Origin of the sequence: Caballeronia zhejiangensis (assembly GCF_000698575.1) — a bacterium.
Lineage (GTDB): Bacteria > Pseudomonadota > Gammaproteobacteria > Burkholderiales > Burkholderiaceae > Caballeronia > Caballeronia zhejiangensis.
Map to the genome: position 1 here is coordinate 113,281 of NZ_JFHD01000012.1, position 54,986 is coordinate 168,266.

Sequence of the window (54,986 nt, forward strand, 5' to 3'; positions counted from 1 at the left end):
ACGATGGCATCCGCGAGGCGCTGCATATGCGCGCCGCGCTCCGCGGCAGGCATCGCGCGCCACAGACGTTGCGCGTCGGCGGCCTGATCGACGGCGAGCAGCGCCTGCTCGCGCGACGCATTGTGAACGTGGCCCAGCACCTCTTCGGTCGCGGGATTCAGGACGGCGGTGACGTCATCGCTCACGGGCTCGATGAAACGTCCGTTCACAAAATTGCGTTCTGGCTTCATGTGGCGGTTTCCTTGATCGCTGCGCGCCACGACGCCCGGCCGCCGGGAAATCGGACGACCGCTGCGACAAGGCAACGCATTTGCGGGCCATTCTTTCGTGCCTCGCGCTGCAACGACAAGCGAAGAATTCGCTGGAAAAACATTCAAAAAACTCGCGCTCGCTGTTCGACTAAATCCTTTTGCGGCGTCCCTTTAATCGCGCACAATCCGTCGCTCGCCGTCCTCGCCGAGCCTCATGGCTAGGACTTCTTGACGAATAAGTAAAAGACTTGAGACTTTCATGAGAATCAAAGTAATCGCCCTCGCCTCGCTCGCCTGTATCGTGACTTCAGCTCATGCTCAAAGCAGTGTCACCCTGTTTGGCGTCCTCGATGAAGGCTTCGACTACACGAGCAATGTCGGCGGGAATCGTGTCTATGAGCTGACGAGCGGCTATGCGTCGGGAAGCCGCTGGGGCCTGCGCGGCGTCGAAGATCTGGGCGGCGGCACGAAGGCCGTGTTCCAGCTCGAAAGCGGCATCAATTTGAGCAACGGCGCGGCGGGCCAGGGCGGACGCATGTTCGGGCGGCAGGCCTACGTCGGCGTCACCGATAACCGTCTCGGCTCGGTCACGCTCGGCCGTCAGTACGATTCGGTGGTCGACTATCTCGCGCCGACGACGGCCAACGGCAACTTCGCCGGCTATCTCTTCGCGCATCCGTTCGACAACGACAACACCGACAACTCGTTCCGCGTGAACAACACGGTCAAGTACGCGAGCCCGTCGTTCGGCGGCTTCAGGTTCGGCGGCACGTACAGCTTCAGCAACGACACGAACTTCGCGAACAACCGGCAGTACAGCATCGGCGCGTCGTATGCGAACAGCGGCCTTCTGATCGGCGCGGCTTACTTGCGCGCGGATGGCGTCGGCATGAACCCGAACGGCGCAATCGCCACGAACGACGCGAGCTTCATCGCGCAGCGCATGCAGATTTTCGGCGCGGGCGTGAACTACACGTTCGGCAAGGCGACGGCGGGCTTCGCGTACACGAACTCGAGTTATCGCGATCCGGTGACGAACGGCTATATCGGCGGGTCGCTGGCATCGGCGGGCAACACGCTCAACAACCTGCGCTATCAGAACTTCGAAGTGAACGGGAAGTATCAGTTCACGCCGGCGTTCTTCGTCGGCGGTCAGTACGTCTATTCGATGGAAACGTACGACTCGACCGCCGGCACCGTGAAGCCGCACATCCATTCGGCCGGTCTGATGGCGGATTACTTCCTCTCCAAGCGCACCGATGTGTACGTGCAGGGCGTCTATCAGAAGATCGCGGGCAGTTCGACCGGTTCGGTGATGGATCAGGCGTTCATTCCCGGCACGCAGGGTGTGTCGTCGAATTCGGAGCAGTTCGTCGCGCGCGTCGCGTTGCGGCACGCGTTCTGACGGTCGAATCGATGAAATCGCTGTCCGCGTATTAAACGCGGACAGAAAATTCCTAAGCATTTCCTAAGCTTTCGTCTTCTAATCTTGCGGCTTTCCCGAACGCCAAGACGCCGCAAGATGAATCACACGCTCGCCCCAGCCCCCGCGCGCCGCCGTCGGACGCCATGACTGCCCGGAGACACGCCATGAGGGTATTGCTCGTCGAAGACGATCGCATGATCGGCGAATCGGTTCAGAACGAACTGCGCGACGGCGGCTACGCGGTCGACTGGGTGCGCGACGGCAAGCTCGCGCTCACGACGCTCAACACGCACGTCTACGACGCGATCCTGCTCGATCTCGGCTTGCCCGGCGCCGATGGCTTCGCGGTGCTGCGCGCCGTGCGCAGCGGGGCGAATCACGTGCCGCTCATCATCGTCACCGCGCGCGATTCCGTCGATGAACGCATTCGCGGACTCGACGAAGGCGCCGACGATTACCTCATCAAGCCCTTCGACATCTCCGAGCTCAAAGCGCGCATGCGCGCGGTGATCCGCCGCCGCGGCGGGCAGGCCGCGCCGATCATGTCGAACGGCGTGCTCACGCTCGATCCGGCCACGCGCGAAGCCACCTCCGGCGACATCGCGATCCGACTTTCCAGCCGCGAATTCGCGCTGCTGCAAGCGCTGATGATCCGCCCCGGCGCGATTCTCTCGCGCGCGGAAATCGAAGACCGCATCTACGGCTGGAACGAGGAAGTGGAAAGCAACGCCGTCGAATTCCTGATCCATTCGCTGCGCAAGAAGCTCGGCGCGACGGCCATCAAGAACGTGCGCGGCGTCGGCTGGATGGTCTCGAAGCAGCCATGACGCGTTCGCTTCAGTTCAGGCTGTCGGCCTGGCTGTCGGCGCTGATCGTCGCGATCGCGGCGGCGGGCGGCGTCATCGCGTTCCAGACGGCTTTCCACGAGGCCAACGAATTGCAGGACGGCCAGTTGAAGCAGGTCGCCGCGCTCGTCACGCCGCGCACGCTCGCGACGATGCAGCGTGAAGCGCTCGGCCGCGTCGACGGCGCGGATCCTGAGTCGAAGCTCGTCATCCAGACGATCGGCGAGCGAGCGCCGCTGCCGGTCGCGTCCGATCTGCGCGACGGCCTGCAGAACGCCATCGTCCAAGGCACGCGCTGGCGACTCGTCGTGAAGACGCTCGATGACGGCACGCGCGTCGTGATCGGCCAGCAGACGGCGGGCCGCGACGAGATCGCCCGCAACGGCGCGCTCGCCACCGTGATGCCCTTCGCCGCGCTCGCGCTCGTGCTGCTCGCGGCGCTGCATCTGATCGTGCGCCGCCAGTTCCGGCCGTTGAGCGCGCTGTCGGCGAGTCTCGACACACGGCCCGAACACGATCTCTCCGCGCTTTCCCGCGACGCGCTGCCGAGCGAGATCGCGCCCTTCGTCGTCGCGATCAACCGGCTGCTCGCGCGCGTGGAGGCGTCGGTGGCGCTGCAGCGCCGCTTCGTCGCCGATGCCGCGCATGAACTGCGCTCGCCGCTGACCGCGCTGTCGCTGCAGGCCGAGCGCCTCGACGCCGCCGAGTTGCCCGACAGCGCGCGCGAACGGCTCGACGCGCTGCGGCGCGGCCTTGCGCGCACGCGCTCGCTGCTGCATCAACTGTTGACGCTCGCGCGCCTGCAGCAACGCACCGACGCCGATACCGCGCGTTTGCGCGTGCAGGACGTCTTCCGCAATGTTCTCGAAGATCTGATGCCGCTCGCGGAGACGAAGGACATCGACATCGGCGTATCGACGAGCGACGACGTGTTCATCCACGCGCCGCAAGCCGATCTCACCATCATGGTGAAAAATCTCGTCGACAACGCGATTCGCTATACGCCGGCGGCCGGCCGCGTCGATCTCGCGGCGGGCGTTTCGAATGCGCGGCCGTGGATTCGCGTGGCGGACAGCGGGCCGGGCATCGCGCCCGAGGAACGCGCGCGCGTCTTCGATCCGTTCTATCGCGTGCTCGGCGGCGACGCGAACGGCTCGGGCCTCGGGCTCTCGATCGTCGGCACGATCGCGGCGCGCATCGGCGCGACGATCGAACTCGCGGATGCCGCGCCGCGCGGGCTCGTCGTGACCGTCACGATCTGAAGGCGTCGGCTGCCTGAAGCGACATGCACGACGCGCCGGACCATACGCGCCCGCGCGTGTCCGGCGCACGCGCGGCGTGCTATCGTCGATGCGTCATTCCGACGTGGCATTCCGATGCCGCCATCATGAGTCAAGTGCGCTATCCCCTCGGCCCCGATGACCGCGTGCATCTGCTCTGCTGGCTCACGTGCGGATTGCTCGGCGCGTACTACATCGAAGGCGAATGGCCCGATACGTCGTTTCAGGTGCGCGCCGCGCATCGCTGGCTCGACCGGCATCATCGCGCGGCCGACTGGATCGAGACCGCGCGGCTTTCGGTGGCGGCGCACGCGCTCGCCGCGCGCTTCTCGACGATGCTTGACGCCGACGCCTCGCGCAGCGACATCGAACGCATTCTCGAAGGCGAGGATCTCGACTACGAAAGCGTGCTCGTGCAGCGCATCTATCACGAGTGCTGGATCGAGTTGTCGAGCGGACGAAAGCCGTCGCACTAACGCGTTCCTCCGATCAATTTCCGTGCCGCGCCGCGCGCGTGCCTTGGCGCGTCTCGCGCGCGGGCACGGACATTTTTTTGCGCTGGCGGAATGTGCGGAACCCCACATTGGCGCTCAGGGCGCGGCGATACCATCGGCGCGCCTGCTCGCACGTCGATGTTCGCGCCTCCCGCCGATGTCCCCAATCGCCGGGCTGAAAAGCGGCTACACCGTCAGCGGCCAAAAACGATGACAACAATCGACACCGACTGGAGGTCGCCATGCAGCGCAGCATTCGTCCGCTTGTTTCTCAAACCGCGATTCGTCGTGCGCGCCTGCGCCCGCTCGCGATCCTCGTGCCGATCGTCGCGGGCCTGACTTGCGCGAGCATCGCCGATGCCGCGCCGCCGCTGCCCGCCGGCGGCCAGTTCGTCGCGGGCAGCGGCGCGATCAGCGGCGGCGGCACCGGTTCGACGCTCACCATCAATCAGACGACGACGCGCGGTGTCATCGACTGGAACAGCTTTTCCATCGGCAGCGGAAGGCAGGTCACGTTCAACAACGGCAGCGGCGCGACGCTCAATCGCGTGACCGGCGGCAATGCTTCGGTCATTCTCGGCCAGCTCAACGCGACGGGCAGCGTGTATCTCGTCAATCCGCAGGGCGTGCTGGTCGGGCCGGGCGGCGTCGTCGCGACGGGCGGGCGCTTCGTTGCGTCGGCGCTCGACATCGGCAACGATGCGTTCATGCAGGGCGGCCCGCTCACGCTTTCGGGCGGCGGCAACGGCATGGTCATCAATCTGGGCACGATCGGATCGAGCGGCGGCGACGTGTTCCTCGTGTCGCGCACGGCGGCGGTGAATGGCGGCAGCATCAACGCGCCGCAGGGCACGGTCGAAATCGCGAGCGGCAATCAGGTGCTTCTGCAGGATTCATCCGGTGGACAGCAGGTTTTCGTGCAGACGGGCAGCGGCGGCACGGCGATGAACGGCGGCGTGATTCGGGCGGCGCAGGCGAGCCTCCAAGCCGCCGATGGCAACGTGTACGCGCTCGCCGGCAACAGCAGCGCGATCCGCGCGACCGGCACCGCGACGCGCGATGGCCACGTCTGGCTCGTCGCCGATCAGGGCGCGGTCCACGCGAACGGCACGCTCGCCGCGACGAACGCAGACGGCAGCGGCGGCACGGTCGAAACGCGCGCGAATACGCTCGATGTCGCGGGCGCGAACGTGACGGCGCGTACATGGAAACTCGGCGCGCCGTCGTTCACCGTCGATCAGGCGAACGCGGATTCCCTCGCGCGCGGCCTTGCCAACGGCACATCGGTGGATGTCGAAGCGAGCAGCGGCGATCTGAACGTCGGCGGCAACGTCCAGTGGAACGGCAACGCGTCGCTGACGCTCGGCGCGGCGCACAGCGTGGCCATCGGCGCGGGCGCGACCATCGGCAACACGGGCAACGGCAATCTCACGCTGCGCGCGGATTCGGGCGGCATCGACAACGGCGGCGGCGTGGCGAACAGCGGCACGATCGACTGGTCGAAGAGCGGCGGCATCGTCAGCGCGCTTTACGACATGAACGGCAGCTATGCGCCGGGCACGCTGCTCACGAACAGCGGATGGACCGCCGCGCCGTACAGCGGCGTGCGCACGCAGGCGACCGCGTACCGGCTCGTGAACAATCTCGCGGATCTCTCGAACGTGACGCAGGATCTCGCGGGCAACTACGCGCTCGGCAAGGATATCGACGCGAGCGCGACGTCGTATCCGAACTATTTCACGGCGATCGGCTCGAAGACGACGCCGTTCACCGGACAGTTCGACGGCTTCGGCCACACGATCGACAGGCTCGCGTCGACGCCCAATCTCAACGACGACCGTCAGGGCCTGTTCGGCGTGATCGGCGCGAACGGCGTCGTGCGCGATCTGAATCTCACGAACTCGAGCACGGGCGGCTACGCGTCGGGCGCGTACGGTTTGCTCGCGGGCCAGAACGACGGCCTCGTCACGTACGTCAACACGACGGGCGGCGTCGGACAGAACGGCTTCGGCGGCGCGGGCGCGGGCGGGCTCGTCGGCGTGAACAACGGGATCATCGAGCGCTCGTCGAGCACGGCGGATGTCGGCTATCAGATTCCTGCGGGCGGGCTCGTCGGCGTGAATAACGGCACCATCGTGCAGTCGTATGCGACCGGCACGACGTACGCCGGAAATCACGGCCAGACCGCCGGGCTCGTCGCGTACAACAACGGACTGATCACGCAGTCGTATGCGACGGGCGGCGTGGGCGGCTTCGGCGGCGGCGGGCTCGTGTTCGACAACGGCGCGACGGGTGTCATCAACGAGTCCTTCGCCGTGGGGCAAGTCGGCGGCGGCGGGCCTCCGGGCGACGCATACGGCGGTATCGCGGCGTACAACGAGGGCGCGATTCACAACAACGTCTACTGGAACAAGGAGACGACGATCCGCACGAGCGCGGCCGGTTCGAACTCGGGCACGACGCCGCCGGACTCGAACGGGCTCACGACCGCGCAGATGAGCAATGCGTCGAATTTCCTCGATTGGGGCATTCCGTCGGGCGGCGTCTGGGCGATGCCTACCGGCGCGACGCATCCCGTTTTGCAGTGGCAGCAGGCGCAGCCTTGAGGGGCGTGCCGAGCGGATCGTCAGCTTCCGATCACGAGGAATATCTCCCCCACCGGCGCCTTCGATCCGTTCGGCACGACCGCCTTCAACGGAAACCCATACGTTCCGCGAAAGCTGACGAACCTTCCGACCTGCACACGCACGCCCACACCGACGCTCGCCAGCGAAGCATTGTTCACTTCGCCGAATTCCGCGATGCGATTCCACACGTGACCCGCATCGAAGAACACGAACGGCTGCATCGCCGCCAATCCCGCGAGTCCCGCGAGTCCCGCGCTTCCCGCCGATATCGCCGGCGCACGCAATTCGGTTTGCAGGTTCCATCCCCGATCGCCCTGCGCGGAATACGGCTCGTAGCCGCGCACGGTGGCATCGCCGCCGAGTCCGAGTTCCTCGCTCGGCAATAGCGTGCTGCCCGTCCACTGCAACAATCCGCGCGCCGATATCGAGAATCCCGACTTGCCGAGCGGCATGTCACGCTGCGCCGACAACTGCATGTACTGATAGCGCGGCTTCGCGCCGAGACGAGCGGCATCGTAGGCTTCGTCGTTGCTGTTGCTGTCGAAGTAACCGGGACTCGCGAAGAGCGCTGCGTTCAGATGCGTATCGCCCGATGCATCGCTATTCGAAAGATCGTAGGCGATCACTAACTGATGGATATGCGTGTTCGCATTGAACACCTGAAAGCCGCCGAACTCGAGATCGTTGTTCGAGCGCTTGAAGTCGTAGCCGAGTTGCACTTGCTGTTGCCACGCGCCCGCGTTGTCGAGCGGCGGCAGACGCCAGTCATAACGAAAACTGAGCTGCGCGCTGAGACCCGTTTGTCCGTAACTGTCGGGTAAACGCGGCGTGCTCTGCGCGAACACGCCGAACAACTCGATGCGATCGAGCCACGGCAACGGCGCAACGGCATTGAACGCGTGCGCGATGTAGCGCGGACGATCGGGCCGCCCTTCGATATCCGGATTGCCGCTCAACAGATCGTTACTCGCGGTCATCTGATAGCCGATGCGCGCATCGATGCCGAACAGATTGCCGTAATCGAATCCCGCGAGAATGCGATCGCGGCCGAGGTCGCGCACGCCGTCGTTGTTATAGCCGCCGTAAATGCGGAACGGAAAGCGGTCTTCGGTTTGCAGCACGACGTCGGTCGTATCGGGCGCGGTGCCGGGCGCATAAATCACGTCCACGCGCCGATACGGATTCGCGTTGAGCAACGCGAGTCCCGCGGCGACATCGGCTTCGCGGATCGGCTCGCCGCGCGCGAGCGGCATCTCGCGGGCGAGCAGCGCATCGGAGAAATGGCGGTTGCCCTTCGGCATCACGCGCCCCGCGCGAAACTCCGCGATGGCGATCTTCACGACGCCATTGCTCACGTCCTGCTCGGGCACGTACACATCGACGAGCGGCTGGCCCGCCGCGCGATAACGTTGCACGACGGCGCGCCGGATTTCCGCGAGACGCGCGAAGGTCAGCGGCTTGTGGAGATCGGCGGAGAAGCTGTCGAGAAAATCGGGCGTGAGAAAAGGCGCGCCCGTCGACGTGATCGCGCCGTTCGCGCCCGATTGCGTCGCATCTGATGTAGCATCCGCACGCACGAACGCGATGCCGCGCAGATCCTGAAGCGCGATTCTGTGCGAGTCGTCGCTCGGCTCGGGCGGCGACGGCGACGCGCGCGGACGCTGCTCGGCGGGCGGCGCAATCGGCGCGACATCGCGATACGACTGCGCGGCGGCGTCGCGTTCGGCAACGATGCAGGCGATCGCGGTCGATAGCACCGTCGCGGCGACGCGTGTGCGGTTCAAATCATGTCTCCTCGGCGCCGGCCGCGTAGGTTGGCCCCGCATGTTATCAGCGCACGGAGCGGAACGTTTCATGCGTCGGGCGCGCATGACCGGTCGCGAGAGAAAGATGCTCGCACCGTACCTGTTAGCGTCGCGAACGCGCGTAGAAATGACTCGACGTGAACGGCCGAGCCAGTAGAAAACACCGCAGCGACATTGGCCTTTCTTCCGACCGCGCAACGCATCTATGATTCGGAGATGATCGGCGCGATGAGCAGCCGAACCGCATTGTCAGGACGAGGATGGACAAAACCTCCAACGCAGAAATCACCGATTCCGCTTCGCTCGATGCATCGGTCTACGCGCAATGCGCGCGCGAGCCGATCCACATTCCCGGCGGCATTCAGCCTCACGGCGTGCTCTTCAGCGTCGACGCGCATTGCCACATCCTGCAGGCGAGCGCCAACGTCGCGCAGCTCGCGCACATCGCGCCCGAAGCGTGTCTCGGCCGCGCGCTCTCGACGGTGCTCGGCCAGCACGCGGCCGAACGTGCGAGCGCGGGACTGAAGCAACTCACGCGCGACGGCGCGGCGATCCACGTCGGCAACGTCGTGCTCGACGGATGGACGCCGGACGGTCCCGTCGCGATCGTCGTGCATCGGCATGACGGGCTGTTGTTCGTCGAAGTGGAGCCGGCGCGCGACACCGCCGACGTCTTCTCGACGATGTATCCGCTCGTGCGCTCCTTCGTGAGCGATGTCCAATCGATGCACACCGTCGAGCAGATTTGCCAGTTCGCCGCGAACGAGATCGCGCGCATCACGGGTTTCGGCCGCACGCTCGTCTATCAGTTCGACGAGGAAGGCAACGGCAACGTGCTCGCGGAAAGCGTCGAGCCGGGCTATCCGTCGTATCTGAAGCAGCACTTTCCGGCATCGGACATTCCCGCGCAGGCGCGCGAGCTGTATCGCAAGAATCGCATTCGGCTCATATCGAACGCGAACTACGAAGCCGCGCCGCTCGTGCCCGCGCTGCATCCGGCGACGGGCCGCCCGACCGACCTCACGTACGCGTCCTTGCGCAGCGTGTCGCCCGTGCATCTGCAATACATGCGCAACATGGGCACACTCGCGTCGATGTCCATGTCGATTCTCGTCGACGACAAGCTCTGGGGCCTCATTTCCTGTCATCACGCGACGCCGCGTCTGCCGCCGTTCGAAGTCCGCACTGCGTGCGAGCACGTCGCGCAGATCGTCTCGCTGCAGATCGAAGCGCGCGAGACGCAGGCCGAAGCGCATTACCGGCTCGAATTGCGCCGCATGCTTTCGAAGCTGCTGTCGTCGATGGCGAACACGGACAGCTTCGTCGAAGCGCTCGTCAGCGACGCCTCCGATCTGCTCGGCTTCACGCGCTCGTCGGGCGCGGCGGTGATCTTCGAAGGACGCACGTCGCTCATCGGCGTGACGCCGAGCGCGCACAGCGTCACGGCGCTCGTCGACTGGCTCGACAATCAGAGCGAGGACGTCGTGATGTCCGACCGCGCTTCGCAGGATTGCCCCGCGCTCGCGGATTCGCCCGAAGTCGCGGGCTTTCTCGCGGTGTCGATCTCGAAGATCTACCGCAATTACGTGATCTGGTTTCGCCGCGAAGTCGTGCAGACGATCGAATGGGCGGGCGATCCGCGCGCGAAGCTGACGGGCCTCGCCGCGTCGCTTTCGCCGCGCGTGAGCTTCGATACCTGGACCGATGTCGTGCGCGGCCGCTCGCTGCCGTGGCGACCCGCCGAGCGCGAGATCGCGCTGGAATTTCGCGCCGCCGTGCTCGGCATCGTGTTGCGGCGCGCGGAGGAAATTGCGCAGCTCGCGACGGAACTCGGGCGCGCGAATCACGAACTCGAAGGATTTTCATACACGGTGTCGCACGATCTGCGCGCGCCGCTGCGGCATATCGTGAGTTTCGCGGACCTGCTAAAGCAGATGGACGGCGAAAAGCTGTCGGAGCGCGGGCGCGGCTATCTGGAGCGCATCGTGACGTCGGCGCGTTTCGGCGGGCGTCTCGTCGACGATCTGCTGTCGTTCGCGCAACTCGGCCGCGCGGCGCTGCGTCCGCACACGGTCGACGTCCACGCGCTGGTGCATACGGTGATTCAGAACGATATCGACGAACAATCGTCCGCACGCGTGCATTGGAAGGTGGACGCGTTGCCGCGCGTCGAAGCGGATCACGTGTTTCTGCATGTCGCGTTCGCGAACGTGATGTCGAACGCGGTGAAGTTCAGCGCGCAACGCGAAGAGCCGACGATCGAGGTCGGCGCGCACGATGGCGTCGGCGAGCTGATCGGGCATGTCGTCTATTTCGTGCGCGACAACGGCATCGGTTTCGATATGCGTTATGTCGACAAGCTCTTCGGCGTGTTCCAGCGTCTGCACGTCAACGAGAAGTTCGACGGCACCGGCATCGGGCTCGCGAACGTGCGGCGCATCATCGAGCGGCATGGCGGCAAGGCATGGGCGGAAGGCGCGCCCGATGGCGGGGCGACCTTCTATATGGCGCTGCCGAAGCAGTTCCGCCCCGAAAGCGGCGTGCGGCGCGATACGGCCGCGACCGCGCTGGCGCGGCTCGCCGCGGGCACGGGCGGCGCGGGGCACGACATCGGCCAGCTCATCAAACGTTCGGAGCAGGACAAGAAGTAACGCGCAATGCAAAACGGCCGCGATCTTGTGGATCGCGGCCGTTCTTTTCCCTACGACGCTACGCTTAGAAGCGGTGACGCAGGCCCACGGTCGCCGCGACCTGATTCTGCGTCGACGACGGCGACAGCGTGTTGATCATCGCGACGTTGGCGCCCGCATTGCCCAGCTCGCCCGACGCATGCTGGTACACGCCTTCGACGTACACATCGGTGCGCTTCGAGAGCGAGTAGTCAGCCTGCAGCGAAACGGTGTGCCACTTCGGATCGCCCGAGCCGTTCGCGCCCGTCACCTTGCCGTCCGTGTACGTGTACGCGGCGTCGAGGCTCAATGCCGGCGTCACGAGATAGCGGCCGTTCAGCTCGAAGTTGTTCATGTGCAGGTTCGAGTTGCCCGGCAGCGCGAACGTCGTGCCGCCTTGCGATGCGGCGAGCAGGTTGTCGTAGTGCGTGTTGGTCCACACGAAGCCGACCGTCGCCGGGCCGTACGTGTAGTTCACGCCCGCGCCGAACGTGCGCTGCAGTTCAGCCGTCAGATTCGCGTTGTTGCCCTGACCCGCCGACACCGCGCCGCCCGTGTTCGCGTTGTTGCGCGAGTTGTTCGTCTGCAAGTAGGCCGCGGCGAAGTTCAGCGGGCCGTTGCCGTACGACGCGCCGGCGCTCCATGCGCGGTTGTTCGCGAACTGGCCTGCGTCGTTCGAGAAGCCATACAGGCCGCCGAACTTGAAGCCCGCGTAATTCGCGCTCTGATACTTCACCGAATTGCGGATCGAGAACGAGTGATCGAGATTGTCGTTGTCGAACGGATGCGCCGTCAGGTTATTGCCATAGCCCGCGCCTGCTTCGGCGAGCGGCGACAGATAATCGACCATCGAATCATATTGACGGCCGAGCGTGATCGTACCGAATTGATCGTGCTGAAGGCCGACATATGCCTGACGGTTGAACATCGTGCTGTTTTCGGTATAGCGGCCGTTATTGAGGTTGAAGCCGCTCTCCAGCTTGAAGAGCGCGTGCAACCCGCCGCCGAGATCTTCACTGCCTTTCAGGCCGAAGTAAGTATCCGAAACCGCGCCGCTGCCTTGCTGCCAATTGTTATGGCCACCGGCGTTGTTCGTATAGACGAGACCGGCATCCAGCGTGCCGTACAACGTGACGCTGCTCTGAGCGTGGGCTGCTGCTGCGAAGGTGCCGAGAATGCCCGCGATGAGAAGGGTTTTTTTCATGGTTCTCTGTGTCCTGTTTAATGCGAAAGCTTCCAGGGACTGAAAGAGCCCGGGAAACTGGGACACACTGTATGCGACGGGCGCTTGAATGTGACCGCGTATCCGGCGCAATAATCATTTGCTGATTCTGCGAACCGGCGTGCAGATCCCTTCATAATCTTTTAAGGTCAAGGGCTTAGCGGCGATTCGGAGCTCAGATAATCCAAATGGCTGTTGCACATCGACGACGTTATTACTGCGCATTCTGGAGAAGTCCATTGCGTCGCATGCGGTTTATAGCGGCGGAGGCGTTTTGCTAAGCTTCCCGGGTCTGAAGATCTCCACGCAGATATCTCGAGGACACGGAGCGGTTTCGCGAGAGGGAGCCGCTCCGTTTTTATTCCCGACGCGGCGATTAATCCGAGCGCTTTAGACGGTCTCCGAACAGCGGCCGTCGAAATCACTCAGTTACCCGAAGTACCCGAACGATTTTCCCGATTCTTGATGCCGACCGTAAAGGTTACGCGCCCACCGCGAACGGAACGAATCGCATTTAGATGAATCGAATCAATGAGTAACGCGATATGTTTCGCTAAATATCTCGACGTTTTGAAAATTTTGCGCGAGATAGACGGGCAAATCAGGCGACGAAATTACGTCCTGTGACGGCAAATTTCGGAAATTCGCGAACAAGTTCTTCACTAAATGTAACCGTCGCGCAAACGTTTGCTACCGCACAGAACGGGACCGGGCGTTCTGCTCGTTTCATTTCGAAACAATCTGAAGGAGCTTGAATCGCCTCTGCGGAACGCTGCTTGCTTTAATAGAGGCCTCTGTAAAATTTAGCCGGATATAGCCACATGAAAAGAAGCGCCAATGCCACGACCGTCCCAGCATTTCGACAGCGGCGGCCCGCTCAGCTCGCTGAACGCGAGCTTCTGCATCTGGAAATGATTCTCTCGAGTGTCGTCGAAGGGAACTCGGCTTCCGATCGCCTTCCCGCCAGCTATTGGGATATGCGGATTTCGCAACTGGACGCGGAGTACGACCTCGTCCCGTCGCAAAGTCAGCGTGTAGCATCGCTTCAACGCAAACTCGCGTTACTCGACAACGCGCTCGCCACCGCTGCCGACGCGCAGGAAGGGCAACAGAACCGGCGCGTCGCTGCCTGATCCGGGTTCGTCGCGCGGCGCTGATTTATAGTGCCGCCCGCACCCATTCGTCGACCAGCGTGCGCGCCTGCGTGTGCGCGCTCATCAGCGCGTCCTCGGCGGATGCGAAATTCGAATAGCGTGTGTTCTCGATCAGGAGTGGCGAGAACGCAGTGACCGGCCTTCCGGAACGGCTGATCGTCACGATCGCCAGATAGCGCAATTCGCCCGGCGGCGGCACGAGCCGGCTGCTCGTTTCGATCGCGACTTCGAGCACGAAGCCCTTGTGGTTGTACGACCGTATCATCCGGACACCCCGTACGCGCCGTGGATATGACGTGCTTCCAGCATGAGATATACCCGTTCGAAGCGCTGCTACTTCGCGCGTCGAAGCGCCGTGCGCGCGATGTCGGCGGCGAGATCGGCGCGCAGTTCGGCCCATTTGCCGAGCAGCGTGGCGTCGTCGGTGAAGAAGTAAGGCGCGTGCGTCCAATGGGCGACCTTTCCGCCCGCGACGGCCAACTCGAAGATACGCATGTCCTGGTCATCGCTGACGCCAGCGCTCACGAGTTCGCGAAACGATCGAATATCGTGCAGCGAGACGTTCTGTATGCCGACGCCGTGCACCACCGCCATCACCGTCTTGCCGATGCGCCAAGCGGCCTCGCGGCTATCGGCGAGCACGAAAGCGACGCTTTCCAGAGGCGTCTCGAACTTCAGCCGATACAGCCGCGCCCTGCATTGTTCACTGAGTTGCGTGTTCATTTGACTCAAGCCCGCGTCGCTCGCCTGGAGCGACGCGCAGCAGGAGTTGATCCCGCTTCAGCATAGGATGCCGCGACCCGGAAAGTATGTCCGATTGCACTGCGTTTCGAACGCACGCGCGCGCGTCACCTGATTCACCGGTTCAGCTCCTCGAGCCGCAGCCCGTTGGTCTTCGGACCGAACAAGCCGATTGCCAGCGCCACGAGCAGCATGCAAACCGTAATGCCGATGAACACGCCCGGCACGCCGAAATCCTTCAGCAGCGACGCGATGATGAAGCCCGACATCATCGCGCCCGCGCGGCTCGCCGAGTAGACGATTCCGCTCGCCCGGCAGCGCACGGCCGTGGGAAAAAGCTCGGTCTGATACGCGTGATAGCAGACCGAGATCGTCTGGCCGGCGAGCGAGATCAGCACGCCGAGCGCGATGAGCGCAACGGGCGATTTCATCTGCCCGAACGCGAGACCGCTCGCGATCACGACGAGCGCACCGCCGACGATCAGATACTTCCGCTGCACGCGGTCGGCGTAGAACATCGCGAAGAGCGGTCCGAGCGGCAGCGCGAACGCGATGATGAACGAATACAGCAGGCTCTTCGTCACGGTAATGCCCTGCCCGATCAAGAGCGTCGGCACCCAGTTCGCGAAGCCGTAGTACCCGATCGCCTGACAGAAGTTGAAGACGATGAGCATCACGAGACGCGAGCGATACGGCGCGACGAACAGCTCGCCGAGCGACGCCCGCCGATGCGCCGGCCGCTCGACGACAGGCGCGGGCGGCGGCAATGCGGCGCCCGATTCGCGCTCGACCACGCGCTCGATGTCGCCGACGACGCGTTCGCTCTCCTCGAGCCGGCCATGCATCGCGAGCCAGCGCGGGCTTTCCGGCACCGCGCGCCGGATGAACCACACGATCACCGCGCCGACCGAACCGGCGAGCACGACGACGCGCCATCCATCGAGACCGAACACGGTTTCCGGCACGAGCCAGTATGAAAGCAGCGCGGCGACGGGCGCCGCCGCGAACATCACCATCTGATTGAAGGCCATCGCGCGGCCGCGCATGTGCTGCGGCACGAGTTCCGTCACGTAACTGTCGATCGTAATGATTTCGATGCCCACCCCGATGCCCGTCACGAAGCGCCAGAAGATCACGCCTTCGGGGCTCGTCTGGAACGCCATGATCGCGGAGCCGATCGAGTACCACAGCAGCGAGAACGTGAACACGCTGCGCCGCCCGTAGCGGTCCGGCAGCCAGCCGAAGAAGAACGTGCCGATGAACAAGCCCGCGAACGTCGCCGCGATGAATCCCGCAATGCCGGTGAAGCCGAAGAACGCATGCGTCGTCGTCTGCAAAAGTCCGCTCTTCGCCATGCCCGGCGCGATATAGCCGGTGAAGATCAGATCATAGATTTCGAAAAAGCCGCCGAGCGAGATGAGCAACACGAGCATCCAGAGATGCCGCGTGATCGGCAGTCGATCCATGCGCGCGGAGATTTGCGCGCCGGGCGTCGTGGCGACGCGAACGTCGGGCGTTGCGAGCGGCTCGGCGACCGCGCTGAAAGTGGGCTGCATTGTCCTGTCTCCTGTGTTGGCGACGGCGCGTGTTTTTTATATGCGCCTGTCGCAATGCCTCATGCCGTGACGCGTTTCGTCAGTTGCCCGAGCACTTCGTCCGTGTGCTCGCCGACGCGCGCGAGCGGCTGCCGCACGCCGGGGCGGCGTCCGCCCATCGTGAGCGGGAGCAAAACCACGTCGGTCGTGCCGCCGTCGTCGGTCTGCATCGGCACGAGTCCGCCGCTCGCTTTCAGATGCGGATCGTCGAGCAACTGTTCGGGGCGCATGATCGGCGCGTAGGGAATGCCGGCCGCTTCGAGCTTCGGCGCGAGCTCGTGGGCGCGGTGATCCGCGAGAATCTCGCCGAGCCGCGCGAGCAATTGCGGCCGCACCGCGACGCGCATCGCATTGGTCGCGAACTCGGGCGCTTGCGCGAGATCGGGACGTTCGAGCACATCGCAAAGCGTAACGAATTGCTTGTCGCTCACCGCGCCGATGAACAACTGCTCGCCTTCGGCCAGCGTGAATACGTCGTACACGCTCCATGCCGATACGCGCGACGGCATCGGCGGCGGCGCTTCGCGCGTCATCGCGTATTGCTGCATGTGTTGCGCGGAGAGAAACACGCAGTTCTCGAAGAGCGCGCTCTGCACTTCCTGGCCGCGTCCGGTGAGATCGCGTTCGCGCAGCGCGGCGAGCACGCCGATCGCGCCGAACATGCCGCCCATGATGTCGTTCACCGACGTTCCCGCGCGCAGCGGCCTGCCCGCCGGACCGGTCATGTAGGCGAGGCCGCCCATCATCTGCACGACTTCATCGAGCGCGAGACGCTTTTCGTACGGCCCCGGCAAAAAGCCCTTGTGCGACACGTAGATCAGTTTCGGATGCGCCTTCGACAAGGTTTCGTAGTCGAGACCGAGCTTCGTCATGAGGCCGGGGCGGAAATTTTCGAGCAGCACATCGCATGCGCCGATCAGTTCGAGCGCGCTGTCACGCCCTTCTTCCGTGTTGATGTCGATGACGACGCTCTTCTTGTTCCGATTGAACGAGCGAAAGAAGCCGATGCCGAGACCCGGCAGATTGCGCGTCTTGTCGCCGCCGGGCGGCTCGATCTTGATGACTTCCGCGCCGAGATCCGCGAGGATCATGCCGCAGGTCGGGCCCATCACCATATGCGTGAACTCGATCACGCGCACGCCTTCGAGCGGCAGGGTTGAATGACTCATGACGTCCTCAGGCTTCGATTGCAGTTTTCGATTCGTGATTGACCGGCAAGCCCGCGAGCGCGAGCGCGCCGTGCAGCGTTTCGCCGTCGAGCCAGCGCGCGAGTTTCGCGCGCACGTCCAGCAACGCTGAAATATCGATGCCGGTCTCGATGCCCATATCGGCGAGCATGAACGCTAGGTCTTCGCTCGACGCGTTGCCGCTCGCGCCCGGCGCATGCGGACAGCCGCCGATGCCCGCGAGCGTCGCATCGAAACGCGCGACGCCGGTTTCGAGCGCGGCGTAGACATTGGCGAGCGCGAGGCCGCGCGTGTCGTGAAAGTGGCCGCACCAGAAGCGCTCGCCGGCGATGTCGCGCGCCTTCTCGAAGAGCTCGCGCACCGCACGCGGACCGGCGTATCCAACCGTATCGGCGATGCTCACGCGGTCCGCGCCCGCATCGAGCAGCGCCTGCATGTAGCGCAGCACATCGGCGTGATCGACGCGGCCCTGAATCGTGCAGCCGAACGCCGTGCCGATGCCGCCCTCGATCAGCGTCTTCGCGCCCGACGCATCGCGCGCCGCACGCATGCGCGCGACTTCATCGACGACTTCCTCGGGCGTCTTGCGCAGATTGGCGAGACTGTGCGCGCGGCTCGCGGAAAGCGGCACGAGCATCAGATCGGCGTGCGCTTCGATGGCGCGCTCCGCGCCTTTCAGATTCGGCACGAGCACCGAAACCAGCAGGCCCGGCAGCGTCGTTGCGTAGGCGACGAGTTCGGCGGTATCGGCGAGTTGCGGCAGAAGGCGCGCGGGCACGAACGAACCGACTTCGATTTCGCGCTGACCGGCGGCGTAGGCATCGCCGATCCATTCGATCTTGCGTTCGGTCGGCACGATCGTGCGAATGCTCTGCAGGCCGTCGCGCAGGCCGACTTCGCGGATTACGGCGTTCTGCGGGAACGCGGGCATGGCTTTGTCTCCGGTCTTATGTGTATGGTCTCGACTTTAGAGATTCCGCAAATGGCCTAAAAGCGGTAATTTGGAAAGCTCATGCTTCCCGTTCGGAACGTCAGAGGAATCCAGTCACATGCGCGATATCGATCTGAAAACGCTGCGTCTCTTCGTGACGGTCTGCGAGCACCAGAACATCGCGCGCGCGGCGCACGAGGCGCATATCGAACCATCCGCGATCAGCAAGCGCATCGCGCAACTGGAAACATCGCTCGGCGTGCCGTTGTTGTCGCGCTCGCGGCGCGGCGTCGAACCGACGCCCGCGGGCATCGCGCTGCTCGAACACGCGCGCAGCGTGCTGTTCACGATGGAACGCATCGCCAACGACGTCGCCGCGTTCGGCGGCGGTCTCATGGGGCGCGTGAGCATTTGCGCGTCGGCATCGGCGATTGCGGAAGCGTTGCTCGACGATATCGCGTCGTTCATGCGCGAGCCGTCCAACAAGAACATCAAGGTCGATGTCGAAGAACGGCTATCGAACGATCTCGTGCGGCAGTTGCGCGAAGGCGTGGCGTCGGTGGGCGTGTGCTGGGACAGCGTCGATCTGCACGGGCTGCAACATCGCGCTTATCGGCACGACCGGCTCGCGCTCGCGGTGCCGGCGGATCATCCGTTCGCGAAGCGGCGTTCGGTGAGCTTCGAGGAATCGCTGGAATTCGAGCACGTCGGTCTGCCGCCCGCGACCGCCGTGCATACGATGCTCCAGCGCGCGGCGGCGCAAGCGGGCAAGTCGATGTCGTATCGCGTGATCGTGTCGAGTTTCGATGCGGCGTTTCGCGTCGTCGCGGCGGGGCTCGGCATCAGCGTCGTGCCGATGGAAGTCGCCGGAACGTATCGGCAGGCGCTCGGCATCGAAGCCGTGCCGCTCTCCGATGCGTTCGCGAAGCGCCGCTTCGTCGTATGTTTTCGCGACTTCGACGCCTTGCAGCCGGCCGCGAGGCGGCTCGTCGAGCATCTCGAAACGCGTGCGGCGCGTTAGGCGGGCGCGTCGCAGAACACGGTTTGCGTGTCCTTTTTCTCGATCGTCAGATTCACCGAACGCGCGCCGCCCGGGCGCGTGCAATGCGGCTTGCCCGCGGGCACGGTCAGCAATTGCCCGGCGCGCAATTCGACGGCGCCTTCCTCGAACTCGATGACGAGCGTGCCTTCGACCGCCACGAAAGTCTCGTCGGAGTTCGGATGAAAGTGCCATCGATACGGCGCGTCCATCACGCTGATATGGACGTCGTGATCGTTGACGTTCGCGATGACGCGATTCATGTAGCCATCGCGCGCGGCATCGGCGATGGCTGCGTAGTCGATTGTGCTGTTCATCGTTTCAGGCTAACGCCGCGCGCGAATCGGCACAAACGAATCGTTTTGACTTTCATGTGAGCGCGATTCACACGCCTGCCGCGTTCGCGTGCCCCATGATCGCCGAGATATTGCCGATGGCCGGTTGCGCGTACCGCACCGGCGGCGCATCGGGCGGCAGCGGCGCGGGGCCGGAATCCGTCGCGTGCGCATAGACCGGCAGCGGCGGCGCACTCTGCGCGCTCGATGCGACCGGGAACAGCGGCCCGCCCACAATGCCCACGCCGATGAACGGATGCGCCTGCGCCACCGTCACGAGGCCAAGGAGTTTCACGCCCACCATCACATGTCGGATCGTCTTCATTTCTCGTCTCCCGCGCTGCGTTGTTCGTCGATGGAGGCATTCTGCGCGGCGAAAATGAGCAAAGAATGAGAGCGCGGCGGGCGTCAGACCATGTGAACTACACTTTCGAGACGTCACGATGCGTTCCACGGTCCCTTCATGCAAAGCCGATTCACCGCGATTCTCGTCGCCCTCACCGCGGCCGCGCTCTTCGGCGCGACCACGCCCATCGCGAAAGCGCTGCTCGGCCCGATGCCGCCGTTCATGGTCGCGGGCCTGTTCTATCTCGGCAGCGGCGTCGGCCTCGGCGCGATTCTGCTCGCGCGCGGAATCTGGCGCGAAAAAACCGAAGGCATGCGCGCTCGGGAAATCGCATGGCTGTGCGGCGCGATCGCGTTCGGCGGCGTCGCGGGGCCGGCCTTGCTGATGCTCGGCCTGACCAGCACGCCCGCCGCGACGAGCTCGCTCTTGCTCAATCTCGAAGGCGTGCTGACGGCGGCGATCGCGTGGATCGTCTTTCGGGAAAACGTCGATGTATCCGTGTTTCTCGGCATGGCCGCGATCGTCGCGGGCGGCGTCGTGCTCGCGTGGGAACCGGGCGCCGCCCATGCGACGACCGGCGCGATCCTGATCGCCCTGGCGTGCCTGTGCTGGGCCATCGACAACAATCTGACGCGCAAGATCTCGACCGCCGACGCAATGGTCATCGCCTGCGCGAAAGGGCTCGTCGCGGGCGCGACGAATCTCGGCATCGCATTCGCGATGGGCGCGCACTTGCCCGCGCCGCCTATCGTCATCGCCGCGATGGCGACGGGCTTCGGCGGCTACGGCGTGAGCCTCGTGCTGTTCGTGATCGCGTTACGGCATCTCGGAACGGCGCGCACCGGCGCGTACTTCTCGGTCGCGCCGGTGTTCGGCGTCGCGCTCTCCCTCGCGGTCTGGCCGCAAACGCCGGGCATGCCGTTCTGGATCGCCGCCGCGCTGATGACGCTCGGCGTGTGGCTGCACGTACGCGAACGGCACGAGCACGAGCACACGCACGAGCGCCTGGAACATACGCATCGGCATGTGCATGACGAGCATCATCGGCATACGCACGACTTTCCGTATTCCGGCGACGAACCGCACACGCATCCGCACGCGCATCTGCCGATCACGCACTCGCACGCGCACTTCCCCGACATTCACCACCGGCATTCGCACAAGCGCGGCTAGAACACCTTGCCGGGATTGAGCAGGCCGTGCGGATCGAGCGATGCCTTGATCGCGCGCATCGCCGCGATATCGGCTGCGCGGCGCGCGAGATGAAGGTATTCGCGCTTCTTCACGCCGATGCCGTGCTCCGCCGAAATCGATCCTTCGAACTCGCGCGTGACGTCGTAAATGACGGCATCGACATCGTCGTGATCCTGCTTTCCCCGGCCGGGAATATCCACGACGATGTGAATGTTGCCGTCGCCGAGATGGCCGTAGGTCATCACGATGGCGCCCGGCCAGCGCGCGCGCAGACGCGCTTCGCATTGCGCGGCCGCATCGCCGACTTGCGCGATCGAAAAGCTCACGTCGTACGCCGCGTAGTTCGGGATGAAGCGATCGTATTCGCCGGGCGCATCGCGGATCGCCCAGAAATCGCGCGCGTGCGCTTCGTTCGATGCAATGGCCGCGTCCGTCACGATGCCCGCTTCGAGCATGCCGCCGAGAAATTCCTCGAACGCTTCGCCGTGCCGCGCGGGATCGGTGCCGACGCTTTCCAGCAGCACGTAGAACGGATGCGCATCGGCGAGCGGCGCGCGCAGGTTTTTCAGATTCGCGATGACCGTATCGTGATAGCCGGCCCACATCACTTCGAACGCGGACACGCCCGGCGCGAGGCTCGCCTGCGCGCGCGTGAGCAGCGTCGTCACCGCGGCGAAATCGGGCAGGCCGCACCATGCGGTCGCGGTCGCCGTGGGCTTTGGACGCAAGCGCAGCACGACCCGCGTGATGATGGCGAGCGTGCCTTCGCTGCCGATCAGAAGATGGCGCAAGTCGTAACCGCTGTTGTTCTTGATCATCTTGTTGAGCCCGCCGACGATCTCGCCGCTCGCGAGCACCGCTTCGACGCCGAGCACCTGATCGCGCATCATCCCGTACTTGATGACGCGGTTGCCGCCCGCGTTCGTCGCGAGATTGCCGCCGATGGAACAACTGCCGCGCGCGCCGAGATCGAGCGGAAAGTAGAAGCCCGCCGCGCTCGCCGCTTCCTGCACGACTTGCAGCGGCGTGCCGGCTTCGACGGTCATCGTCCCCGAGATTGCGTCGATCTCGACGATGCGGTTCATGCGGTCGAGACTCAGGCTCACTTCGCCGCCGAGCAGATTCGCGCCGCCGACGAGTCCGGTCAATCCGCCTTGCGTGACGACCGGCTGCTTGTGCGCCGAGCAGATGGCGAGCGCCTGCGCGACTTCATTCGTATCGCGCGGACGGATGATCGCGAGCGGCGTCGCGCCGGGCATGCCGCTCCAGTCGGCGACGCGCCGGTCGCCGAATTCGTCGGGCAGCGCCACGACCTGTGCGCCGAGCGCTTCACGCAATGCCATCACTGCTTCGCTTACTGCCATGCGTCGTCTCCTTCGTTGTTTCGGTTCGGTATCGGATGCGATAGTTTGAACCAAAACGCGCGAGAATTATTGGCAACGATTCGGGAGAAACGCGACGATGGAACGGGCAAACTACGAAAGCGCGCTGGCACAACTGGTCGGCGCGGCGCAACTGGTTGCGTCGGGCGCGGATAAAGATCGGCGCGCGCAGGCGTTCGAGATGCTGGCGTTTTATCGGCTGCGTCAGGGACGAATCGGGGAAGCGGGCGCGCTCGTCACGTCGAACGACGAGCTTTTCAAGGACACGGCGATCGCCGCGCTCACGATGGCGGGCCGCAAGGAATTTCTCGCCGCCGCCGCGTTGCTCGAACAGGCGCGCGGACTATTGACGAACTGAACTACGCAAGCGCGAGGAAATTGCGCACCACCGCCGATGGATCGTCGCGCCGCGACGCCAGCGCGAGCCGCGCGCGCAAGCCTCGCGCGACGATCGGACGGTAGACGACGCCCGCGACGCGCACCTGCGTGATCGCCTTCGGCACGATCGATATGCCGAGCCCCGCCGCCACGAGCGTCACCGCCGACGCCATCTGCGGCGCGGGTTGCGCGAGACGCGGCTCGAAACCCGCCGCGGCGCATGCGGCAACGATGTCGTCGAACAGCGTGCCGCCCGCCGCGCGCGGCACTTGCACGAAGGGTTCGTCGATCAGTTCCGCCAACTCGATGCGCCGGCGCGAAGCCAGCCGATGACCGACAGGCAAGGCGACGAACATCGGCTCGTCGTCCCAGTCATGCTGCTGCACGACGTCCGCGACGCGACGCTCCGGACGAACGATGGCGACATCGAGCTGCCCCGCTTCGATCTCGTCCAGCAGCACGCCGGAAGCGGCTTCGTGCAGCGTCAGTTCCGCATCGGGATACGCTTCGCGAAATTTGCGGATCAGCGCCGACACGCGCTCGTTGAACGCCGCCGTGCCCGTGAACCCGACGCGCAAATGTCCGGTTTCACCCCGCGCCGCGCGTTGGGCCGCTCGCGCTGCGCGTTGCGCGTCGTCGAGCACGCGGCGCGCTTCGTCGGCGAACACGCGTCCGGCCAGCGTCAGTTCCGCGCCGCGCGCGGTGCGCTTGAACAACACGACATCGAGTTCCTGCTCCAGCGCTTTCACTTGCTGGGAAAGAGGCGGCTGGCCGATGCCGAGCATCTCGGCGGCCTTCGTGAAATTCGCGGTTTCGGCCACGGCCAGGAAATAACGCAGATGCCGAAGCTCCATTTTCTTGTTCCTTTTGCATGAACACGATCGAGCCAGTGCTAAAAGATATTGCCGGGCATACTTTCATATATTGGACATATGAGCGCGCATTGGCAAGAATGAATCCGGTTACTTCTCAACCGGCGACGCCCATGTCCTCCCCTTCGATTTCACCGTCGGCGACCCACGAACGCACCGCCGCGACGCGCCCGCTTCCCAGCGGCATTTCTCCTGCTTCGGCCGCGTATCGGCGCATCGCGCTCGCGCTCTTTCTCGCGGGCTTCTCGACGTTTTCGCTGCTCTATTGCGTCCAGCCGCTGCTTCCGGCGTTCGCGCGCGAGTTTCATATCGGCGCGGCGGCGAGTTCGCTGTCGCTGTCGGTTTCGACCGGATTTCTCGCGGTGTCCATTCTGTGCGCGGGCGCGTTGTCCGAGCGCGTCGGGCGGCGCGGGCTGATGTTCACATCGATGACATCGGCGGCCGTGTTCAATCTGCTGGCGGCGAGCGCGTCGAACTGGGACGCGATGCTCGTATGGCGCGCGCTCGAAGGCTTCGCGCTTGGCGGCGTGCCCGCCGTCGCCATGGCGTATCTCGCCGAAGAAATCGCAGCCGAAGGGCTCGGCTTCGCGATGGGCCTTTACGTCGGCGGCACGGCTTTCGGCGGCATGATCGGGCGGATCGGCATGAGCGCGCTCGAGGAATATTTCTCGTGGCGCACGGCGATGTGGACGATCAGCGTCATCGATCTGATCGCGGCCATCGCATTCGTGATGCTGCTGCCGCCGTCACGGCGTTTCGTCAAACGCACCGATCTCACGCTTCGGCATCATTTTCAGCTGTGGAAAGCGCAATTGCTTCACGGACTTCTGCCGCTCGTGTTCGCCATCGGCTTTCTCGCGATGGGTGCGTTCGTGACCGTGTACAACTACGCGGGATTCCGTCTTGTCGCGCCGCCGTTCAACCTGAGCGCGACCGCATGCGGCCTGATCTTCGGCGCGTATCTGTTCGGGATGGTGTCGTCGTCGACGGCGGGCGCGCTTGCCGACAGGTTCGGACGAGCGCCGGTTCTCGTCAGCGGTGTCGTGCTGTTCGCTCTGGGTCTCGCGCTGACGCTTTCGGGCGCGCTCGTGACGATCATCGTCGGCATCGTGCTCGTGACGATCGGCTTCTTCGTCACGCATTCGGTCGCGAGCGGATGGGTCGGGCAACTCGCCGGCAGTGCCAAGGGTCACGCGGCATCGCTCTATCTGCTCGCTTACTACGTCGGGTCGAGCGTGCTCGGATCGATCGGCGGATCTTTCTGGCAGCACGGCGGATGGCTGGCCGTCGTGGGCTATGTCGGCGTGTTGCTCGCGGTTTGTCTCGTGGTGGTGAGCCGCATCGTTCAGAAGCGCGACATCCGGTAGCGCTAGAACAACTCCGTTTCGAGCGGGAGCAGGTTGATCCATTTCACGGCGGTGCGCCGCTCCACGCCGTCGTCATGAATCGACCGTATCATCACGCGCTGGCCGCGCGCCTCCCCGAGAACTTCGACGATCCGGTTGCGATATCGCGCAAGCGAGCCGCGTAATGGCTTGCGCTTCCTGCTCTTGCGGGGAGAAACTGCGGGCATGGACGTGACAACGATTTATGACGGCCACATCATAACGATGCTCACGCCTGCACTCAAATATTCAACCTCCTCACTGCGGCCCGCCACACCATGCGTCGAATCACTGTCCGGACATCGCCCGTTCATGGCCGGGGCGTTTTCGCTCTCGCCGACCTTCCCACGGGCGCGCTGCTGCTCGAATACAAGGGTCTGCGCCTGTCGTGGAAGGAGGCGCAGCGCATGCACGCGAAATCGAACGCGGAAGAGGGTCATACCTTCCTCTTCGGTCTCGATGACGGCACGGTCATCGACGGCGCGCGCGGCGGCAATTCCGCGCGCTGGCTCAATCATAGTTGCGCGCCGAACTGCGAAGCGGAGCAGGACGGCGAGCGCGTGTTCATCCGCGCGATCCGGCCGATCGGCAAAGGCCAGGAGTTGTTCATCGACTATTGCCTGACCGTCGATGGCCGGCGCACCGCGGCGCTCAAGCGGCTCTATGCGTGCCGGTGTCTCGCGTCGGGTTGCCGTGGAACGATGCTTTCGCACAAATAGGGATTGCACCGCGAGACACCTGGCCTGCACATGACGGACACCTACTCCGGCGATATCGAACGCCTGCCCCGCGAGCGCATCGACGAGATGCTCACGAACGTCGCGAAGGGCGACGAACAGGCGTTCGCCGAGTTGTATCGCGCGACATCGGCGCGAGTGTTCGGCGTGATCGTGCGCATGATCCGCGATCGCGGCGAAGCCGAAGACCTGCTGCAGGAAGTGTTCGCCACGGCCTGGCGTCGCGCGGATACCTTCGATCCGGCACGCGGCAGCGCGATGACATGGCTCGTCGCGCTCGGGCGCAATCGCACGATCGACCGCATGCGTCAGCATCGCGAAGAACTGCTTGGCGAAGGCGATGCGCCCGACATCGCCGACGAAGCGCCCACGCCCGCGGCCGCGGCGGAATCGAGCGAGGAACGGCGGCGGCTCGAATCGTGTCTCGACCGGCTGGAGCCGCAGCAGAAGAGCGCGATCCGCGAGGCGTTCTTCACCGGCGCGACGTACAACGAACTGGCGCAAAGGCTCGCCGTGCCGCTCGGCACGATGAAAAGCTGGATTCGCCGCAGCCTGATGCAGCTCAAGACCTGCCTCGAACAATGAACACGCCCGCTCGCGACGACGACGATCTGCGCTGCGCCGAATATGCGCTCGGCGTGCTCGACGCGCACGAACGCGCAGCGCTCGAAGCGGACGTGTCGCGCGATCCCGCGTTGCGGCACACGCTCGATGACTGGCAGCGACGTCTTGCCCCGCTCGCCGACGATGTCCGCGCGATCGCGCCGCCGCCGCGCGTGTGGACGCGCATCCGCCGCGATCTGGGATTCATCGCGCCGCAGCCGAAACGCGAACGCTGGCGCGACAGCCTGAACGTGTGGCGCTGGCTGACGATCGGCGCGAGCGTCGCCGCGCTCGTCCTGCTCGGCGTGACCTTCACCTTGCTGCGGCAAGCCCCGCAAACGCCGACGACGGCAGCCGTCTCCGGCGAGTACATGGTCGCGTCGATCGCGCGCAAGGACGGCGTCGTGCACTGGACCGCGACCGTCGATGTGCGGCGCGCGCGCATGGTCGTCGTGCCCGCGTCGCACGTCACGATCCCCGCGAATCGCGCGACGGAACTGTGGCTGATTCCGCCGAACGCGAAGCCGATTGCCCTCGGCGTCTTCCCGCCCGATCGTCCCGCGACGATGACGCTGCCGCCCGAGATCGTCGCGCAACTCAGCGCGCAGGCCGTGCTCGCCGTATCCGACGAACCCCCCGGCGGCTCGCCGACGGGCGCCCCGACCGGACCCGTGCTCGCAACCGGCCAGATGCGTTCGACCTGACGATCGATCGCATCGCGACTCTCGCATAGCGAACGTCCATCTTTCGTTCGCTGCATCCAATCGCACTCGGCATCCGTATGACTCGGTGAACGCCTGTTCGCGGAGCCGCCATGCCTTTCATCGTCACCGTGCTCGTCGTCGTCAGCGGATTCGTGCTGGTCTTTTTTGCCGCGTGGCTCTGGCAGTTGCGCACGGAAAACGCGGGCATGGTCGATCCGCTCTGGGCCGCTTCGCTCGGCGCGGCCGCGCTCGTCATCGCCGCGTGCGGGACAGGCGCGACGGTCAATCGCGTATGCGTCGCGGCGGGCGGCGGGCTCTGGAGCGCGCGGCTCGCGCGGCATCTGTGGCGGCGCAATCGCGGCAAGCCGGAAGACACGCGCTATCGCGCGTTTCGCGAACGCTGGGGCGAACACGCCGCGCGCAACATGCTCGGCTTCTTCCAGTTGCAGGCGTTCATTTCGATGCTGCTTGCCATCGCGTTCTTCGTGCCCGCCTATGCGCGCGAGGCGGCGAGTCCGCTGTGCATCGCGGGATTCGCCGCCGTGTGGATCGTCGCGGTCGCGGGCGAAGCGGCGGCCGATCGTCAACTCAAGCGCTTCGCCGCCGATCCCGCGCATCGCGGAAAAGTGTGCCGCGATGGCTGGTGGCGCTATTCGCGTCATCCGAATTACTTCTTCGAATGCGTGCATTGGCTCGCGTACGCGGTGCTCTCGATCGGCATGCCGTGGGGCTGGGCGACGCTCGCGCCGCCCGTGCTGATGGCGTGGCTGCTGCTGAAGGTATCGGGCATTCCGATTCTCGAAGCGCATCTCGCCGATACGCGCGACGGCTATCGCGACTACATGCGAACGACGAGCGCGCTGATTCCGTGGCCGCGTAAACGCGCATGAACAAAGCAAGGACACGCCGATGAACATCACCGCCCGCGATACCTCATCCGCGCCCGCCGCACCCGCCGACATGCCCGCGCTCGACGAAAGCCGCATCATTCGCGCGTGCGAGCGCGGCCTCGTGCCTGATGCGCTCGTGCGCGCCGGCATGCGCCTGCTGATCCGTCAGCGTCTCATCGACGAATATGCGAACGACAACGCACAACGCACGCAGGCGTTCGAGCGCTTTCTGAACGAACTGCGCGCGAGCCCGATCGCGATCGATACGCACGCCGCCAACGCGCAGCATTACGAGCTGCCCGATGCGTTCTTCGAAGCGCACCTCGGCCCGCGCCTGAAGTACTCGTGCGGTCTGTACCCGCTCGGCGACGAAACGCTCGCGCAATCCGAACTCGCGATGCTCGAACGCTATGCCGAGCGCGCGCAACTCGCCGATGGTCAACGCATCCTCGATCTCGGCTGCGGCTGGGGCTCGCTCGCGCTGTGGATGGCGGAGCGTTATCCGCGCGCGCAAATCGTCGCGCTGTCTAATTCGGGCGGGCAACGCGCGTTCATCGAAGCGCGGGCGCGGCAGCGCGGCCTTCGCAACTTGCGCGTCGTGACGGGCGATGTCGTCGATTTCGATTTCGCGCACGACGAGACGCCGTTCGATCGCATTCTGTCGATCGAAATGTTCGAGCACATGAAGCATTACGGCCTGTTGCTCGCGAAGATCGCGCGCTGGCTCGCCGATGATGGACGACTTTTTGTCCACCACTTCGCGCACGCGACGCTTGCGTATCACTTCACATCGCGCGACGGCGGCGACTGGATGTCGCGCTATTTCTTCACCGGCGGCACGATGCCATCCGCGTCCTTGCTGCTGCACTTTCAGGACGATTTGCGCGTCACGCGTCATTGGTGGATGAACGGCACGCACTACGCGCGCACGGCGAATCAATGGCTCGCGAATCTCGATGCCGCTCGCGATCGCGTCATGCCGATGCTGCGCGACGTCTATGGCGATGCGGCCGCCATCTGGTTTCAGCGCTGGCGCATGTTCTACATGGCGGTGGCCGAGTTGTTCGGCTACGCGCGCGGCCGCGAATGGGGCGTCGCGCACTATCTGTTCGAGAAGCGTCCGATAAAGGTGATGTCATGACAAACACGAAGCGGGCGCTCATCGTGGCGCTGGTGGCGGCCGGCGTCGTCGTGGCGGTGGCGAGCTGTTCGAGTCCGCCGAATCCGAATCCGCGAGCGAACCGACCGCTCGAAACCGTTGCCGTGGACGTGCCGCGCTACATGGGGCGCTGGTATGTCATCGCGAATATTCCGTACTTCGCGGAACGCGATTTCGTGGGCACGCATGTCGAATGGTCGCTGCGCGCGGACGGAAAAATCGACGACGTCTTTTTCGGCCGCAAGAACGGCTTCGAGCAAGAGGAAACGACGCATCGTTTCTTCGATACCGTGAAGCCCGGCAGCAACGGCGGCGAATGGAGCGTGCAACTCTTCTGGCCGATACGCGTGACGCAACTCACGCTCTACGTCGATCCGGATTATCGCTACACGATCCTCGGCTATCCGAACAGAAAGCTCGGCTGGATCTTCTCGCGCGAGCCGGCGATGAGCGACGACATCTATCGCTCGATGCTCGCGCGCCTCGACGCGATGGGCTACGACACCGCGCGTTTTAGCCGCGTGCCGCAATCGCCGGAGCAGATCGGTCAGCCGGGATTCCAAAGTCCCGGTCAGCGCGACTGAAGCAGCGCGGCGCGCGTGCATCCGCGCGCGCGTCTTTCTCGTATTTGATCTCGCACTCGTCTGGAACAGCCACGTCCACGCGGCGCGAGGAGACCTTTTGGCGCGAGGAGACCGCCCGTCATGGAATCATCGACAAAAGAAAGACAGCAGCGCATCGCGGTGATCGGCGCGGGGATCGCCGGTCTCGCGAGCGCGTATCTGCTCTCGCGCGCGCATCGCGTGACGCTTTTCGAAGCCGCCGATTATCTCGGCGGCCATACGCATACCGTCGATGTCGCGCTCGACGGCGTGCAGCATCCCGTCGATACGGGCTTTCTCGTGTTCAACGACCGAACGTATCCCAATCTCATCGCGCTGTTCGATGAACTCGGCGTCGCGGCGCATCGCAGCGACATGACGTTTTCCGTTTCGCTCGACGGCGGACGCTTCGAATGGGCGGGCACAAACCTCAACACCGTGTTCGCGCAGCGGCGCAATCTCTTCTCGCCGTCGTTCATCGGCATGCTGGGCGACATTCTGCGCTTCAATGCATCGGCTCATAGGCAGCTCGAACGCGTGAGCGCGACGCGCTGCTCGGTCGGCGAACTGCTCGTCGAGGGCGGATACGGCGCGCCGTTTCAGCGCCACTATCTTCTGCCGATGGCCGCGGCGATCTGGTCGAGCGCCGCGCACGACATCCTGCGCTTTCCCGCCGCCACGTTCCTGCGCTTCTGTCTCAATCACGCGCTATTGCAGGTGAACGGCCGGCCGCCGTGGAAGACCGTCGCGGGCGGCGCGCGCGAGTATGTGCGGCGCATCGCGGCCACGCTCGACGACGTACGCACGCGCGCGCCCGTGCGAGGCGTGCGCCGCGACGACAACGGCGTCACCGTGATGACCGACGATGCCGGTCCCGAGCGCTTCGATGCCGTCGTGCTCGCGACGCACGCACCGACGAGCCTGCGCCTCATCGACGACGCATCCGCCGATGAGCGCGCAGTGCTCGGCGCCGTGCGGTATCAGCGCAACATCGCGGTGCTGCATACGGATTGCGCGCTCTTGCCGCGCCGCCGCCGCGTGTGGTCGGCCTGGAACTACATCGGCGCGCGTGCGGCGCTTGCGCGCGACGCGGCCGCGCCCGTCTGCGTGAGCTATCTGCTCAATCAGCTTCAGCCGCTTCCTTTCAGGATGCCGGTCATCGTCACGCTCAATCCCGTCGATGAACCCGCGCCTCGCACGCAACTCGGCCGCTACGAATACGAACATCCGCTCTTCGATCTCGCCGCCATCGATGCTCAGGCGCGTCTGCCGCGCATTCAGGGCGTGCGCCGGACGTGGCACGCGGGCGCGTGGACCGGCTACGGCTTTCACGAAGACGGCCTGAAATCGGCGTTGCGCGTCGCGCGCGATTTCGGCGTCCAGCCGGCATGGGCGCGACCATGAAGACGGCGCAATGGCTGACGGGCCGCGTGATGCACGAGCGGCTGCGTCCGGCGCGGCATCGCTTCGAGTATCCGGTGCGCTACGTGCGTTGCGACGTCGCGCGTCTCGACGCGTTGCGCTGTGCGTGGTTCGGCATCGACCGCATTCGGCCGCTCGCGCTGTTTCGATGCGATTACGGCGCGCGCGAACACTGCGATCTCGATCTATGGATGCGCGCGTGCCTCGCGCAGTCGCGCATTCCCGCCGACGGCGAAATCCATCTTCTGACGATTCCGCGCGTCTTCGGCTACGCGTTCAATCCGGTGAGCTTCTGGTTCTGTCATGACCGCGCAGGCGCGTTGCGCGCGCTTTACGCCGATGTGCGCAACACCTTCGGCGAGCATCGCGGCTATATGCTGAGCGCGCAGGATCATGCGCCGATCGTCGAAGACACCGTGCTCGTCTGCCGCAAGACGCTGCACGTTTCGCCCTTTTGCGATGTCGCCGGCGACTACGCGTTTCGCGTGCGGCAGCGTGGCGACCGCTTGAGCATCTCGATCGATTATCGCGACCGCGACGGGCTGCTGCTGCGCACCGCGATCGGTCTCGTCGCGCGGCCGCTCACCGGCGCGCTCGCGTGTCGCACGCTCTTGTGCGCGCCGCTCTTCGCCGCGGGCGTCATTGCGCGCATTCACTGGCAGGCGCTGCGGCTGTGGATGAAGCGCGTGCCTTTTTACGGCAAGCATCCACCGACGAGGGACGAGACGGGACCATGAACCTGCTGCGATCTTTCTCCGCGACATCGGCGATGCCGATGTCCGCGCGGATCTTTCTCGGCCTTCTGCGTCGCATCAGCGTCGGACATCTCGTGCTCGTCATGCCGGATGGCGGGCGCTCTGTGTTCGGCGATCCGCTGATGCAACCAGCCGCGCTTCTTTTCATCCGCGACTGGCGCGCGTGCCGGGCGATTCTGCGCGCGGGCGACATCGGCTTCGCGCGGGCGTATCGGGCGAAATGGCTCGATACGCCCGATCCGTGCGCCCTGCTGCGGCTCGCGATCCGCAACGAGACGGCGCTCGCGCGCACGGTCGCGGGCGGCTTTGTCGCGCGGTGCTGGCACAACGTGCGGCATCGTCTGCGCCTGAACACGCGCGCGGGGAGCCGCCGCAACATTCACGCGCATTACGACATCGGCAACGCGTTCTACGGGCTCTGGCTCGATCCGACGTGGACGTATTCGAGCGCATGGTTCGATGGCGACGCCGGTCTTCCGCTCGAAGCGGCGCAGGAACGGAAGTATCGGCGCATCGTCGATACGCTCGGACTCACGGCGGGGATGCGCGTGCTGGAGATCGGCTGCGGCTGGGGCGCCTTCGCGCGGCACGCGGCGCGTCTCGGCATACGCGTGCACGGCGTGACCGTTTCGACCGCGCAGCATGCGTTCGCCGTGGAACGCGTAGCGCGCGAAGGTTTGAGCGGGCTTGTCGATATCGAACTGCGCGACTATCGCGATGTGTATGGACAGTACGACGCGGTGGTGTCGATCGAAATGTTCGAAGCCGTGGGCGAACGGTTCTGGCCGGCGTATTTCCGCGTGCTGCGCCGCTGTCTCGCGCCGGGCGCGAAGGCGCTCGTGCAGTCGATCACCGTCGACGATGCGCGCTTTGCCGCGTATCGCGCGTCCAGTGACTTCATCCGCGAGACGATCTTTCCGGGCGGCATGCTGCCGAGCCCGGAGCGCTTCGCACGCGCGGCGCGGCGCGCGGGGCTCGATGCACGCGCGACGCTTTCGTTCGGCGCGGATTACGCAAGGACGCTGAGGTGTTGGCGAGACGCGTTCGAGATGCACGCCGACGCAGTCCGCGCGCAAGGATTCGATGAAGCCTTCGTGCGGACGTGGCGGCTGTATCTGGCTTATTGCGAAGCGGGCTTCGACGAGGCGCGCACCGATGTCATGCACTTTGTGGTGTGGGGGGAGGGGTGAGGACGTCGATCGGGCGAAAAAAAGCCCCGACCCTGTCGGGGCAAAGGTACGAGACCACCTTGTAGCGTTGCAGCTACCCGGCGAGCATAGGCGACTGCGCGCGCACTTCCCACCAGTAAAGTCCGAAACCTCACGCGCGACTTCAGAATCGGCGGACGTTGCCGATAACACACGCACACGTCCACCAGGCATCGCCGCCACCGCACACGATGAATCGCGCCCCATCCGACAGTTCGCTCCAGGCCGCTTTCCTGCGGCACGAAGACACACTCGCGCCGCCCGAGCGCGCGCTCGGCGAGGACGATCACGCCGTCTATCGCACGCTGCTCGAATCGACCAAGGCGATTCCGTGGAAGATCGACTGGGCGACGATGGAATTCGCCTACATCGGCCCGCAGATCGAGGCCTTGCTCGGCTGGGCGCCGTCGTCGTGGAAAACGGTCAACGACTGGGCCGAGCGCATGCATCCCGACGACCGCGAAGCAGTCGTCAACTTCTGCGTCTCTCAATCGAAGGCGGGCACGGATCACGAAGCGGATTACCGCGCGCTCACCCGCGACGGCGGCTACGTGTGGCTGCGCGATGTCGTGCACGTCGAGCGCAACGAGAAAGGCGAGGTCGAGGCGCTGATCGGCTTCATGTTCGATATCAGCGAACGCAAGCGCACCGAAGAAAAGCTCGCGCAAATGCAGCGCGAACTGGAACGCCTGTCGTTCAGCGACAGCCTGACGGGCGTCGGCAACCGCCGCCGCTTCGACGACGTGATGGCGCGCGAATGGCATGCCGCGAAGGATTCGGGCAAGCCGCTGTCGCTCGTGATGATCGATATCGACTTCTTCAAGTCGTACAACGATTACTACGGCCACGTTCAGGGCGACGAGTGTCTGAAGCGCATTGCGCGCGTGCTCGGCGAGGCGGCGGGTCCGCAGCACTTTCTCGGCCGGTTCGGCGGCGAGGAATTCGCGCTGATTCTCGCCGATACCGACGCCGAATCCGCGATACGCGTCGCGGAGCGTTGCCGCGCGCTGATCGCCGAGGAAGCGATTGCGCACGTGCGCTCGCCGCACGATCAGCGAGTGACGGCGAGCTTCGGCGTGGGAACCGTCGTTCCGGGCGAGCGCATGGACGTGACGGCGTTCATCAATCTGACCGACGCGCAGTTGTATCAGGCGAAGGACAACGGCCGCAACCGCATTGCGGCGGTGGATCGCGCGGGCATGCAGGGCGAAGGCTTCAAGGCGCAGTCGCGCTGAAACGTCAGACGCGTCCCGTCACCGGAATCGCCGCGCCCGTGATGCATTGCGCATCCGGCGAAAGCAGGAACGCGATCACCGCGCCGAGCGCTTCGGGCCGCACCCAGCGGGAGAAATCGGCGTCGGGCATGTCGCGGCGATTCGGCGCGGTATCGATGATCGACGGCAACACCGCGTTCACCGTCACGCCCGTGTCCTTCAACTCTTCGGCGAGCGCTTCGGTCAGGCGCAACAGCGCGGCCTTCGATGCCGCGTAAGCGCCCATCCCCATGCCCGCTTTCATCGCCGCGAGCGCGCCGACATTGACGATGCGCCCGCCTTCCTTCGCGCCCAGTTGCGCGAGCGCGGCCTTCGATGCGTTGAGCGCGGTCTTCACGTTGACATCGAACATCGCTTGCCAGGTGTCGGCGCTGCCGTCCGCGACCGTTTCCCAGGCGAATGCGCCGGCGACGTTCACGAGCGCATCGAGGCCGCCCGTCCGCTGAACGACCGTATCGATGGCTTGTTGCGCCGATTTCGCATCCGTCAGATCGATGCCGGTCACGATGCAGGCGTCGCCGAGCGGCGCGGGCAACGCTTCCGACGCCGCGCCGTGGCCGATCAGCGCGACCCGCGCGCCGCGTTGCGCGAGCACGCGCGCCGTCGCGAGTCCGAGACTGCCGAAGCCGCCCGTGATGGCGACGATCTTTCCTTCGAGGCTGTTCATGACGTTGTCGCTCCCTTCGATGGCGCCTGATGAAGCATAGGACGGAACGCGGCGATCTTCAGGGCGCGTGTCGCGGATCGCGTTTCACCGCGCGCTGGACCGCGAACACGGCCACCGCCGTCGTCGTGCCGGTGACGAGCACGCCATACAAGCCCAGCAACATCGACAAGGCTCGCCCGATGCCCGTCGTCGCGACGACATCGCCGTATCCGATGGTCAGCGCCGTCACGCCGCAGTAATAGACGGTTGCGCCGAACGAAACGCGCGCGTGCGTCGCGGTTTCGACGGGCGCGCCGAGCCAGAACATCGCCGCGCAGAGCGCGAAGAACGCCATCAGCAGCGTGCCGAGCAGCGAGCGCAAATGCCACAGCGCGCGGATGAACTCGACCGTCACCTCGCGTGAATTGATCGTTTCGACCTTGAAGAGTTTCGTGATGCTATTCATTCGGAATGGACCTGCGGCGCGTGAACGAAAGCCGTCATCCTACCTTCGCCCGCATCGGCCCGAAGCATCCGGGCGCGTTATTCAGCCAGCGCCGATCCCGTCTTTCCGGAAGCCTTCGCGCCGCTTTCGGCGGCCGTCAGGTCGTATCCGGATTTCGCGTCTTCATGGCCCGAGCGCCGATCGCGCGACACGCTCGAATCCCGCCCGATGCGCCTTCGCGAGCGCCGATGCCGTCTCGCGAAGCGCCGCGCGATCCATCGCCCGCGCTTCGTGCATGGCGGCGTGCAATTCGGCGATGCTCACCACACCCGGCGCGCCCGCGATCTCCCACGTCGAGGCGTACGCGCGCTGCTTGGCCGCGTCCGCGTGCGCGATATTCACGCGCGGCAAGCCGTACGCCATCGCGACGATCCGGCCATGCAGGCTGCTGCCCGCGTAACCGTCGCTTTTCGCGATCAGCGCGCAGATGTCCCAGATGTCGAGCGAATCGAAGATCGTCACCGACGGATGGCGCATACGCGCCGCCATGCGCTCGTAGACCGCGATGTCGTCGTGCCACGGCGCCGCGCCCGCGCGAAACAGCGCGATGCCCAGTCCCGTCGATGCGCCGATCAGATCCAGTTGATGCGCGATTTGCGCGAGCGTCGCGTCGTCGCCGAAATCCGCGCTGAACTGGACGGCCAGATAACCGCGCGGGAACGCGCGGCATGCGCCGGCGCGCGTCCGGATGCGCGCGTCGAAAAGCTCGGCGACCATCGATGCCGGATCGGGGACGAGGCGCGCGTCGATTCCCGCGCGCTTCAGGAAGGCTTGCGTGTGCGTGTCTCGGACGCTGATGTCATCGGCTGAACGGAGCTTGGCCAGCACTTCCGCCTGAAACGCGGCATCGCGGGCGTCGAGCGTCGCGCCGCCGATCGCATCGAAGGAAATCGACGCCGCTCGCGGAAACATCCCGCGGCCGATGACGTACGGCGCGAGCGCGTCCATGCCGAGTTCGGCGCGCGCCCACGCGTTTCGATCCGCCGCGCGCGACTCGTATCGGGCGATGCAGGCTTGCGCTTCGTCGGGATTCTTCAGCATCACGGCGGCTTCCCACGCGTCGCACGTCAGCAACTCGCCGCCCGCGTGGATCAGCACGACGGGCTCGTCGCGCCAGCGCGCGGCCAGTTGCGAAAGCGCGGCGACGCCGTGGCCGCCGTGCGCGCGCAGTTCGCGCCGCGCGCATCCGGCGAATATCGGTTCGACGTTCGGACGGCGTTCAGCGAGCAAGGCCGCGACGACATGCGCGAACAACATGTCGCCGAAGTTATGCCGGTCGAACGCGCCGAACACGATGATCCGCCGATTGCTTCCCATCCGAACGCACCTCACGATCCGCTCATTCTGCACGTTCACACTTCCTTCACACGATCACGCCGTCACGCGCGTGATGCCGCCGCTCGACAGCAAACGCACGCGCTGGCCGGCGTAGAACATCTGGCCATCGGCGGCCTGGGTGATCGCGCGCAAATCGCCGTTGTCGAGACGCACGGTGATTTCGAGTCCCTTCTGCCGTTCGAGATGATCTTGAATTTGATCGCCCGCGACCGCGCCCGCAATGCCGCCGATCACGCCGGCAAGCAGCGAGCCGTGTCCTTCTCCGACCGCGCTGCCCGCCACCGCGCCGAGCAGGCCGCCACCGATCGCGCCGAACGGAGCCGGATGGACGTCGTTGTTCTCGATCGTCACGCCGCGCACGCTTTCGACGGTCGCCATACGCACCGTTTCCTCGTGTTGCGTCTGCATGCTGTCGTAGATGTCGGCGGAACTTCCCATCGATGCGCAACCGCTCATGCCCACCGTGCAGGCGACGGCCAAAGCGCAGACCGCGATAGTCGACTTGTTCATGTTCTTGCTCCTCAGATCGGACGATGTCTTGTTGGTTTCGGCTCGCGTTTCGCGTATCGCGTTGCCATGCAAAGCATCGTAAAGAGGCCGAATGAGCGCTGAATGAGCCGGCGCGACGCGCTTGACCTGCATGATTGAAGCGCTTATACAGGACTCTCATCGCTCGCGACCGGAGTGCAGAATGACAAGAAACGCAATTCCCTTCGTGGTTTGCGCCATCGCTCTCGCTGCATGTTCCACCGGCGGTTCCAACTCCGCGCCGCCGCCCGGCGCCGTTACGACGACGCTACCTTCGGGCGGCGTCTACAAAGGCTCGCTCACGGGCAGCACGGCGCAAGCCACGCTTCTCATGCTTTTCGACGGCACCGCCTATCTCTTCTACGCAAGCGCGGGCGGCGCGGGGCTCGCGGGCGTCGCGGTCGCGAAGAGCGGCAAGCAATCGGGCGATGGCCGCTTCATCAGCGACGCCGCATTCGACTATCGCGTGGGCAAGGCGCCTGCGTCGGCGGCCGTTTTCAGCGTGAACTTCGCGCGCGCGCCCGCCGTCGACGGAACTGTCGCGAACAAGGACGACGGCGCGGGGCTCGCGTTTTCCGCCAACGCCGCGCCGATGCTCGACATCGCGCCGAGCCGCGCCAACGCGGGCGGCCTGTACAGCGGACGCGGCATGTCGCTCGGCGGAACGACGCAGACGCGCATCACGGTCGCGGGCGACGGCTATCTCGCCGGCACGACGACATCCGGCTGCATCTTCAAAGGCACGACGGCGCCGCACCAAGGCGCGAACGCCTACGACGTCTCCGTGACCTTCGGCCCCGCGCCCTGCCCGCTTCCCGAAACGACCGTGACCGGTCACGCGGTGCTCGACGGCGCGCGTCTACTCGTCGCGTTGCCGAGCCCGGACCGCACCGACGTCTTTCTCTTCGACGGCCGGAAATAGATGCCGCATGCAACCGCGCGCCGCAGCGAAACTTAGTCATCCGCTGCTTACTTAAGCGATTTCTATCCTAAGATTGTTTTCATTGCCGAAGCGTCGTGCGATGCGCGCGTCGGCGGAAGTGGCCGTGTTTTGTTCAGTGCAATTCCGAGAGCACCTTTTGCTTTGCATGGAACCGGACGGCGCCACCGAAACGTCCGCTCCGGTTATTAACAACAACAGGAGACAAACCGGATGAACGCAACGTTCAAGCTTTTGCCGTTGGCCGTCGGCGCGATGATCGCCTGCGTGCCGCACGCGAACGCCGCGCAGGACAACATCAACGCGCTTTCGAATTTCCGGCAGACGGGCAATGCCGCACCGCCGGAAACCATTCCGCAAGCTGGCCAGACGGCCGATGCGCTGCGCAAGAATCTCGAGCAGATCAAATTGCCGCCCGGCTTCAAAATCGAGCTATACGCCGTCGTGCCCGAGGCCCGCGCGATGACGATCGAGCCTTCGACGGGCGTCGTGTTCGTCGGCAGCCGCAAAAATCGCGTGTGGCAGGTGACTGACCGGACCAAGCAACGCGTAGCGAGCGATGTCGTGCAGTTTGCGTCGTCGGTGACGTTCAAGGTGCCCAATGGCGTCTGCTTCTCGCCGGACGGCGTGCTCTACGTGGTCGAGCAGAACCGCGTGCTCGGCTTCCCGGCGGCGCAGTTCTTCGGCGAAGGCGGACCGGATGTCGCCGCGGCGGTCGTCGTCCCGCAGGGCAAGCTGATCCCGACGCAGTTCGAAAGCTTCAATCACGGCGCGCGCTACTGCCGCGTCGGGCCGGACAAGAAGCTGTACATCGCGCTCGGCCAGCCGTGGAACGTGCCGCCGAAAGACAAGCTCGCCGAACTCGACAGGAATGGGCTCGCGGGCATCATCCGTCTGGATCAGGACGGCAAGAACCGCGAAGTCTACGCGCACGGCGTGCGCAATTCGGTCGGTCTCGATTTCAATCCGAAGGACAAGACGCTCTGGTTCACCGATAACCAGGTCGACGGCATGGGCGACGACACCCCGCCGGGCGAGCTGAATCGCGCGACCAAGGGCGGCGAGAACTTCGGCTTTCCGTGGTACGGCGGCGGCAAGGTGCGAACGGTGGAATACAAGGACCAGAATCCGCCGGCGGGTCTCGTGTTTCCGCAGGTCGAGTTCGCCGCGCATGCCGCCGATCTCGGCATGTCGTTCTACAACGGGAAGATGTTCCCGCAGAAGTATCAGGGCGGCATCTTCGTTGCGGAGCACGGCTCGTGGAACCGCACGAAGCCGATCGGCGCGCGCATCATGTTCACGCCGATCAAGGACGACGGCACCGCAGGCGAGGCGGAAGTCTTCGCGGAAGGCTGGCTGACGAGCAGCGGTGAGTACATGGGCCGTCCCGCCGACGTGCAGATGCTGCAAGACGGCTCGATGCTCGTCTCCGATGACTACGCGGGCGCGATCTATCGCATTTCGTATTCGGGGGCCAAATGAGGGTCGCGCTGACGGCGGCGGTGCTCGCGGGCGTTCTGGCGGCGGGCGCTTCCGCGTCGTTCGCGGCCGGCGACATCAAAGCCGGGCGCGCGAAGGCGACGGCGTGCGCGGCGTGTCATGGCATCGACGGAATGTCGAAACTGCCGGAAGCGCCCAATCTCGCCGGGCAGACGGAGGAATATCTCGTGAAGGCGCTCAACGATTTCCGCACGGGCGAGCGCAAGAACGAAATGATGTCGATGATGGCGAAAACCTTGTCCGACGCGGACGTCGCCAATCTGGCCGCCTACTATCACAGCCTCGGCAAGCAGTGACCGCCGCCGATGTGTTGCAAATTTGCTGCGGTCGATTACCGATTGCGATTTTTTTTGTTTTAGGTGTTGACGTGGAGGCTTAAGGGTTTATACTAACACCTGTCTCCTCCATGTCTCAACCGATGTGGATTCAAGCCCGCTCAACTGAAGCGGGCTTTTTTTTGGCCTAATTTTCTGGCCGCTTCACCGCTCGTCTGGCATGTCGCCGCGCAATTCGGCCTCGATCTGGTCGATCGAAGGCAGGGTCGTCTCCAGCGATGCCGGAACTTCACGCAGCAGCTGATATTCGGCGACGCCCATCGGCTTCGCGACGCCGCGCAGCGCATATTCGGCGACCAGCCGGTTCTTCTCCTTGCACAGCAAAAGCCCGATCGTCGGCTGATCGTCGGGCGCCTTCAGTTGCGCATCGACAGCGGAGAGGTAGAAATTGAGCTGGCCAGCGTATTCGGGCTTGAACGGCGTCGTCTTCAGTTCGACCACCACGTAGCAGCGCAGCTTCAGGTGATAGAACAGCAGATCGATGAAGAACTCGTCGCCGCCCACATCCAGCCGATACTGCCGTCCGACGAACGCGAAGCCTGCGCCCAGCTCCAGCAGAAAGCGTGTGATGTGCTGGGTGAGCGCCTGTTCGATATCGCGTTCCTGCGCGTTTTCGGCGAGTCCGAGGAAATCGAAGATGTATGGATCCTTGAGCGCGTCGCGCGCCAGATCGGATTGCGGCGGCGGCAGGCGCTCGTCGAAATTGGTGATCGCGCTGCCGCTGCGCGTGTGCGCGGCGGTTTCGATCTGCATCACGAGAATCTGGCGCGACCAGCCGTGCTCCAGCGCCTTCGCCGCGTACCAGCTTCGATCGTCCTGATTCTTGAGCTTGTCGAGCAGCGTGCAGAGATGGAACCACGGCAATTGTGCAGCAGGCTGCTGCACGAATGCCTCGTCCGGCCACGCCTGCGCGAGCGCGCGCATGTATTTCAGATTGCGCGGTGAAAAGCCGCGCATGTCGGGAAACGCCGATTTCAGATCGCGCGCGAGCTGATCGATGACGCCCGCGCCCCAGCCCTGTCGCCGCTGACGATCGAGAATATCGCGGCCGATCTGCCAATACAGCGTGACGAGCTCCCGGTTCGCGCTGGCCGCCGCCCGCTGGCGCGCGCGCTCGACACGCAGTTTCAGTTCGGCGAGCCAGCGCCGGTAATCGTCGTCCCAGACGTTGGGAAGATTGGCGGTCATGCGGTTCCTGGTTCGACGCCGGTTGTCGTGGAACCGTCATTATCGGCGGATTCTGCTGCTGCGTCGGTTGGTCTCCTGACGCGCCCGTGGCGCCTGGCTTGGGGTTATCTTCCCAGGCTCTTCGGCCTCGATGCTTTATGTTGTCCACAGAAACTGGGCACAAGCCTGTGGATATCGTTTCAGATTTTGCTGCAACGCATTGATTCGACAACACTTACTTCCGCCGCCCAACGACGCGCCCCGCGCGCGCCGCCGTCGTCGTCGTCGTCTTCAGTCGACATTCGGCATGCACGACGCGAGCACCGCGTCGAAGCGATTCATCTCGATGCTGAAAATCGATTGCGGCGCGGTGGCGTTCAGTTCGTCCGCGGGGGATGTCGGCAGCGCCATCGCAATGGTGGCCGTCGCGAGCAGCGCAAGGACAACCGACAGGAACCAGGAAAGAACGATCATCGCCAACCTCGTCAAGTAAGACTCTCTGAATCGGCGCGCGTGAACGTCAGCGCGTGATGTGAAGAGTACGGCTGCGCGGCGCTTCGCACAGCCCTACGGACGGGGGGACGTGAAGGAGGGTAACTACGGACGCAGCAGTGGCGACGCCGTCGTCGATACGCCTTGCGCGAGCGCCGCGGCTTCCTGCGCCTCGAGCGCGCGGACGAAGCCTTCGCGTTCGCGCAGACGCCGCCAGTATTCCGCGATCGATGGCGCGAAGTGCGCGCTCTGCCCCAGCAATTCCGCGAGCATCAGCGCGTAGCCGACGGAAATGTCCGCCGCCGTGAAACGCCCCGCGCACAGATACGGCTGCGCGTCGAGCAGCGGCGCGAGCGTGCGCAGACGCGCGTGGAACCAGCGCGCGTAATCCTCGACGATCTGCGGCTGCAGCCGCTCCGGCGGCTCCAGATGCGCGTAGCGAAGCACGAGCGTCTGCGGAAACGTGAGCGTCGCTTCGCCGAAATGCACGAAGTTGAGATAACGGCCGAAATCGGCCTCGTGCGGCGCGACATCGAGCGCGCCCGGCGAATAGCGCGCCGCCAGATACTGGCAGATCGCCGACGATTCGGTCATGAAAAGCGCGTCGTCCGCATCGTCGGTGAGCGCCGGAATCGTGCCGAGTGGATTCACGTCCTTGAAACCGCGCGCGAACACGCGCGGCGGAAACGGCAGCATCTTCAGTTCATACGGCACGCCGATTTCTTCCAGCGCCCACAGCGGCCGGAACGAGCGCGCGCTCACGCAGTGATGCAGCGTAATCACGTCGATTCCTCCGGTGCTTCAAACGAGCCAGGACGGCTTGCGCTTCTCGAGGAAGCTGCGCACGCCTTCGCGCCCTTCGTCCGATGCGCGGATGCGCGCGATGCGCTCCGCCGTCTCGCCGATCGACGATTCGTCGATCTCCTTGCCCGCGAAATCCGCGACGAGCTTCTTGCATTCGCGCACGGCGTTCGGACTGTTCACGGCGATGCTCGCGGCGATCGCTTCGACGCGCGCATCGAGCTGATCGGCGGCGACGGCTTCGTGCACGAAACCGAGACGCAGCGCTTCGGCGGCATCGAAGCGCTCGGCCGTCACGAAATAGCGATGCGCCGCGCGCGCGCCCATCGCGCGGACCACGTACGGCGCGATCGTCGCGGGCATCAGGCCGAGCTTCGCTTCGGAGAGACAGAAGTGCGCCGTGTCCGCCGCGACCGCGATATCGCACACGGCGACGAGTCCCATGCCGCCCGCGTAGGCGTCGCCCTGCACACGCGCGATGACCGGCTTCGAGCAGGCGTAAATCGTGTTGAGCATGGTGGCGAGACCGAGCGCATCGGCGCGATTTTCCGCTTCCGAATAGCCCGCCATGCGCTTCATCCAGTTGAGATCGGCGCCCGCGCAGAATGCCGGACCGTTCGCGGCAAGCACGATAACGCGCACGTTGGCGTCGTCGTCGAGCGCGCGGAAGGCGGCGGTCAGCTCGACGACGGTCGCGTCGTCGAAGGCGTTGCGCACGTCGGGGCGATCGAGCGTCACGCGCGCGACGTGGCCTTCGATGCCGAGCTTCAGGCGTTGCAGATTCGTTGCGTCGGTCATGCTTCGTCTCCTGCGCGCTCGAATTGAGCGCGGCTCAGTTCATCGTGGCTGGCAATTTACCTTTCGGCGATCAGTTTCATCGGAAAACATGAAAACGGTCAACTCATATTTTTGAGTGTCACTCACAATGAGTCCATCAAACAATCATCCGACGAGTCGCGCCGAAACCCATGCACCGACGCAATATACTCGTATATATTACGGTGCTCGCCGGACCCTACGGCCACACGCTCGCGGCCTCCAACGCGCCGCCTGAAGTCGTTCCATAAGCAGAATTTCAACTCGGTTCAAGGAGCTTTACGTGATGACTCGTATTCTGCGCGCTTTGCTTTGCGCGTTCGTTCCGCTCGCTGCGGGCATTGCTTCGGCATCCGCGCTGGCCGGCGAAGTGCAGGTCGCGGTCGCGGCCAACTTCACGGCGCCCGTGCAGGCGATCGCCGCCGACTTCGAGAAAGACACCGGCAACAAGGTCGTCGCATCGTTCGGCGCGACGGGTCAGTTCTACGCGCAGATCAAGAACGGCGCGCCGTTCGAAGTGTTCCTCGCCGCCGACGACGCCACGCCCGCCAAGCTCGACAGCGAAGGCGCGACCGTGCCCGGCAGCCGCTTCACCTACGCGACGGGCGCGCTCGCGCTGTGGTCCGCGAAAGACGGCTACGTCGACGATAAAGGCGACGTGCTGAAGAAGAACGCGTTCAAGCACATCGCGATCGCGAACCCGAAGGCCGCGCCGTACGGTCTCGCCGGCTATCAGACGCTCGACAAGCTCGGCCTCGCAGCAGAAATCAAGCCCAAGGTCGTCGAAGGCCAGAACATTTCACAGACGCAGCAGTTCGTCGCGACCGGCAACGCGGAGCTCGGCTTCGTCGCGCTGTCGCAGATCTACAAGAACGGCAAGGTCACGAGCGGCTCGGCGTGGATCGTGCCGGCGAACCTCCACGAGCCAATCAAACAGGACGCGGTTATCCTGAACAAGGGCAAGGACAATCCGGTCGCGAAGCAGTTCATCGAGTACCTGAAGGGTCCGAAGGCCGCCGAAGTCATCAAGTCCTACGGTTATCAACTCTAATTTCGCCGATGCCGCTCGATAGCGCCGATCTCCAGGCTATTACGCTGACGCTCAAACTCGCGTCGCTGACAACGGTGCTCCTGCTCGTCGTCGGCACGCCGATCGCGTGGTGGCTCACGCATACGCGTTCGAAACTGAAGGGCGTCGTCGGCGCGGTGGTGGCGCTGCCGCTCGTGCTGCCGCCGACGGTCATCGGCTTCTATCTGCTCGTGCTGATGGGGCCGAACGGTTATGTCGGCAAGATCACGCAGGCGCTCGGTATCGGCTTGCTGCCGTTCACGTTCACGGGGCTCGTCGTCGGCTCGGTGATCTATTCGATGCCGTTCGTCGTGCAGCCGCTGCAGAATGCGTTCGAAGCGATCGGGCGCCGTCCGCTCGAAGCCGCCGCGACATTGCGCGCCGGTCCGTGGGACACGTTTCTCACGGTGGCGCTGCCGCTCGCGCGGCCGGGCATCGTCACGGCGACGATTCTCGGCTTCGCACATACCGTCGGCGAATTCGGCGTCGTGCTGATGATCGGCGGCAATATTCCGGGGCGCACGCGCGTCGTGTCCGTGCAGATCTTCGATCACGTCGAGGCGCTCGAATACGCGCAGGCGCACTGGCTCGCGGGCGGCATGGTGATATTCTCGTTCGTCGTTCTTCTGCTGCTCTACTCCGGCCGACGTTCCGTCACGGCTCATGTCTGAACTCACTTATCAACGCGCGATGCTCGACCGCGCGCATACCCGTTCCGACGAAGCCATCGAAGCGCGCTTTCTCGTCGAGCACGAGGGTTTCGCCTTCGATATCGATCTCGCGCTGCCCGGTCGCGGCGTCACCGCGATCTTCGGCCATTCCGGCTCCGGAAAAACCACGCTGCTGCGCTGTCTCGCGGGACTCGCGCGGCCGCGCGCCGGGCGGCTCGTCGTCAACGGCGAAGTCTGGCTCGACACCGAGCGCCGCATTTTTCTGCCGACGCACAAGCGCCCGCTCGGCTACGTCTTTCAGGAAGCGAGCCTCTTTCCGCACTTGAGCGTGAAGAAGAATCTGCGCTTCGGGCTGGAGCGCGTGAAGTCGGCAGAGCGGCGCGTGGATCTGTCGCAGGCGGCGGAATTGCTCGGCATCGCGCATCTGCTGGAGCGCATGCCGGCCGGATTGTCAGGCGGCGAACGGCAACGCGTGGGCATCGCGCGGGCGCTCTTGACGAGTCCGCGTCTGCTTTTGCTCGATGAACCGCTCGCGTCGCTCGATCAAAAACGCAAGCAGGAAATCCTGCCGTATCTCGAACGCCTGCACGATGAACTCGACATTCCCGTGATCTACGTGAGCCACGCGCCCGAAGAAGTCGCGCGCCTCGCGGATCATCTCGTGCTGCTCGAAGGCGGCCGTGCGCTTGCGAGCGGGCCGATCGCCGATACGCTCGCGCGGCTCGATCTGCCGCTCGCAATGGCCGACGACGCATCGGTCGTGTTCGAGGGAATCGTCGACGGATACGACAGCAAGTACGGCCTGCTCACGCTCGCGCTGCCGGGCTCGCGCGCGAAGCTCGCCGTCGTGCATACGCCTTTGTCCTGCGGCAAGACGATGCGCGTCGCCATCAAGGCGCGCGACGTGAGTCTCGTCACCGGCACGCACGAGCACGAGCGCAGCAGCGTGCTGAACGTGCTGCCCGCGACGGTGATCGGCATCGCGAAGGACGCCCATCCGTCGCAAGCCGTGGTGCGGCTCGACGTCGACGGCTCGCCGCTGCTCGCGCGCGTCACGCGTTATTCGCTGGACCGGCTAGGCATCGTCGAAGGCATGCGCCTGTGGGCGCAGGTGAAAACGGTGTCGCTACTCGCGTGAACGCGCCTCGAGCGCGGCGTATTGCAGCAGCATGATCGTCTTGCCGTCCATGATTTCGCCGCGCTCGATCATCTGCATGGCGGTTTGCAGCGGGACTTCGATCGTCTCGATTTCCTCGCCCTCTTCCTCTACGCCGCCGCCGTCCGAAACGCGCATCGAGCTGTCGTAATCGCCGACATAGAAATAGAGCTTCTCCGTCACCGATCCCGGGCTCATGAACGCCTCGAAGATCTTCTCGACGCGATGCACGCGATAGCCCGTTTCCTCCTCGACTTCCGCGCGAATGCGCTCTTCGGGCGTGGCGTCGTCGAGCAGGCCGCCGGGCGACTCGATCAGCATGCCGTCGTGTCCGTTGACGAACGCGGGCATGCGGAACTGGCGCGTCAGCAGCACGTTGCCGGTCTTGCGATCGCGCAGCAGAATCGTCGCGCCGTTGCCGCGATCGTAGGTTTCGCGGCTCTGACGCTGCCAGACGCCATCGCGGCGCTGAAAATCGAAAGTCACTTTTCTGAGGACGTACCAGTCGTCCGACAGCACTTCGGTTTTGAGGATGCGGACGCGCTCGCTCGTTTCCATCGGTTCACCCGTTCGACAAGTTGTTGAACTCATGGTAGCGTGCAGTTTCGTGCAATATCAAGAAATTTCGTGCAAACAATGTTGACCAGTCAGCGCAAGAAAGCGATTCTCGATGCCCTCAAACGCGACGGCCAGGTGCTCGCCGCCGAACTGAGCGCACGCTTCGGCATTTCCGAGGACACGGTGCGGCGCGATCTGCGCGAACTCGCGGCCGAAGGGCTGCTGCAACGCGTGCACGGCGGCGCGCTGCCTGCTTCGCCCGCGATCGCGCCGTTCGCGCGGCGCGAGGACATGGAATCGGAGGCGAAGCGGCGCATCGCGAAGAAAGCGGCGGACATGATCGCGCCGGGGCAGATCGCGATCATCGACGGCGGCACGACGTCCGCGCTGCTCGTGCGTCAGTTGCCGGCGAATCTGTCCGCGACGATCGTCACGCATAGTCCGAGCGTCGCCGTGGCGCTGGCGGAGCACGCTTCGGTCGATGTCGTGCTGATCGGCGGCAAGCTCTACAAGCATTCGATCGTCACGGTCGGGGCCGCTGCCGTCGAAGCCATGTCGCACATTCACGCCGATCTCTATTTCATGGGCGTCACCGGCGTACATCCGACGGCCGGCCTCACCACCGGCGATTTCGAGGAAGCGCACGTCAAGCGCGCGCTCGCGGCGCGCGCGGCGGAAACCGTCGTGCTGGCGTCGGCGGCGAAGCTCAACGCGGCGTCGGCCTACAGGATCGGCGGGATCGATCTGGCTCAGACGGTCATCGTCGAGGAAACCGCCGACGCGAAGCTCGTCGAACCGATCGAACGCGCCGGAATCACCGTGCTGCGCGCATGAATTCACGACACTTTGTTACCGGGTAACGCGCCGAAAAATACGCGCCGTTCCGCGTAATTGAAATTCTCCGGCAAAGGGAATAGCGTTCGAGGATGCGCTATGTCAGGTCAACTGCGGAGGTCGGATTTCCGTTGGTGCCATCGACATCGCAAACATTTTTTCTGGAGAAGGACGTGAATCGCCTGAAGGCTTTTATCGCGCTATCGCTGATCGCGAGCGCGGGCGTGACCGCCAACGCGTACGCCTGGGCGCGCGTCGGCGTGTGGGTCGGCGGACCCGTGTATTACCCGTATCCCGTCGCGCCGGCGCCGTATTACTACTATCCGCCGCCGCCCGTCGTCGTTCAGCCTGCCGCGCCGGTTCAATACGTCGAGCAGGGTCAGCCCGCCGCCGATCCGGGCGCGCCCGCGCAGCAGCCAGGCATGTGGTACTACTGCGACTCCGCGAAGGCCTATTACCCGTACGTGAAGCAATGCGCCAACGCATGGCGTCCGGTTCCGGCGACGCCGCCGCCATCGAACTGATGCTGTTCGGCACTTTGAAAACCGATAACCAAGCGAAATCGCAAGAATCCATGAACTACTCGAGGCTTGGCCTTTTACTGGCGGCAATCGGCGTGACGGGCCTTTCGGCCTGCACCGTGATGCCTACCGGCCCCAGTGTGATGGCGCTACCGGGCAGCACCAAAACGTTCGACCAGTTCCGCGCCGATGACAACTCCTGCCGCCAGTTTGCCCTTCAGCAGGTCGGCGGCGTGGACGCCAATCAGGCGGCGACCAACAGCGCGGTCGGCAGCGCGGTCGTCGGCACCGCGCTCGGCGCGGCGGCGGGCGCGGCCTTCGGCGGCGGATCGGGAGCGGCCATCGGCGCGGGCGCGGGCCTTCTGACCGGCAGCGCGTTCGGCGTCGGGGCATCGCAGGCATCGGGCTACAACGTGCAGCAGCGCTACGACTACGCGTATCTGCAATGCATGTACGCCGCCGGCGACAAAGTGCCGGTACGCGGCTCGACGCGCATGGTTCAGCCGTCCGGCGGCGCGTATTCCACCACGCCTCCGCCGCCTCCGCCGCCGCCGGGCTGGCAGCCGCCGCCCGGAACTTACTGACAGACTGAGTCAATGCCGCACGCGCCGGTCATCGCCGCCGGCGGCGAGCGGCGCATCGGGCACGAACGACGGCGCCACGAGCAAGCCCGTCACCCAGCCGATATAAAACCGCAAGTCGCTCCAGAACTCCGATCGCTCATACACGCGAAACGCCTGTGCGTGCGCGAGCCATAGCGCGAGTTGCAGCGCGCCCGTCAACACGAGCCAGGCGAGCGCGATCACGCCGGTCGCGCGGGCGCAGCGCCTGAACGTGAACGCATCCCACTGTTCCCGCACGATGAGACATCCCGCGATCAGCACGGCTATCGTGGGAATCGCGCTCGTCACGAGCACATGCGCGCTCCAGCCGAATATCACGCCGACCAGCAAACCGACGATGATCGACAGCGCCGCAATCGGCCACGCGATCCACGACGGCGCGCGCGCGGCCATCCACGCAATCGTGATGAAAAACGGCGTGATCGCCCATTGCAGCGCCTGCGCCACGGCTTTCACGAGGTTCTCGCTTGCCTGCTCGTTGGAGTGACTCGCTGCGACATACACGGTGATCGCCTCGTGCACGCAGACGGCGACGATCGCAAAGCTCAACGCCTCGCACGCGGCGAAAGCGGGAGATTTCTCGGCGGGCTCGTGCGCGTCGGACAGACCGCGCAAGCGCTCCAGCACCGGCTCGACGAAGAACGCGAGAATCGCGCCGATCAGGAGCGCGGCGGCGGCATCGGTCAGCGAAAAATGGCCGAAGAGCGAAAACAGCCCTTGCCACAGAAATTCGGGCGCGGCCGCGCACACGGCCACCCAAAGCGCGAAGAAGAACCCGTTCGAAGCACTTCTGAGCGGCATGGCCACCTCGATGCGTTTTTATTGTTCCGGCGGCGACGCATCCTTCACGCGCTCGATCAATGTCGCGCGCACGCGCTCGCGCAGGTCGGCGGGCATCGAAAAGCATTCGTAGGCGAGCGCCTGCGCAACGGTCACGATCCGCAGTTCTTCGTAGCGGCGTCCGCTTTCGATCATCGCTTCGAAGGCGTTGGCGCGCTCGTTGATTTCGATCGGATCGGCATCGACGAGCAGGACGGCGTGGGCAAGCACCGCATAGAGCGGCTGGGCCTTGTCGTCGTGCGGCACGCGCCGCCAGTACTGCGCGGTGCCCGCGATCTTGCGGGCGTCGTCGCCGGGGCCCCAGGCGAGATTGAAGCGGCCGTCGCAGAAAGAACCTTCGACCGCCTGCCAGTGCGTCAGCACGCCGAGCGAGCTGAGGGCATCGGCGAGAATCCGGCACAGATGCACGTAGACGGTTTCGGACAGCGCGCCCATCGGCGCGCGCACCGGATACGCGAGGCTCAGATTGAGCACGCCCGGACCCTGCGGAACGAGACCGCCGCCGGACAGACGCAGCCACACGGGACAGCCGCGCGCAGCAAAAGCCTCGCGCGCGTCGGCGAGCGCCGCGTAACGCTGATAGCTGCGCGGCACGACGAGCGATGCAGGCGCGTCCCAGACATGCGCGACGGCATCGCCCGCGGCCGCGCGCGCGAGGAGCGCTTCTTCGGCTTGCAGCGGATCGTGCGGATCGCCGGAAAGCGCGGCGGGATCGATCAGTTGGAAGGGCATGGCATCGAAGGAATGACGCGCCGACGCAGACGCGATCCCGACATGGTAGTCAAGAACGCGCGGGCGCGCCGCGACGGTGTCCTGCTCCGCCGCGGCGCGCGCCGGGCGATCAGCCGCCCTTGCCTACGTGCTCCTTCAACAACGCGTTGACTTCGTTGGCCTTCTCCATCTGACTCATGTGCCCGGCGTCGTCGAACACGCGAACGGTCGCGCCTTCCGGTGCATGCTTCGCGTGCGCGGCGGGAATGATCTGGTCCTTTTCGCCCCAGATCACGAGCACCGGCTTGCCCGACGCAGCCAGCTTGCCGCCCGGCAGCGCGCTCTGCTTTCCGCCCGCGAACAAGCCGCCGTTGAGCGATGTCAGCGCGTCGCTGACGCCGTCGAGCCGCTTGTACTTCAGGAGATCGTCGAGCATCTGGCGGCTGACGAGTTCGGGATTCGCGAACAGCAGTTCGACCACCGGTTTCAGCTCGCGACGCGATTCGGCCGTGACGAAGCCTTCGGTGTACGCATTGTTCACTTCATCGCCGAAGCCGGCAGGCGATATGAGCGACACGGACTGCACGCGCGACGGCTGGTCGACGGCCATCTGCGCCGCGATGCCGCCGCCCATCGAATGGCCGACGAGATGCGCCGCTTCCAGACCCACGGCGTCCATGAACTTGCCGACGAACGCGGCCAGCGCTGCCAGAGACGTTCCAGGCACTTTAGGCGTCGATTGTCCGTGGCCCGGCAGATCCAGCGCGAATACGCGGTTCCTTTCGGCGAGCGCATCGAGGTTGAACAGCCAGTTGTCGAGATCGCCGCCGAAGCCGTGGATGAACAACACCGCGGGCCGGCTCGCATCGTCGCCGCCGCGCGAGGCGTAGCGCACGCGGATGCCATCGACATCGACGAAGTGATACGCCGCCGCTTCCTCGCCCGCTTCCTCATCTTCGGCGGGCGTGACGTAGGACGAAACGTACGCGTCGATATCGGCGTCGCTCACGTCGGACGGCGCGAGCACGCCGAGCAGCGCCTTGACCGGCAGCGTATCGCCCGCCGACGCGACCCGCCGACGCAGCAAACCCGCGTCGGGCGCTTCGACGGCGTTGGCGATCTTGTCGGTTTCGACATCGAGGATCGGCATGCCGACGGTAATCTCCGTGCCCTCCTCCACGAGCCATTCGTTGACCGTGCCTTCCTTCATCGACAAGCCCCATTTGGGCATCACGATCGGTGTGATTGCGGCCATCAGTGCTTTCCTCCCTTCATGGTTTTTCGTGCGGCGTCGGCGATCTGCGCGGCGCTCGGTATGTAAAGATCTTCGAGCGTCGGCGAGAACGGCACCGGCGTATGCGGTGCGCAGACCATCTGGATGCCCGCTTTCAGCGCGCCGAACGCCTGCTGCGCGACCTGCGCTGAAATATCCGTGGCGATATTGCAGCGTGGGTTCGCCTCATCGACGACGACGAGCCTGCCCGTGTTCTCGACCGTCTCCAGCACCGTATCGAGATCGAGCGGCGACAGCGTGCGCAGATCGACGACTTCCGCTTCGATGCCTTCCTTCGCGAGCGTCGCGGCGGCCTCCAGCGCGCGATGCACCATCAAGCCGTACGTGACGATCGACACGTCCTTGCCGTCGCGCACGACGTTCGCTTCGCCGAACGGAATCGCATACGAGTTCTCGGGCACTTCGCCTTCGAAGCCGTAGAGATTCTTGTGCTCGCAGAAAATGACCGGATCGTTGTCGCGGATCGCCTGAATCAGCAATCCCTTCGTGTCGTAGGGCGTCGACGGGCACACGACCTTCAGCCCCGGAATGTGCGTGAACAGCGAGGTCAGCATCTGGCTATGCTGCGCGGCCGCGCGAAAGCCCGCGCCGACCATCGCGCGGATCACGACGGGCGTTTCCGCCTTGCCGCCGAACATGTAGCGGAACTTCGCCGCCTGATTGAAGATCTGGTCGAAACACACGCCCATGAAGTCGATGAACATCAGCTCCGCGACCGGACGCATGCCGCACGCCGCCGCGCCGATCGCCGCGCCCACGTATGCCGATTCCGAGAGCGGCGTATCCAGAAGGCGATCGCCGTGCTTCGCGTACAGACCTTTGGTGACGCCGAGCACGCCGCCCCACGCGTCTTTCTCGCCGTCCGCGCCTGCGCCGCCGACGATGTCCTCACCCAGCACGATCACACTCGGATCGCGCGTCATTTCCTGATCGATGGCTTCGTTGATCGCCATCTTCATGCTCAGTTTGCGGGCCATGGTGTTTGTCTCCTCGAATCAATATTTGACGTAGACATCGGTGAGCAGATCGGCGGCGGTCGGCAAAGGGGCGTCCTTCGCTTCCTGCACCGCGCGGTCGATCAGCGCGGCGACCTCCTTGTCGATCGCGTCGAGTTCTCCCGGGGAGATCACGTCGGCTTGCGTGACGGCGGCCGCGAACTTCTTCAGGCAATCCTTGTTCGAGCGGATATCGTCGATTTCGCCGGGCGCGCGGTACGTCTGCGCGTCGCCTTCGAAGTGACCGTAGAAGCGGATCATCTTGCATTCGAGCAGCGCCGGCCCGCCGCCTTCGCGCGCGCGTTTGATGACCTCGCCCGCCGCTTCGTACACCGCGAAGAAATCGGTGCCGTCGACGGTCACGCCCGGAATGCCGAAGCCCGCCGCGCGATCGACGTAGCTATCGACGGCCGTGCCGTAGTCACGCGCGGTCGATTCGGCATAGCCGTTGTTCTCGATCACGAAGATCACCGGCAGGTTCCACACGGCCGCGAGATTCAGGCTTTCGAGAAACGTGCCCTGGTTCGACGCGCCATCGCCCGCGAACGTGATGCCGACTTCGCCCTTGCCGCGAAACTTCGCCGCGAGCGCCGCGCCGCAGATCAGCGGCGCGCCCGCGCCGAGAATGCCGTTCGCGCCCATCATCCCTTTCGACAGATCGGCGATATGCATCGAGCCGCCCTTGCCGTTGCACGAGCCGCCTTTCTTGCCGTAGATCTCCTTCATCATCGCGACCGGATCGACGCCTTTCGCGATGCAGTGTCCATGTCCACGATGCGTGCTCGCGATGCGGTCGCCATCGTTCAGATGCGTCATGATGCCGACGCCCGCCGCCTCCTCGCCCGCGTACAGGTGCACGAAGCCGGGAATGTCCCCGCGTCCGAAATCGACGTGCAGGCGCTCTTCGAAATCGCGGATCGTGCGCATCTTGCGATACGCGCTCAGCAGTTCGTCCTTGGAGAGCGGCAAGCCGCCCGCATGTTGCGTCGCTGTCATCTCTGTCTCCTTTGATGTCTTCCGTGGGTTGGCCTAGCGGGTGTGGCTGCTGGACTGACGCATCAGCCCGGACGCCGCCGCGTAACGCATGCACGCGGCGACATCGATGCTGCGAAAAGCGCTTTCCCTGAGCGTGACGCTCACTTCGTCGCCGGGTCCGAAGGCGAGCTCGCGTTCGCCGTCGAGCGCGACGATGCCGCTCTTCTGCTTCACGCGATGCGGCACGCCGTCGGCGAGGCGCGTCCAGTTCGCGATCGGCACGGGTTCGACGAGGCCGGGCGCGATCGGCGCGTGCAGTTCGAATTCGCAGTCGCCTGGTCTGCCGAGCTCGATCGCGAGTCCGCCCTTGTCGTGCCGCCCGAGCGGTTCGAGCAGACCGGCGATCGCCGACATGCCGATCGCCTGCGGATCGGCGTAAGAGACGTAGACGGCGGCGAGCGTGTCGATCTTCCACAGCGCCCGCGCGCCGATGAAATGCTCGTGCGAAATCACGGCATCGACGAGCGCGATGTCGCGGCGCACGCTGCCTTTCGCATCGCGAATTTCGATGTCGAGCAGCTTGTTCGACGCGAGCGCTTGGCGCGCGGGGACGCGGCCCGTTGCGTAGAGCCCCGTCGCAAGTCCGGAGATGGTCGGCTCCCGCATTTCCGGATAGGCGTTGTTCGTGCCCGTCGACAAGCCTGCGATCGGCACCTGGCCGCACTCGCGCACGACCGCGCGATGCGTGCCGTCGCCGCCGAGCACGATGAGCGCATCGGCGCCGGCGTCGTGCATCATGCGCGCGGCGCGAAACGTGTCGTCGACGCGCGCGGTCACGGGCATGTCGAGGAATTCGACGTGAGCGAGCGCGGCGTCCGGACCTTGCTTGCGCGAAAGATGCCGTTGGAGCATGACCTTGAGACCTTCGCGGTCCGGCATCATCAGCACGCGCGAAGCGCCGCACGACGCGAGCGACGACAGCAGCCGCAACACGATATTCACGCGATCCGCGAGCTGCAGGCTGTTCGCATTCGCGATGACGCGCCGGATGTCCCGCGCCGAAACAGGATTGGCGATGATGCCGACGAGCGGTGCCGCGCTGTCACGCATGCCAGTGTCTCCGTTGTGTGTTTTGTGCGGCGGATAAAGGCAAGCGCCA

General features: G+C 64.9%; 58 protein-coding genes (1 of these 58 running past the window's edge). 30 read left to right on the forward strand and 28 right to left on the reverse strand.

The genetic code is table 11. From position 1 onward, the window contains the following. Window positions 1-230 carry the beginning of an aldehyde dehydrogenase gene (aldA, locus tag BG60_RS17325; protein ID WP_008347265.1) on the reverse strand. 1,195 nt of this gene lie to the left of the window's left edge, so only the first 230 of its 1,425 coding nucleotides appear in the window; the start codon lies at window positions 228-230; the stop codon falls past the left edge of the window. 280 nt (window positions 231-510) lie between these two features. On the opposite strand from aldA, the gene BG60_RS17330 reads away from it, so the two are divergent. The 5 genes from BG60_RS17330 to BG60_RS17350 all read left to right on the forward strand — a co-directional run bounded on the left by BG60_RS17330 (window position 511) and on the right by BG60_RS17350 (window position 6,902). After that, window positions 511-1,656: a porin gene (locus BG60_RS17330; RefSeq protein ID WP_008347263.1), complete on the forward strand. Its 1,146-nt coding sequence runs from the start codon at window positions 511-513 to the stop codon at window positions 1,654-1,656. Window positions 1,657-1,841: 185 nt separating this feature from the next. Next, entirely contained in the window at window positions 1,842-2,504 is a 663-nt protein-coding gene (locus tag BG60_RS17335) for a response regulator transcription factor (RefSeq protein ID WP_008347261.1), read from the forward strand. Then, a complete protein-coding gene (locus BG60_RS17340) occupies window positions 2,501-3,784 on the forward strand; it encodes an ATP-binding protein (RefSeq protein ID WP_008347260.1) in 1,284 nt (427 codons plus the stop codon). The genes BG60_RS17335 and BG60_RS17340 overlap by 4 nt, the downstream gene beginning before the upstream one ends. A 125-nt stretch (window positions 3,785-3,909) precedes the next feature. Then, window positions 3,910-4,278, forward strand: a complete 369-nt coding sequence (locus BG60_RS17345; RefSeq protein ID WP_033535897.1) for a hypothetical protein — start codon at window positions 3,910-3,912, stop codon at window positions 4,276-4,278. Window positions 4,279-4,538: 260 nt separating this feature from the next. Further along, entirely contained in the window at window positions 4,539-6,902 is a 2,364-nt protein-coding gene (locus tag BG60_RS17350; protein ID WP_034472212.1) for a beta strand repeat-containing protein, read from the forward strand. Between the two features lie 20 nt (window positions 6,903-6,922). Here the strand turns inward: BG60_RS17350 and BG60_RS17355 are convergent, their stop codons facing one another. Further along, the gene (locus BG60_RS17355) at window positions 6,923-8,707 is read right to left on the reverse strand and encodes a ShlB/FhaC/HecB family hemolysin secretion/activation protein (protein WP_008347254.1); all 1,785 of its coding nucleotides are present in this window, start codon (window positions 8,705-8,707) and stop codon (window positions 6,923-6,925) included. Between the two features lie 281 nt (window positions 8,708-8,988). Here BG60_RS17355 and BG60_RS17360 point away from each other — a divergent pair, with 281 nt between their 5' ends. Beyond that, window positions 8,989-11,379 (forward strand): ATP-binding protein, encoded by a 2,391-nt coding sequence (locus BG60_RS17360; RefSeq protein ID WP_008347252.1) that lies wholly within the window; start codon window positions 8,989-8,991, stop codon window positions 11,377-11,379. Window positions 11,380-11,443: 64 nt separating this feature from the next. Here BG60_RS17360 and BG60_RS17365 read toward each other — a convergent pair whose 3' ends face one another. Next, a complete protein-coding gene (locus tag BG60_RS17365) occupies window positions 11,444-12,601 on the reverse strand; it encodes a porin (RefSeq protein ID WP_008347250.1) in 1,158 nt (385 codons plus the stop codon). A gap of 839 nt (window positions 12,602-13,440) precedes the next feature. Between BG60_RS17365 and BG60_RS17370 the strand changes: the two genes are divergently transcribed. Continuing rightward, the gene (locus BG60_RS17370) at window positions 13,441-13,752 is read left to right on the forward strand and encodes a hypothetical protein (protein WP_075583514.1); all 312 of its coding nucleotides are present in this window, start codon (window positions 13,441-13,443) and stop codon (window positions 13,750-13,752) included. Between the two features lie 25 nt (window positions 13,753-13,777). Here the strand turns inward: BG60_RS17370 and BG60_RS17375 are convergent, their stop codons facing one another. The 5 genes from BG60_RS17375 to BG60_RS17395 form a co-directional block, all read right to left on the reverse strand. Further along, window positions 13,778-14,038, reverse strand: a complete 261-nt coding sequence (locus tag BG60_RS17375) for a hypothetical protein (protein ID WP_008347246.1) — start codon at window positions 14,036-14,038, stop codon at window positions 13,778-13,780. A gap of 68 nt (window positions 14,039-14,106) precedes the next feature. Next, a complete protein-coding gene (locus BG60_RS17380; protein ID WP_008347245.1) occupies window positions 14,107-14,496 on the reverse strand; it encodes a hypothetical protein in 390 nt (129 codons plus the stop codon). A 134-nt stretch (window positions 14,497-14,630) separates the two neighbouring features. Beyond that, window positions 14,631-16,070, reverse strand: a complete 1,440-nt coding sequence (locus BG60_RS17385) for an MFS transporter (protein WP_008347243.1) — start codon at window positions 16,068-16,070, stop codon at window positions 14,631-14,633. A gap of 59 nt (window positions 16,071-16,129) precedes the next feature. Beyond that, window positions 16,130-17,278, reverse strand: coding sequence for a CaiB/BaiF CoA transferase family protein (locus tag BG60_RS17390; protein ID WP_008347241.1), 1,149 nt, complete (start codon window positions 17,276-17,278; stop codon window positions 16,130-16,132). 7 nt (window positions 17,279-17,285) lie between these two features. Beyond that, entirely contained in the window at window positions 17,286-18,227 is a 942-nt protein-coding gene (locus BG60_RS17395) for a hydroxymethylglutaryl-CoA lyase (protein WP_008347239.1), read from the reverse strand. A 118-nt stretch (window positions 18,228-18,345) separates the two neighbouring features. Between BG60_RS17395 and BG60_RS17400 the strand changes: the two genes are divergently transcribed. Next, entirely contained in the window at window positions 18,346-19,248 is a 903-nt protein-coding gene (locus tag BG60_RS17400) for a LysR family transcriptional regulator (protein ID WP_008347237.1), read from the forward strand. Here BG60_RS17400 and BG60_RS17405 read toward each other — a convergent pair. Both BG60_RS17405 and BG60_RS17410 read right to left on the reverse strand, forming a co-directional pair. Continuing rightward, window positions 19,245-19,583 carry a cupin domain-containing protein gene (locus BG60_RS17405; RefSeq protein ID WP_008347234.1) on the reverse strand — a complete coding sequence of 113 codons (339 nt, stop codon included), beginning with the start codon at window positions 19,581-19,583 and terminating at the stop codon, window positions 19,245-19,247. The genes BG60_RS17400 and BG60_RS17405 overlap by 4 nt on opposite strands. A gap of 67 nt (window positions 19,584-19,650) precedes the next feature. After that, on the reverse strand, window positions 19,651-19,926 hold the full coding sequence (locus tag BG60_RS17410) for a hypothetical protein (protein ID WP_008347233.1): 276 nt from the start codon (window positions 19,924-19,926) through the stop codon (window positions 19,651-19,653). A 138-nt stretch (window positions 19,927-20,064) separates the two neighbouring features. Between BG60_RS17410 and BG60_RS17415 the strand changes: the two genes are divergently transcribed. After that, window positions 20,065-21,120, forward strand: coding sequence for a DMT family transporter (locus BG60_RS17415; RefSeq protein ID WP_008347231.1), 1,056 nt, complete (start codon window positions 20,065-20,067; stop codon window positions 21,118-21,120). On the opposite strand, the gene BG60_RS17420 is transcribed toward BG60_RS17415, so the two are convergent. Beyond that, on the reverse strand, window positions 21,117-22,505 hold the full coding sequence (locus BG60_RS17420; RefSeq protein ID WP_008347229.1) for an FAD-binding oxidoreductase: 1,389 nt from the start codon (window positions 22,503-22,505) through the stop codon (window positions 21,117-21,119). The two genes, BG60_RS17415 and BG60_RS17420, sit on opposite strands and share 4 nt — an antisense overlap. A gap of 97 nt (window positions 22,506-22,602) precedes the next feature. Here BG60_RS17420 and BG60_RS17425 point away from each other — a divergent pair, with 97 nt between their 5' ends. Further along, window positions 22,603-22,881 (forward strand): hypothetical protein, encoded by a 279-nt coding sequence (locus BG60_RS17425; RefSeq protein WP_034472215.1) that lies wholly within the window; start codon window positions 22,603-22,605, stop codon window positions 22,879-22,881. 1 nt (window position 22,882) lies between these two features. Here BG60_RS17425 and BG60_RS17430 read toward each other — a convergent pair whose 3' ends face one another. Then, window positions 22,883-23,755 (reverse strand): LysR family transcriptional regulator, encoded by an 873-nt coding sequence (locus BG60_RS17430; RefSeq protein WP_008347225.1) that lies wholly within the window; start codon window positions 23,753-23,755, stop codon window positions 22,883-22,885. Between the two features lie 131 nt (window positions 23,756-23,886). Between BG60_RS17430 and BG60_RS17435 the strand changes: the two genes are divergently transcribed. Then, window positions 23,887-25,140 (forward strand): MFS transporter, encoded by a 1,254-nt coding sequence (locus tag BG60_RS17435; protein ID WP_008347223.1) that lies wholly within the window; start codon window positions 23,887-23,889, stop codon window positions 25,138-25,140. Window positions 25,141-25,142: 2 nt separating this feature from the next. On the opposite strand, the gene BG60_RS17440 is transcribed toward BG60_RS17435, so the two are convergent. Beyond that, window positions 25,143-25,346: a hypothetical protein gene (locus BG60_RS17440; RefSeq protein ID WP_033535865.1), complete on the reverse strand. Its 204-nt coding sequence runs from the start codon at window positions 25,344-25,346 to the stop codon at window positions 25,143-25,145. A gap of 90 nt (window positions 25,347-25,436) precedes the next feature. Here BG60_RS17440 and BG60_RS17445 point away from each other — a divergent pair, with 90 nt between their 5' ends. From BG60_RS17445 to BG60_RS17490, 10 genes are all read left to right on the forward strand, one after another. Next, the gene (locus BG60_RS17445) at window positions 25,437-25,877 is read left to right on the forward strand and encodes an SET domain-containing protein (RefSeq protein ID WP_008347218.1); all 441 of its coding nucleotides are present in this window, start codon (window positions 25,437-25,439) and stop codon (window positions 25,875-25,877) included. 30 nt (window positions 25,878-25,907) lie between these two features. Beyond that, the gene (locus BG60_RS17450; RefSeq protein WP_008347216.1) at window positions 25,908-26,480 is read left to right on the forward strand and encodes a sigma-70 family RNA polymerase sigma factor; all 573 of its coding nucleotides are present in this window, start codon (window positions 25,908-25,910) and stop codon (window positions 26,478-26,480) included. Next, entirely contained in the window at window positions 26,477-27,202 is a 726-nt protein-coding gene (locus BG60_RS17455) for an anti-sigma factor (protein ID WP_008347214.1), read from the forward strand. The genes BG60_RS17450 and BG60_RS17455 overlap by 4 nt, the downstream gene beginning before the upstream one ends. 110 nt (window positions 27,203-27,312) lie before the next feature. Continuing rightward, window positions 27,313-28,092, forward strand: a complete 780-nt coding sequence (locus BG60_RS17460; protein WP_034472218.1) for a DUF1295 domain-containing protein — start codon at window positions 27,313-27,315, stop codon at window positions 28,090-28,092. A 19-nt stretch (window positions 28,093-28,111) separates the two neighbouring features. Beyond that, the gene (locus BG60_RS17465; protein WP_008347208.1) at window positions 28,112-29,233 is read left to right on the forward strand and encodes an SAM-dependent methyltransferase; all 1,122 of its coding nucleotides are present in this window, start codon (window positions 28,112-28,114) and stop codon (window positions 29,231-29,233) included. Beyond that, window positions 29,230-29,835: a lipocalin family protein gene (locus BG60_RS17470; protein ID WP_034472220.1), complete on the forward strand. Its 606-nt coding sequence runs from the start codon at window positions 29,230-29,232 to the stop codon at window positions 29,833-29,835. The genes BG60_RS17465 and BG60_RS17470 overlap by 4 nt, the downstream gene beginning before the upstream one ends. A 120-nt stretch (window positions 29,836-29,955) precedes the next feature. Then, on the forward strand, window positions 29,956-31,257 hold the full coding sequence (locus BG60_RS17475; RefSeq protein WP_008347203.1) for an NAD(P)/FAD-dependent oxidoreductase: 1,302 nt from the start codon (window positions 29,956-29,958) through the stop codon (window positions 31,255-31,257). Then, window positions 31,242-32,012 (forward strand): DUF1365 domain-containing protein, encoded by a 771-nt coding sequence (locus BG60_RS17480; RefSeq protein WP_008347202.1) that lies wholly within the window; start codon window positions 31,242-31,244, stop codon window positions 32,010-32,012. The genes BG60_RS17475 and BG60_RS17480 overlap by 16 nt, the downstream gene beginning before the upstream one ends. Continuing rightward, entirely contained in the window at window positions 32,009-33,220 is a 1,212-nt protein-coding gene (locus BG60_RS17485) for an SAM-dependent methyltransferase (protein ID WP_008347200.1), read from the forward strand. Before BG60_RS17480 ends, BG60_RS17485 begins: the two co-directional genes overlap by 4 nt. Window positions 33,221-33,429: 209 nt before the next feature. Beyond that, window positions 33,430-34,473 carry a sensor domain-containing diguanylate cyclase gene (locus BG60_RS17490; protein WP_008347198.1) on the forward strand — a complete coding sequence of 348 codons (1,044 nt, stop codon included), beginning with the start codon at window positions 33,430-33,432 and terminating at the stop codon, window positions 34,471-34,473. Between the two features lie 4 nt (window positions 34,474-34,477). On the opposite strand, the gene BG60_RS17495 is transcribed toward BG60_RS17490, so the two are convergent. The 4 genes from BG60_RS17495 to BG60_RS17510 form a co-directional block, all read right to left on the reverse strand. Continuing rightward, a complete protein-coding gene (locus BG60_RS17495) occupies window positions 34,478-35,179 on the reverse strand; it encodes an SDR family NAD(P)-dependent oxidoreductase (protein WP_008347197.1) in 702 nt (233 codons plus the stop codon). Between the two features lie 58 nt (window positions 35,180-35,237). Next, on the reverse strand, window positions 35,238-35,624 hold the full coding sequence (locus BG60_RS17500; protein WP_008347195.1) for a potassium channel family protein: 387 nt from the start codon (window positions 35,622-35,624) through the stop codon (window positions 35,238-35,240). 162 nt (window positions 35,625-35,786) lie between these two features. Further along, on the reverse strand, window positions 35,787-36,980 hold the full coding sequence (locus BG60_RS17505; protein ID WP_008347193.1) for a polysaccharide pyruvyl transferase family protein: 1,194 nt from the start codon (window positions 36,978-36,980) through the stop codon (window positions 35,787-35,789). A 54-nt stretch (window positions 36,981-37,034) separates the two neighbouring features. Further along, window positions 37,035-37,511 (reverse strand): outer membrane lipoprotein, encoded by a 477-nt coding sequence (locus tag BG60_RS17510; RefSeq protein WP_033535903.1) that lies wholly within the window; start codon window positions 37,509-37,511, stop codon window positions 37,035-37,037. Between the two features lie 181 nt (window positions 37,512-37,692). Here BG60_RS17510 and BG60_RS17515 point away from each other — a divergent pair, with 181 nt between their 5' ends. From BG60_RS17515 to BG60_RS17525, 3 genes are all read left to right on the forward strand, one after another. Further along, window positions 37,693-38,451, forward strand: coding sequence for a hypothetical protein (locus BG60_RS17515; RefSeq protein ID WP_008347188.1), 759 nt, complete (start codon window positions 37,693-37,695; stop codon window positions 38,449-38,451). 231 nt (window positions 38,452-38,682) lie between these two features. Then, the gene (locus BG60_RS17520) at window positions 38,683-39,951 is read left to right on the forward strand and encodes a PQQ-dependent sugar dehydrogenase (protein WP_034472221.1); all 1,269 of its coding nucleotides are present in this window, start codon (window positions 38,683-38,685) and stop codon (window positions 39,949-39,951) included. Further along, window positions 39,948-40,265, forward strand: a complete 318-nt coding sequence (locus BG60_RS17525; protein ID WP_008347185.1) for a c-type cytochrome — start codon at window positions 39,948-39,950, stop codon at window positions 40,263-40,265. The genes BG60_RS17520 and BG60_RS17525 overlap by 4 nt, the downstream gene beginning before the upstream one ends. Window positions 40,266-40,448: 183 nt before the next feature. Here the strand turns inward: BG60_RS17525 and BG60_RS17530 are convergent, their stop codons facing one another. The 4 genes from BG60_RS17530 to BG60_RS17545 form a co-directional block, all read right to left on the reverse strand. Further along, the gene (locus BG60_RS17530; protein WP_008347183.1) at window positions 40,449-41,492 is read right to left on the reverse strand and encodes a PDDEXK nuclease domain-containing protein; all 1,044 of its coding nucleotides are present in this window, start codon (window positions 41,490-41,492) and stop codon (window positions 40,449-40,451) included. 270 nt (window positions 41,493-41,762) lie between these two features. After that, complete coding sequence (locus BG60_RS17535) at window positions 41,763-41,945, reverse strand: hypothetical protein (RefSeq protein ID WP_008347182.1); 183 nt, start codon at window positions 41,943-41,945, stop codon at window positions 41,763-41,765. A gap of 123 nt (window positions 41,946-42,068) precedes the next feature. Then, on the reverse strand, window positions 42,069-42,746 hold the full coding sequence (locus BG60_RS17540) for a glutathione S-transferase family protein (protein ID WP_008347180.1): 678 nt from the start codon (window positions 42,744-42,746) through the stop codon (window positions 42,069-42,071). Between the two features lie 18 nt (window positions 42,747-42,764). Continuing rightward, window positions 42,765-43,562 (reverse strand): enoyl-CoA hydratase/isomerase family protein, encoded by a 798-nt coding sequence (locus BG60_RS17545; RefSeq protein WP_008347178.1) that lies wholly within the window; start codon window positions 43,560-43,562, stop codon window positions 42,765-42,767. A gap of 304 nt (window positions 43,563-43,866) precedes the next feature. Here BG60_RS17545 and modA point away from each other — a divergent pair, with 304 nt between their 5' ends. The 3 genes from modA to modC are packed head-to-tail and all read left to right on the forward strand — an operon-like array spanning window position 43,867 to window position 46,458. Then, complete coding sequence (gene modA / locus BG60_RS17550; RefSeq protein ID WP_008347177.1) at window positions 43,867-44,631, forward strand: molybdate ABC transporter substrate-binding protein; 765 nt, start codon at window positions 43,867-43,869, stop codon at window positions 44,629-44,631. 8 nt (window positions 44,632-44,639) lie between these two features. Then, window positions 44,640-45,320 (forward strand): molybdate ABC transporter permease subunit, encoded by a 681-nt coding sequence (modB, locus tag BG60_RS17555; RefSeq protein ID WP_008347175.1) that lies wholly within the window; start codon window positions 44,640-44,642, stop codon window positions 45,318-45,320. 19 nt (window positions 45,321-45,339) lie between these two features. After that, window positions 45,340-46,458, forward strand: coding sequence for a molybdenum ABC transporter ATP-binding protein (gene modC, locus BG60_RS17560; RefSeq protein WP_235366168.1), 1,119 nt, complete (start codon window positions 45,340-45,342; stop codon window positions 46,456-46,458). On the opposite strand, the gene BG60_RS17565 is transcribed toward modC, so the two are convergent. Further along, entirely contained in the window at window positions 46,447-47,034 is a 588-nt protein-coding gene (locus BG60_RS17565) for an NUDIX domain-containing protein (RefSeq protein WP_008347171.1), read from the reverse strand. The genes modC and BG60_RS17565 overlap by 12 nt on opposite strands. 78 nt (window positions 47,035-47,112) lie before the next feature. On the opposite strand from BG60_RS17565, the gene BG60_RS17570 reads away from it, so the two are divergent. The 3 genes from BG60_RS17570 to BG60_RS17580 all read left to right on the forward strand — a co-directional run bounded on the left by BG60_RS17570 (window position 47,113) and on the right by BG60_RS17580 (window position 48,973). Beyond that, entirely contained in the window at window positions 47,113-47,868 is a 756-nt protein-coding gene (locus tag BG60_RS17570) for a DeoR/GlpR family DNA-binding transcription regulator (RefSeq protein WP_008347169.1), read from the forward strand. A 173-nt stretch (window positions 47,869-48,041) separates the two neighbouring features. Continuing rightward, window positions 48,042-48,392, forward strand: coding sequence for a hypothetical protein (locus tag BG60_RS17575; protein ID WP_033535906.1), 351 nt, complete (start codon window positions 48,042-48,044; stop codon window positions 48,390-48,392). A gap of 50 nt (window positions 48,393-48,442) precedes the next feature. Continuing rightward, complete coding sequence (locus BG60_RS17580) at window positions 48,443-48,973, forward strand: YMGG-like glycine zipper-containing protein (protein ID WP_033535907.1); 531 nt, start codon at window positions 48,443-48,445, stop codon at window positions 48,971-48,973. A gap of 9 nt (window positions 48,974-48,982) precedes the next feature. Here the strand turns inward: BG60_RS17580 and BG60_RS17585 are convergent, their stop codons facing one another. From BG60_RS17585 to BG60_RS17610, 6 genes are all read right to left on the reverse strand, one after another. Then, complete coding sequence (locus BG60_RS17585) at window positions 48,983-49,813, reverse strand: hypothetical protein (protein WP_008347163.1); 831 nt, start codon at window positions 49,811-49,813, stop codon at window positions 48,983-48,985. Between the two features lie 18 nt (window positions 49,814-49,831). Further along, window positions 49,832-50,584 carry a lipoyl protein ligase domain-containing protein gene (locus BG60_RS17590; protein ID WP_008347161.1) on the reverse strand — a complete coding sequence of 251 codons (753 nt, stop codon included), beginning with the start codon at window positions 50,582-50,584 and terminating at the stop codon, window positions 49,832-49,834. Window positions 50,585-50,693: 109 nt separating this feature from the next. After that, window positions 50,694-51,818 carry an acetoin dehydrogenase dihydrolipoyllysine-residue acetyltransferase subunit gene (locus tag BG60_RS17595; RefSeq protein ID WP_008347159.1) on the reverse strand — a complete coding sequence of 375 codons (1,125 nt, stop codon included), beginning with the start codon at window positions 51,816-51,818 and terminating at the stop codon, window positions 50,694-50,696. Then, on the reverse strand, window positions 51,818-52,834 hold the full coding sequence (locus BG60_RS17600; RefSeq protein ID WP_008347157.1) for an alpha-ketoacid dehydrogenase subunit beta: 1,017 nt from the start codon (window positions 52,832-52,834) through the stop codon (window positions 51,818-51,820). The genes BG60_RS17595 and BG60_RS17600 overlap by 1 nt, the downstream gene beginning before the upstream one ends. An 18-nt stretch (window positions 52,835-52,852) precedes the next feature. Then, the gene (locus tag BG60_RS17605) at window positions 52,853-53,848 is read right to left on the reverse strand and encodes a thiamine pyrophosphate-dependent dehydrogenase E1 component subunit alpha (RefSeq protein ID WP_008347155.1); all 996 of its coding nucleotides are present in this window, start codon (window positions 53,846-53,848) and stop codon (window positions 52,853-52,855) included. Between the two features lie 33 nt (window positions 53,849-53,881). Continuing rightward, the gene (locus BG60_RS17610; RefSeq protein WP_008347154.1) at window positions 53,882-54,937 is read right to left on the reverse strand and encodes an ATP-NAD kinase family protein; all 1,056 of its coding nucleotides are present in this window, start codon (window positions 54,935-54,937) and stop codon (window positions 53,882-53,884) included. Between the last annotated feature and the right edge of the window lie 49 nt (window positions 54,938-54,986).

Bases quoted from the DNA above. Each gene is read 5' to 3' on its own strand.
- BG60_RS17330 (WP_008347263.1), top strand. From the start codon at position 511: ATGAGAATCAAAGTAATCGCCCTCGCCTCGCTCGCCTGTATCGTGACT.
- BG60_RS17335 (WP_008347261.1), top strand. From the start codon at position 1,842: ATGAGGGTATTGCTCGTCGAAGACGATCGCATGATCGGCGAATCGGTT.
- BG60_RS17340 (WP_008347260.1), top strand. From the start codon at position 2,501: ATGACGCGTTCGCTTCAGTTCAGGCTGTCGGCCTGGCTGTCGGCGCTG.
- BG60_RS17345 (WP_033535897.1), top strand. From the start codon at position 3,910: ATGAGTCAAGTGCGCTATCCCCTCGGCCCCGATGACCGCGTGCATCTG.
- BG60_RS17350 (WP_034472212.1), top strand. From the start codon at position 4,539: ATGCAGCGCAGCATTCGTCCGCTTGTTTCTCAAACCGCGATTCGTCGT.
- BG60_RS17360 (WP_008347252.1), top strand. From the start codon at position 8,989: ATGGACAAAACCTCCAACGCAGAAATCACCGATTCCGCTTCGCTCGAT.
- BG60_RS17365 (WP_008347250.1), bottom strand. From the start codon at position 12,601: ATGAAAAAAACCCTTCTCATCGCGGGCATTCTCGGCACCTTCGCAGCA.
- BG60_RS17370 (WP_075583514.1), top strand. From the start codon at position 13,441: ATGAAAAGAAGCGCCAATGCCACGACCGTCCCAGCATTTCGACAGCGG.
- BG60_RS17375 (WP_008347246.1), bottom strand. From the start codon at position 14,038: ATGATACGGTCGTACAACCACAAGGGCTTCGTGCTCGAAGTCGCGATC.
- BG60_RS17380 (WP_008347245.1), bottom strand. From the start codon at position 14,496: ATGAACACGCAACTCAGTGAACAATGCAGGGCGCGGCTGTATCGGCTG.
- BG60_RS17385 (WP_008347243.1), bottom strand. From the start codon at position 16,070: ATGCAGCCCACTTTCAGCGCGGTCGCCGAGCCGCTCGCAACGCCCGAC.
- BG60_RS17390 (WP_008347241.1), bottom strand. From the start codon at position 17,278: ATGAGTCATTCAACCCTGCCGCTCGAAGGCGTGCGCGTGATCGAGTTC.
- BG60_RS17395 (WP_008347239.1), bottom strand. From the start codon at position 18,227: ATGCCCGCGTTCCCGCAGAACGCCGTAATCCGCGAAGTCGGCCTGCGC.
- BG60_RS17400 (WP_008347237.1), top strand. From the start codon at position 18,346: ATGCGCGATATCGATCTGAAAACGCTGCGTCTCTTCGTGACGGTCTGC.
- BG60_RS17405 (WP_008347234.1), bottom strand. From the start codon at position 19,583: ATGAACAGCACAATCGACTACGCAGCCATCGCCGATGCCGCGCGCGAT.
- BG60_RS17410 (WP_008347233.1), bottom strand. From the start codon at position 19,926: ATGAAGACGATCCGACATGTGATGGTGGGCGTGAAACTCCTTGGCCTC.
- BG60_RS17415 (WP_008347231.1), top strand. From the start codon at position 20,065: ATGCAAAGCCGATTCACCGCGATTCTCGTCGCCCTCACCGCGGCCGCG.
- BG60_RS17420 (WP_008347229.1), bottom strand. From the start codon at position 22,505: ATGGCAGTAAGCGAAGCAGTGATGGCATTGCGTGAAGCGCTCGGCGCA.
- BG60_RS17425 (WP_034472215.1), top strand. From the start codon at position 22,603: ATGGAACGGGCAAACTACGAAAGCGCGCTGGCACAACTGGTCGGCGCG.
- BG60_RS17430 (WP_008347225.1), bottom strand. From the start codon at position 23,755: ATGGAGCTTCGGCATCTGCGTTATTTCCTGGCCGTGGCCGAAACCGCG.
- BG60_RS17435 (WP_008347223.1), top strand. From the start codon at position 23,887: ATGTCCTCCCCTTCGATTTCACCGTCGGCGACCCACGAACGCACCGCC.
- BG60_RS17440 (WP_033535865.1), bottom strand. From the start codon at position 25,346: ATGCCCGCAGTTTCTCCCCGCAAGAGCAGGAAGCGCAAGCCATTACGC.
- BG60_RS17445 (WP_008347218.1), top strand. From the start codon at position 25,437: ATGCGTCGAATCACTGTCCGGACATCGCCCGTTCATGGCCGGGGCGTT.
- BG60_RS17450 (WP_008347216.1), top strand. From the start codon at position 25,908: ATGACGGACACCTACTCCGGCGATATCGAACGCCTGCCCCGCGAGCGC.
- BG60_RS17455 (WP_008347214.1), top strand. From the start codon at position 26,477: ATGAACACGCCCGCTCGCGACGACGACGATCTGCGCTGCGCCGAATAT.
- BG60_RS17460 (WP_034472218.1), top strand. From the start codon at position 27,313: ATGCCTTTCATCGTCACCGTGCTCGTCGTCGTCAGCGGATTCGTGCTG.
- BG60_RS17465 (WP_008347208.1), top strand. From the start codon at position 28,112: ATGAACATCACCGCCCGCGATACCTCATCCGCGCCCGCCGCACCCGCC.
- BG60_RS17470 (WP_034472220.1), top strand. From the start codon at position 29,230: ATGACAAACACGAAGCGGGCGCTCATCGTGGCGCTGGTGGCGGCCGGC.
- BG60_RS17475 (WP_008347203.1), top strand. From the start codon at position 29,956: ATGGAATCATCGACAAAAGAAAGACAGCAGCGCATCGCGGTGATCGGC.
- BG60_RS17480 (WP_008347202.1), top strand. From the start codon at position 31,242: ATGGGCGCGACCATGAAGACGGCGCAATGGCTGACGGGCCGCGTGATG.
- BG60_RS17485 (WP_008347200.1), top strand. From the start codon at position 32,009: ATGAACCTGCTGCGATCTTTCTCCGCGACATCGGCGATGCCGATGTCC.
- BG60_RS17490 (WP_008347198.1), top strand. From the start codon at position 33,430: ATGAATCGCGCCCCATCCGACAGTTCGCTCCAGGCCGCTTTCCTGCGG.
- BG60_RS17495 (WP_008347197.1), bottom strand. From the start codon at position 35,179: ATGAACAGCCTCGAAGGAAAGATCGTCGCCATCACGGGCGGCTTCGGC.
- BG60_RS17500 (WP_008347195.1), bottom strand. From the start codon at position 35,624: ATGAATAGCATCACGAAACTCTTCAAGGTCGAAACGATCAATTCACGC.
- BG60_RS17505 (WP_008347193.1), bottom strand. From the start codon at position 36,980: ATGGGAAGCAATCGGCGGATCATCGTGTTCGGCGCGTTCGACCGGCAT.
- BG60_RS17510 (WP_033535903.1), bottom strand. From the start codon at position 37,511: ATGAACAAGTCGACTATCGCGGTCTGCGCTTTGGCCGTCGCCTGCACG.
- BG60_RS17515 (WP_008347188.1), top strand. From the start codon at position 37,693: ATGACAAGAAACGCAATTCCCTTCGTGGTTTGCGCCATCGCTCTCGCT.
- BG60_RS17520 (WP_034472221.1), top strand. From the start codon at position 38,683: ATGAACGCAACGTTCAAGCTTTTGCCGTTGGCCGTCGGCGCGATGATC.
- BG60_RS17525 (WP_008347185.1), top strand. From the start codon at position 39,948: ATGAGGGTCGCGCTGACGGCGGCGGTGCTCGCGGGCGTTCTGGCGGCG.
- BG60_RS17530 (WP_008347183.1), bottom strand. From the start codon at position 41,492: ATGACCGCCAATCTTCCCAACGTCTGGGACGACGATTACCGGCGCTGG.
- BG60_RS17535 (WP_008347182.1), bottom strand. From the start codon at position 41,945: ATGATCGTTCTTTCCTGGTTCCTGTCGGTTGTCCTTGCGCTGCTCGCG.
- BG60_RS17545 (WP_008347178.1), bottom strand. From the start codon at position 43,562: ATGACCGACGCAACGAATCTGCAACGCCTGAAGCTCGGCATCGAAGGC.
- modA (WP_008347177.1), top strand. From the start codon at position 43,867: ATGACTCGTATTCTGCGCGCTTTGCTTTGCGCGTTCGTTCCGCTCGCT.
- modB (WP_008347175.1), top strand. From the start codon at position 44,640: ATGCCGCTCGATAGCGCCGATCTCCAGGCTATTACGCTGACGCTCAAA.
- modC (WP_235366168.1), top strand. From the start codon at position 45,340: ATGCTCGACCGCGCGCATACCCGTTCCGACGAAGCCATCGAAGCGCGC.
- BG60_RS17565 (WP_008347171.1), bottom strand. From the start codon at position 47,034: ATGGAAACGAGCGAGCGCGTCCGCATCCTCAAAACCGAAGTGCTGTCG.
- BG60_RS17570 (WP_008347169.1), top strand. From the start codon at position 47,113: ATGTTGACCAGTCAGCGCAAGAAAGCGATTCTCGATGCCCTCAAACGC.
- BG60_RS17580 (WP_033535907.1), top strand. From the start codon at position 48,443: ATGAACTACTCGAGGCTTGGCCTTTTACTGGCGGCAATCGGCGTGACG.
- BG60_RS17585 (WP_008347163.1), bottom strand. From the start codon at position 49,813: ATGCCGCTCAGAAGTGCTTCGAACGGGTTCTTCTTCGCGCTTTGGGTG.
- BG60_RS17590 (WP_008347161.1), bottom strand. From the start codon at position 50,584: ATGCCCTTCCAACTGATCGATCCCGCCGCGCTTTCCGGCGATCCGCAC.
- BG60_RS17595 (WP_008347159.1), bottom strand. From the start codon at position 51,818: ATGGCCGCAATCACACCGATCGTGATGCCCAAATGGGGCTTGTCGATG.
- BG60_RS17600 (WP_008347157.1), bottom strand. From the start codon at position 52,834: ATGGCCCGCAAACTGAGCATGAAGATGGCGATCAACGAAGCCATCGAT.
- BG60_RS17605 (WP_008347155.1), bottom strand. From the start codon at position 53,848: ATGACAGCGACGCAACATGCGGGCGGCTTGCCGCTCTCCAAGGACGAA.
- BG60_RS17610 (WP_008347154.1), bottom strand. From the start codon at position 54,937: ATGCGTGACAGCGCGGCACCGCTCGTCGGCATCATCGCCAATCCTGTT.